Origin of the sequence: Paenibacillus stellifer, assembly GCF_000758685.1 — a bacterium.
Lineage (GTDB): Bacteria > Bacillota > Bacilli > Paenibacillales > Paenibacillaceae > Paenibacillus_AQ > Paenibacillus_AQ stellifer.
This window is the reverse complement of record NZ_CP009286.1, coordinates 2219013-2276683: the sequence shown is the minus strand read 5'-3', so window position 1 is coordinate 2276683 and position 57671 is coordinate 2219013. Positions and strand designations below refer to the sequence as shown.

General features: G+C 53.0%; 51 protein-coding genes, 1 tRNA gene and 3 pseudogenes (2 of these 55 cut by a window edge). 15 read left to right on the top strand and 40 right to left on the bottom strand.

The window, feature by feature from the left end; genetic code table 11:
* The 7 genes from PSTEL_RS10245 to PSTEL_RS10215 form a co-directional block, all read right to left on the bottom strand.
* Window positions 1–96 carry the beginning of a YgeY family selenium metabolism-linked hydrolase gene (locus PSTEL_RS10245; protein WP_038695054.1) on the bottom strand. The gene continues 1119 nt to the left of window position 1, outside the view, so only the first 96 of its 1215 coding nucleotides appear in the window; it begins with the start codon at window positions 94–96; the stop codon falls past the left edge of the window.
* Window positions 97–135: 39 nt separating this feature from the next.
* Window positions 136–858 (bottom strand): amino acid ABC transporter ATP-binding protein, encoded by a 723-nt coding sequence (locus PSTEL_RS10240; RefSeq protein ID WP_038695052.1) that lies wholly within the window; start codon window positions 856–858, stop codon window positions 136–138.
* The gene (locus PSTEL_RS10235; RefSeq protein WP_038695050.1) at window positions 845–1507 is read right to left on the bottom strand and encodes an amino acid ABC transporter permease; all 663 of its coding nucleotides are present in this window, start codon (window positions 1505–1507) and stop codon (window positions 845–847) included. Before PSTEL_RS10235 ends, PSTEL_RS10240 begins: the two co-directional genes overlap by 14 nt.
* Window positions 1508–1553: 46 nt before the next feature.
* Window positions 1554–2396, bottom strand: a complete 843-nt coding sequence (locus tag PSTEL_RS10230; RefSeq protein WP_052098348.1) for a substrate-binding periplasmic protein — start codon at window positions 2394–2396, stop codon at window positions 1554–1556.
* A 32-nt stretch (window positions 2397–2428) separates the two neighbouring features.
* Entirely contained in the window at window positions 2429–4030 is a 1602-nt protein-coding gene (locus PSTEL_RS10225; protein WP_038695048.1) for an N-acyl-D-amino-acid deacylase family protein, read from the bottom strand.
* Entirely contained in the window at window positions 4017–5192 is a 1176-nt protein-coding gene (locus tag PSTEL_RS10220; RefSeq protein ID WP_052098347.1) for a YgeY family selenium metabolism-linked hydrolase, read from the bottom strand. Before PSTEL_RS10220 ends, PSTEL_RS10225 begins: the two co-directional genes overlap by 14 nt.
* A gap of 237 nt (window positions 5193–5429) precedes the next feature.
* Window positions 5430–7199, bottom strand: coding sequence for a sigma 54-interacting transcriptional regulator (locus PSTEL_RS10215; RefSeq protein ID WP_038695047.1), 1770 nt, complete (start codon window positions 7197–7199; stop codon window positions 5430–5432).
* A gap of 89 nt (window positions 7200–7288) precedes the next feature.
* Here PSTEL_RS10215 and PSTEL_RS26910 point away from each other — a divergent pair.
* The 4 genes and pseudogenes from PSTEL_RS26910 to PSTEL_RS28075 form a co-directional block, all read left to right on the top strand.
* Window positions 7289–7582: pseudogene (locus tag PSTEL_RS26910) on the top strand (transposase); the annotation flags it as partial.
* Window positions 7583–8142: 560 nt separating this feature from the next.
* Window positions 8143–8718, top strand: a complete 576-nt coding sequence (locus tag PSTEL_RS10210) for a DUF421 domain-containing protein (protein ID WP_245625122.1) — start codon at window positions 8143–8145, stop codon at window positions 8716–8718.
* An 84-nt stretch (window positions 8719–8802) separates the two neighbouring features.
* Window positions 8803–9516: a DUF421 domain-containing protein gene (locus tag PSTEL_RS10205; RefSeq protein ID WP_038700593.1), complete on the top strand. Its 714-nt coding sequence runs from the start codon at window positions 8803–8805 to the stop codon at window positions 9514–9516.
* 23 nt (window positions 9517–9539) lie between these two features.
* A pseudogene (locus PSTEL_RS28075) lies at window positions 9540–10139 on the top strand (hypothetical protein).
* On the opposite strand, the gene PSTEL_RS10195 reads toward PSTEL_RS28075, so the two are convergent.
* The 6 genes and pseudogenes from PSTEL_RS10195 to PSTEL_RS10170 all read right to left on the bottom strand — a co-directional run bounded on the left by PSTEL_RS10195 (window position 10125) and on the right by PSTEL_RS10170 (window position 16994).
* Window positions 10125–10583, bottom strand: a complete 459-nt coding sequence (locus tag PSTEL_RS10195; protein ID WP_052098345.1) for a (2Fe-2S)-binding protein — start codon at window positions 10581–10583, stop codon at window positions 10125–10127. The pseudogene PSTEL_RS28075 and the gene PSTEL_RS10195 sit on opposite strands and share 15 nt — an antisense overlap.
* 12 nt (window positions 10584–10595) lie before the next feature.
* Window positions 10596–11444, bottom strand: coding sequence for an FAD binding domain-containing protein (locus PSTEL_RS10190; protein WP_038695044.1), 849 nt, complete (start codon window positions 11442–11444; stop codon window positions 10596–10598).
* Window positions 11444–13114 (bottom strand): annotated as a pseudogene (locus tag PSTEL_RS10185) (xanthine dehydrogenase family protein molybdopterin-binding subunit); the annotation flags it as partial. The pseudogene PSTEL_RS10185 and the gene PSTEL_RS10190, both read right to left, overlap by 1 nt.
* A 362-nt stretch (window positions 13115–13476) precedes the next feature.
* Window positions 13477–13564: transfer RNA gene (locus tag PSTEL_RS10180), tRNA-Leu, on the bottom strand.
* A 141-nt stretch (window positions 13565–13705) separates the two neighbouring features.
* The gene (locus tag PSTEL_RS10175; protein WP_038695042.1) at window positions 13706–15736 is read right to left on the bottom strand and encodes a methyl-accepting chemotaxis protein; all 2031 of its coding nucleotides are present in this window, start codon (window positions 15734–15736) and stop codon (window positions 13706–13708) included.
* 301 nt (window positions 15737–16037) lie between these two features.
* Complete coding sequence (locus PSTEL_RS10170; protein ID WP_038695040.1) at window positions 16038–16994, bottom strand: radical SAM protein; 957 nt, start codon at window positions 16992–16994, stop codon at window positions 16038–16040.
* Window positions 16995–17330: 336 nt separating this feature from the next.
* Here PSTEL_RS10170 and PSTEL_RS10165 point away from each other — a divergent pair, with 336 nt between their 5' ends.
* Both PSTEL_RS10165 and PSTEL_RS10160 read left to right on the top strand, forming a co-directional pair.
* Entirely contained in the window at window positions 17331–18845 is a 1515-nt protein-coding gene (locus PSTEL_RS10165) for an MFS transporter (protein ID WP_038695038.1), read from the top strand.
* Window positions 18846–19002: 157 nt separating this feature from the next.
* Window positions 19003–19599, top strand: a complete 597-nt coding sequence (locus PSTEL_RS10160) for an acyl-CoA-like ligand-binding transcription factor (protein ID WP_038700587.1) — start codon at window positions 19003–19005, stop codon at window positions 19597–19599.
* Window positions 19600–19758: 159 nt separating this feature from the next.
* On the opposite strand, the gene PSTEL_RS10155 is transcribed toward PSTEL_RS10160, so the two are convergent.
* Window positions 19759–21006: a stalk domain-containing protein gene (locus tag PSTEL_RS10155; RefSeq protein ID WP_038695036.1), complete on the bottom strand. Its 1248-nt coding sequence runs from the start codon at window positions 21004–21006 to the stop codon at window positions 19759–19761.
* Window positions 21007–21278: 272 nt separating this feature from the next.
* Window positions 21279–21932 (bottom strand): deoxynucleoside kinase, encoded by a 654-nt coding sequence (locus PSTEL_RS10150; RefSeq protein WP_038695034.1) that lies wholly within the window; start codon window positions 21930–21932, stop codon window positions 21279–21281.
* A 511-nt stretch (window positions 21933–22443) separates the two neighbouring features.
* Here PSTEL_RS10150 and PSTEL_RS28405 point away from each other — a divergent pair.
* Window positions 22444–22572 carry a putative holin-like toxin gene (locus PSTEL_RS28405; RefSeq protein ID WP_156995842.1) on the top strand — a complete coding sequence of 43 codons (129 nt, stop codon included), beginning with the start codon at window positions 22444–22446 and terminating at the stop codon, window positions 22570–22572.
* A gap of 289 nt (window positions 22573–22861) precedes the next feature.
* Here the strand turns inward: PSTEL_RS28405 and PSTEL_RS10145 are convergent, their stop codons facing one another.
* The gene (locus PSTEL_RS10145; RefSeq protein ID WP_052098343.1) at window positions 22862–23092 is read right to left on the bottom strand and encodes an SgcJ/EcaC family oxidoreductase; all 231 of its coding nucleotides are present in this window, start codon (window positions 23090–23092) and stop codon (window positions 22862–22864) included.
* Between the two features lie 119 nt (window positions 23093–23211).
* Window positions 23212–23766 carry a hypothetical protein gene (locus PSTEL_RS10140; protein ID WP_038695032.1) on the bottom strand — a complete coding sequence of 185 codons (555 nt, stop codon included), beginning with the start codon at window positions 23764–23766 and terminating at the stop codon, window positions 23212–23214.
* Between the two features lie 148 nt (window positions 23767–23914).
* Between PSTEL_RS10140 and PSTEL_RS10135 the strand changes: the two genes are divergently transcribed.
* On the top strand, window positions 23915–24109 hold the full coding sequence (locus tag PSTEL_RS10135) for an H-type small acid-soluble spore protein (protein ID WP_038695030.1): 195 nt from the start codon (window positions 23915–23917) through the stop codon (window positions 24107–24109).
* Between the two features lie 20 nt (window positions 24110–24129).
* On the top strand, window positions 24130–24300 hold the full coding sequence (locus PSTEL_RS27895) for a hypothetical protein (protein WP_169744562.1): 171 nt from the start codon (window positions 24130–24132) through the stop codon (window positions 24298–24300).
* A 255-nt stretch (window positions 24301–24555) separates the two neighbouring features.
* Here the strand turns inward: PSTEL_RS27895 and PSTEL_RS27595 are convergent, their stop codons facing one another.
* The 8 genes from PSTEL_RS27595 to PSTEL_RS10085 all read right to left on the bottom strand — a co-directional run bounded on the left by PSTEL_RS27595 (window position 24556) and on the right by PSTEL_RS10085 (window position 31694).
* Complete coding sequence (locus PSTEL_RS27595; RefSeq protein ID WP_156995841.1) at window positions 24556–25251, bottom strand: XAC2610-related protein; 696 nt, start codon at window positions 25249–25251, stop codon at window positions 24556–24558.
* Window positions 25252–25593: 342 nt separating this feature from the next.
* Window positions 25594–25776 carry a P-loop NTPase family protein gene (locus tag PSTEL_RS28400; RefSeq protein ID WP_038695024.1) on the bottom strand — a complete coding sequence of 61 codons (183 nt, stop codon included), beginning with the start codon at window positions 25774–25776 and terminating at the stop codon, window positions 25594–25596.
* Window positions 25773–26084, bottom strand: coding sequence for a hypothetical protein (locus PSTEL_RS27590; RefSeq protein ID WP_156995840.1), 312 nt, complete (start codon window positions 26082–26084; stop codon window positions 25773–25775). Before PSTEL_RS27590 ends, PSTEL_RS28400 begins: the two co-directional genes overlap by 4 nt.
* A 147-nt stretch (window positions 26085–26231) precedes the next feature.
* Window positions 26232–27068, bottom strand: a complete 837-nt coding sequence (locus PSTEL_RS10105) for an ABC transporter permease subunit (protein ID WP_084064930.1) — start codon at window positions 27066–27068, stop codon at window positions 26232–26234.
* Window positions 27022–27975 carry an ABC transporter ATP-binding protein gene (locus PSTEL_RS10100; RefSeq protein ID WP_038695017.1) on the bottom strand — a complete coding sequence of 318 codons (954 nt, stop codon included), beginning with the start codon at window positions 27973–27975 and terminating at the stop codon, window positions 27022–27024. The genes PSTEL_RS10105 and PSTEL_RS10100 overlap by 47 nt, the downstream gene beginning before the upstream one ends.
* A gap of 224 nt (window positions 27976–28199) precedes the next feature.
* Window positions 28200–29153 (bottom strand): alpha/beta hydrolase, encoded by a 954-nt coding sequence (locus tag PSTEL_RS10095; RefSeq protein WP_038695015.1) that lies wholly within the window; start codon window positions 29151–29153, stop codon window positions 28200–28202.
* Window positions 29154–29345: 192 nt separating this feature from the next.
* A complete protein-coding gene (gene nspC / locus PSTEL_RS10090; RefSeq protein ID WP_038695012.1) occupies window positions 29346–30485 on the bottom strand; it encodes a carboxynorspermidine decarboxylase in 1140 nt (379 codons plus the stop codon).
* Window positions 30486–30494: 9 nt separating this feature from the next.
* Window positions 30495–31694 carry a saccharopine dehydrogenase family protein gene (locus PSTEL_RS10085; protein WP_038695011.1) on the bottom strand — a complete coding sequence of 400 codons (1200 nt, stop codon included), beginning with the start codon at window positions 31692–31694 and terminating at the stop codon, window positions 30495–30497.
* 545 nt (window positions 31695–32239) lie between these two features.
* Here PSTEL_RS10085 and PSTEL_RS26190 point away from each other — a divergent pair.
* Window positions 32240–33262: a glycosyltransferase family 2 protein gene (locus PSTEL_RS26190; protein ID WP_052098341.1), complete on the top strand. Its 1023-nt coding sequence runs from the start codon at window positions 32240–32242 to the stop codon at window positions 33260–33262.
* Window positions 33263–33389: 127 nt separating this feature from the next.
* Here the strand turns inward: PSTEL_RS26190 and pdxR are convergent, their stop codons facing one another.
* Window positions 33390–34826, bottom strand: a complete 1437-nt coding sequence (gene pdxR, locus PSTEL_RS10075) for a MocR-like pyridoxine biosynthesis transcription factor PdxR (RefSeq protein WP_245625121.1) — start codon at window positions 34824–34826, stop codon at window positions 33390–33392.
* Window positions 34827–34935: 109 nt separating this feature from the next.
* On the opposite strand from pdxR, the gene PSTEL_RS10070 reads away from it, so the two are divergent.
* The gene (locus tag PSTEL_RS10070) at window positions 34936–35514 is read left to right on the top strand and encodes a GNAT family N-acetyltransferase (protein WP_038695010.1); all 579 of its coding nucleotides are present in this window, start codon (window positions 34936–34938) and stop codon (window positions 35512–35514) included.
* A 54-nt stretch (window positions 35515–35568) separates the two neighbouring features.
* Here the strand turns inward: PSTEL_RS10070 and PSTEL_RS10065 are convergent, their stop codons facing one another.
* Together PSTEL_RS10065 and PSTEL_RS10060 are read right to left on the bottom strand one after the other, a co-directional pair.
* Window positions 35569–37047 carry an Lsa family ABC-F type ribosomal protection protein gene (locus tag PSTEL_RS10065; RefSeq protein ID WP_038695008.1) on the bottom strand — a complete coding sequence of 493 codons (1479 nt, stop codon included), beginning with the start codon at window positions 37045–37047 and terminating at the stop codon, window positions 35569–35571.
* Window positions 37048–37337: 290 nt separating this feature from the next.
* Window positions 37338–38324: an oxidoreductase gene (locus PSTEL_RS10060; RefSeq protein ID WP_038695006.1), complete on the bottom strand. Its 987-nt coding sequence runs from the start codon at window positions 38322–38324 to the stop codon at window positions 37338–37340.
* Window positions 38325–39032: 708 nt separating this feature from the next.
* Here PSTEL_RS10060 and PSTEL_RS10055 point away from each other — a divergent pair.
* The 3 genes from PSTEL_RS10055 to PSTEL_RS10045 all read left to right on the top strand — a co-directional run bounded on the left by PSTEL_RS10055 (window position 39033) and on the right by PSTEL_RS10045 (window position 41092).
* Complete coding sequence (locus PSTEL_RS10055) at window positions 39033–39410, top strand: MerR family transcriptional regulator (protein WP_038695004.1); 378 nt, start codon at window positions 39033–39035, stop codon at window positions 39408–39410.
* Window positions 39411–39651: 241 nt separating this feature from the next.
* The gene (locus PSTEL_RS10050) at window positions 39652–40074 is read left to right on the top strand and encodes a MerR family transcriptional regulator (protein WP_052098339.1); all 423 of its coding nucleotides are present in this window, start codon (window positions 39652–39654) and stop codon (window positions 40072–40074) included.
* Between the two features lie 31 nt (window positions 40075–40105).
* Entirely contained in the window at window positions 40106–41092 is a 987-nt protein-coding gene (locus PSTEL_RS10045; RefSeq protein WP_038695002.1) for an oxidoreductase, read from the top strand.
* Between the two features lie 248 nt (window positions 41093–41340).
* Here PSTEL_RS10045 and PSTEL_RS10040 read toward each other — a convergent pair whose 3' ends face one another.
* Window positions 41341–41922 carry an ATP-dependent Clp protease proteolytic subunit gene (locus PSTEL_RS10040; protein ID WP_038695000.1) on the bottom strand — a complete coding sequence of 194 codons (582 nt, stop codon included), beginning with the start codon at window positions 41920–41922 and terminating at the stop codon, window positions 41341–41343.
* Window positions 41923–42158: 236 nt separating this feature from the next.
* Between PSTEL_RS10040 and PSTEL_RS26185 the strand changes: the two genes are divergently transcribed.
* The gene (locus PSTEL_RS26185) at window positions 42159–42680 is read left to right on the top strand and encodes an RNA polymerase sigma factor (RefSeq protein WP_052098338.1); all 522 of its coding nucleotides are present in this window, start codon (window positions 42159–42161) and stop codon (window positions 42678–42680) included.
* 163 nt (window positions 42681–42843) lie between these two features.
* Here the strand turns inward: PSTEL_RS26185 and PSTEL_RS10030 are convergent, their stop codons facing one another.
* The 11 genes from PSTEL_RS10030 to PSTEL_RS09975 all read right to left on the bottom strand — a co-directional run.
* On the bottom strand, window positions 42844–43986 hold the full coding sequence (locus tag PSTEL_RS10030; RefSeq protein WP_038694998.1) for a 5-methyltetrahydropteroyltriglutamate--homocysteine S-methyltransferase: 1143 nt from the start codon (window positions 43984–43986) through the stop codon (window positions 42844–42846).
* 253 nt (window positions 43987–44239) lie between these two features.
* Window positions 44240–45781: a lipopolysaccharide biosynthesis protein gene (locus PSTEL_RS10025; protein ID WP_038694996.1), complete on the bottom strand. Its 1542-nt coding sequence runs from the start codon at window positions 45779–45781 to the stop codon at window positions 44240–44242.
* A 127-nt stretch (window positions 45782–45908) separates the two neighbouring features.
* Window positions 45909–46958: a glycosyltransferase family 2 protein gene (locus PSTEL_RS10020; RefSeq protein ID WP_038694994.1), complete on the bottom strand. Its 1050-nt coding sequence runs from the start codon at window positions 46956–46958 to the stop codon at window positions 45909–45911.
* Window positions 46959–47007: 49 nt separating this feature from the next.
* Entirely contained in the window at window positions 47008–48024 is a 1017-nt protein-coding gene (locus PSTEL_RS10015) for a glycosyltransferase (protein WP_052098337.1), read from the bottom strand.
* Between the two features lie 322 nt (window positions 48025–48346).
* Complete coding sequence (locus tag PSTEL_RS10005) at window positions 48347–49261, bottom strand: LysR family transcriptional regulator (RefSeq protein ID WP_038694990.1); 915 nt, start codon at window positions 49259–49261, stop codon at window positions 48347–48349.
* A 25-nt stretch (window positions 49262–49286) separates the two neighbouring features.
* Window positions 49287–50045: an NADPH-dependent oxidoreductase gene (locus PSTEL_RS10000; protein ID WP_038694988.1), complete on the bottom strand. Its 759-nt coding sequence runs from the start codon at window positions 50043–50045 to the stop codon at window positions 49287–49289.
* Between the two features lie 152 nt (window positions 50046–50197).
* Window positions 50198–51316: a response regulator gene (locus PSTEL_RS09995; RefSeq protein ID WP_038694986.1), complete on the bottom strand. Its 1119-nt coding sequence runs from the start codon at window positions 51314–51316 to the stop codon at window positions 50198–50200.
* Window positions 51309–54929 (bottom strand): response regulator, encoded by a 3621-nt coding sequence (locus PSTEL_RS26180; RefSeq protein ID WP_169744561.1) that lies wholly within the window; start codon window positions 54927–54929, stop codon window positions 51309–51311. Before PSTEL_RS26180 ends, PSTEL_RS09995 begins: the two co-directional genes overlap by 8 nt.
* A gap of 278 nt (window positions 54930–55207) precedes the next feature.
* Window positions 55208–56581, bottom strand: coding sequence for an ABC transporter substrate-binding protein (locus PSTEL_RS09985; RefSeq protein ID WP_038700570.1), 1374 nt, complete (start codon window positions 56579–56581; stop codon window positions 55208–55210).
* 128 nt (window positions 56582–56709) lie between these two features.
* On the bottom strand, window positions 56710–57534 hold the full coding sequence (locus tag PSTEL_RS09980) for a carbohydrate ABC transporter permease (protein WP_038694984.1): 825 nt from the start codon (window positions 57532–57534) through the stop codon (window positions 56710–56712).
* On the bottom strand, window positions 57531–57671 hold the 3' end of the coding sequence (locus tag PSTEL_RS09975; protein ID WP_038694982.1) for a carbohydrate ABC transporter permease. 822 nt of this gene lie beyond the right edge of the window; only the last 141 of its 963 coding nucleotides appear in the window; the start codon falls outside the window, past its right edge; it ends in the stop codon at window positions 57531–57533. The genes PSTEL_RS09980 and PSTEL_RS09975 overlap by 4 nt, the downstream gene beginning before the upstream one ends.

Here is a 57671-nt window from a genome sequence, read left to right as displayed (position 1 = left end):
CTTTTCTTCGCCCGACAAGCTTTTTGCCCGTACTGCCCGTCTGGTTAGATCTATAACTTCATCCCGATCGACCGCCGGATTATGGATTCCGCTCATGCGGTATTTCCCCCTTTTCGCACCTTCTCGATGTCTCTCTTAATGCAATATCCGGCTAAGAAAAGCCTTCGTGCGCTCCTCTCTTGGCTTGCCCAGCACTTCGTCCGGCATCCCGCTTTCGATTAGCCGCCCCTGGTCCATAAATAAGACGCGGTCGGCCACCTCGCGCGCAAACCCCATCTCGTGCGTGACCACGACCATCGACATGCCTTCGGCAGCCAACTGCTTCATGACGGTAAGCACTTCGCCGACAAGCTCGGGATCTAAAGCGGAGGTCGGCTCATCGAACAACATCACCTTCGGCTCCATCGCAAGAGCTCTCGCGATTGCGACCCGCTGCTGCTGGCCGCCGGACAGCCTGGAAGGAACATTGTTCATTTTGTCTGCGAGACCGACCTTGGCCAGCAGTTCCGCAGCCCGTTCGCGCGCCTCGCTTTTTTTCATGCCTTTGACCCACACCGGGCCTTCCATGACGTTCTCCAGTGCGGTCCGGTGCGGGAATAGATGAAACCGCTGAAAGACCATGCCGACCTCCCTTCTGATCATCCGAAGTTTCCGCTTATCGAGGAGGGACTGCCCGCGATACCGTACGTCGCCCGTCTGAATGCTCTCCAGTCCGTTCATGCAGCGCAGCATGGTGCTTTTACCGGATCCGCTCGGGCCGATGATTACAACCCGCTCCTGTAGTTGTATGGTTAGATCGACATCAAACAAGACCTGGTGACTGCCGTAGTACTTGTTGACTTGCTTAAGCTCGATCATGCGCCGTCAACCCTTTCTCCAATTTTCTTGCAGCCAGCATCAGAATGCTTGTCATGACCAAATAGATGGCTCCTATGACGGTATAGGTCTCGAGCGGCCTGAAGGTCGTCGTAATGACCATTTCTCCAGTCCGAAACAGTTCTGTTATCGTGATCGTTGAGACCATGGAAGAGTTTTTGATCGTCATGATGAATTGGTTAACGAGCGGCGGGATGGCGATCTTGATCGCCTGCGGCCCGATAACCCGCAGCATCATGACCGGCTTCGACATACCTAGTGACACAGACGCTTCCGTTTGCCCCTTGTCCACGGCCTGGATGCCGGACCGGATGATTTCAGTGATATACGCGCCCGTATTCAGCGCCATTCCGATAATGCCGGCTTCGAGCGGCTCAAATTTAAGCCCGACCTGTGCGAGTCCGAAATAAATGATAAACAACTGAACGAGCAGCGGCGTGCCGCGAAAAATCCATGTGTATAACCCCGCCACCACCTGCAGCGTTTTAATGCCCGACGTTTTGCATATCCCCCCGGCAATGCCGAGGATCATACCAAGAATAAGGGAGATGAGGGAAAATTTCACCGTCATCCACGCCCCTTCCAGGAACACCGACCAAAACGGAAGGATAGCTGAGTAATCCAACTGCATGAGCGAACCTCCTATTCCGGTTTAAATACCGCAACTATCCGGCATGCTATTTCAACCATTTTTCATATAGAGCTGCCGCTTCCCCGCTTTCTTCCATCTCCTTTATTACCTCGTTCGCTGCTTCGAGCAGCACCGTATTCCCTTTCTGGACGGCTAAGCCGAGACCCGCATTGGTGAAAGGCTTGCCGACGATCTCGAGTCCGGCATCGGCATGCTGCTTGTTATAGCCCATTTGGTTCAAGTAATCGTTAAACGCGGCGTCCACCCGTCCCAGCTGCAAATCCATCAAATAGTCGGTCGTATCTTTGTACGCTTTGATTTCCAGGTCGGTCCCTTTCGCTTTCAGCTCTTTGGCTGCGGCTTCGCTGGTCGCGCCCGACTTGACGCCCACGACCTTGCCTGCCAAATCCTCTACGCCTTGGATCGAATCGTCGCCTGCCCGTTTCACGAGCGTCATGCCCGTTTCCATGTACACGTCCGACATATCCACGGCCGCTTTGCGTTCGTCTGTAATGTACATCGCCGCGATGCCCATATCGACCTGGCCGTTTTGTACGGAAGGAATGAGCGCCGTAAACTGCATTTCCTTCCACTCGACCTCTACGCCGAGCTTCTCGCCGATTTTGTTGCCAAGGTCGATATCGTAGCCAACCAGCTTCTGGGTTTGCGGATCCAAATATTCGAATGGATAATAATTGCCCGTTGCGATAATGATCTTGCCTTTTTCCTTAATAGCCGACAGAGAAGAGCTTTCGGCGGAAGCCGCCGGAGTCTCGCTTGCATTCGCACCATTGCCGCCGGACGCCGTATTGTCGCCGCAGCCTGCCATCACTGTTAAAGCCGCCGTCACCAGCAGTGTTATCCATTTGCTTTTTACATTTCTTTTCATTACAAATTCCTCCCCAATGAAATTATGTTTTGTTATAGATAGCTTCTGCGAAGCACTTTACCGGACGGCAGGCGATGCTCGGCATCTCCTTCGACCACTAACTTGCCGTTTACCATCACAAGCGCAATGCCTTCAGAATAAGAACGCGGATTGTCATACGTTGCCGTATCCTTCACACCTGCCTCGTCAAAAATGACGATATCGGCTTTCATCCCTTTGCGAATCGTTCCCCGGTCCGTAAACCCGATAATGCGAGCGGGCTGAGACGTCATGCGACGGATTGATTCCTCCAGCGTAAACAGCTTGTCCTCCCGGGTATATTTGCCAAGAACCTTCGGAAAGGAACCGAATGCCCGCGGATGCGGCTGTCCGCCTAGCAAGCCGTCAGTGCAGATTGTACCCGCCGGATGCTGCATAATGGTCGCGACGGATGCGTCATCCATAACGAAATCGACCATACCGACTGCGTTATTTTCTTCCAAAATCAAATCAAGCGCCGTTGAGATGGGATCGCTGCTGCCTCTCGCTTCGGTAATTTGCTGCAGTGTACGCCCGACGCAGTTTTTGTTTTGCTCGGTTTCCACAGAAGTAATGAGAATCCCGTCAGGTCCGGCCCACGCGTACATGCTATCCCATCCTGCAAAGCCGGTCGTCATATCCGCCGCCATCTTCTCGCGCAGCTCCGGTGTCCGCAGACGTTCCATCAGCTTCGCGGCGCCCCCCTCGTGTGCCCAAGGCGGCAGCGTCGCGCTCAGCATTGTGCTGCCTGCGGTGTACGGATATTGGTCGAAGGTCACCTCGATGCCGCGATGCCGAGCGTTGTCCAGCTTTACGAGAACTTCCCGCGTTTTGTGCCAGTTGAGCCGGCCGCATACTTTGAAATGCGAGAAATGCAGGTGAACGCCTGTTCGTTCCGCAATTACCAGCAGCTCGTCCATCGATTCCAAAATTTCGTCGCCTTCGCTGCGCTGGTGAACGATAAACGGTACGCCGTATTCGGCCGCCACCTCGCACAGCGCTTCGATTTCCGTGTAGTCGCCATACATGCAGGGGAGATAAATCAACCCGCTCGACAAGCCGCACGCGCCTTGATCCAGCGCCTCGCGCAGCAGTTCCTTCATTTGTTTGATTTCTTCCACTGTCGCCTTCCGGTTGTCCAAGCCAATTACCTGCATCCGCAAATTGCCGTGCGGGGCGAGATACGCGTAATTACAGACCGGCTGCGCCGATTCGATCTTGGAAAGGTAACTGTCCACGTCATGCCAGTCCCATTCGATATCCGGCATGCCGTCGAGTCCGGAAAGATTACCCTGCCAGCGCTCGATAAATGCTTGCGGAAGCGGGGCGGCGGAGATGCCGTCCTGACCCAGAAGCTCGGTCGTAATGCCTTGGCGGAGCTTGGCCGACACAAGTCCCGACTCCATGACGAACAGGTCTGAATGGCTGTGCATGTCGATAAAGCCCGGGCTTGCGACAAGTCCTTTCGCATCGAATACCGATGCGCTGCCCGTATCGTTGATTTTTCCGATTCGGGCAATCGTATCTCCCGCGACAGCGATGTCGGCGTAATACCATGGACTCCCCGTACCGTCGACGATTTTGGCGTTTTTGATCACAATGTCATAGCTGTTCAAGCTTCTCACTCCTCGGTAATAGGGCAAAAGCTTTCGCCAAGGCGTAATAGCCCTGCGCAGACTTTGCCAGCTGTTCGATTTCGATATACTCGTCCACAATGTGCGAATGTCTCTCCTCCGATGGGCCGAAACCGATCGTCGGCACCTTCGCTACTCCCGCGCTGTAGCTCCCGCTCGTGCAATATTGGTAGCTTCCGATTTTTGCCGGTATGCCTTGGCCGTGCAATGCTTTCAAGGCAACATTGACGACCGGGTCGTCAAGCTCCATCAGCCAAGCCGGATAATACCGTTTGCCTCCCAGACGATGTCCCGTATAGCAGTCGATCATCTGTTCGGCGATTTCCACCTGGACGGAAGGGTCGATGGAGCGATACCGCCCCATCACATCGTCTTCCTTCTCCCCCGGCAGAAGTCTCCGGTCAATCGTAACGGTGCACCGGTCGGGAATAACCGAAGCACCCGGGTACGGAGAGGAAACGATATCCGTAATGACCGCAATGCTTTTCCCAAGCTGGTCATGTGTTTCGGGCTGAAAAGCTGCCGCTTGCTCCAAAAATGCAAGCATCACATCCACCGCATTGCTACCCGCCTCGGGGTTGGACGAATGCGCGCTTTGGCCGATGGCCGTCGCTTTTAGTTCCGCCCGCCCCCGCTGGCCGATATTTAAATCGAGTCCGGTCGCTTGCCCAATAATGACCAAATCCGGCTTCACTTCGTCCATGACCGCCTTCAAAGCGACTCCTTCAAAAAGCTCCTGACATACCGTCCCGGCGACATAAATATCTCCCTCGGGTACGATAGCAGCTAGCTTCAGCTGGGCAACGGCATAAACCATGGCCGCAAGACTCCCTTTCATGTCGGAGGCGCCTCGGCCATAAATTTTTCCGCCATCGATTTCTCCGCCGTATGGATGACGCGTCCATTGCGATGGGTCCGCCGGTACTGTATCCATATGGCCGTCGAATAACACAGTCATTCCTTTACATCGGCCTTTAATTTTACCAATGACGTTACCGAGGTGGTCTGTCCACACATCGTCGTAACCAAGGGAAGACATCGTTTGCGACAGTAGCAAGGCAACCTCTTCTTCCTGCCCTGAACAGCTTGCCGTTTGAAGCAGCCTTCGGCAGAAATCAATCATTTCGTCTTCTTTGACGATCACGCGACCCCTCCTTTGACCCCTTAACTATGTCAGGTTATTTAACATATCGATTTGATGCTTTTATGCTACACTCAATTAAACTAGGCAACAAGTATCATTGTGAGACTAAAATTTCGAGGAACTCCATCAAAGGCGTTAACTAATCTTACAAATACAACAAAAGTATCAAAATGATACTGGTATCATTTTGATACTTTTCATAAGAATAATGTGTTATTGTGTATCGCCAATACCCGCCTAGCCATTCAGATCATACTGCTGAAGCTTGCGGAATAAAGTCGCCCGGCTGATCCCGAGCCACTTGGCCGCGTTCTCCTTTGGCTCTCCACGCTCCTGAACGTTGGCCAGCGCACGCTGAATCGTATCCCGCTCCAGAGTACGCAAATTATAAGTAAAGTCAGTCGGTTGAACGGCGCCTGTTGTCAGCTCAATGTTGCGCATCGAAGCCGGCAAATGCTCTTTCCCGATCGTCGTCGCGTTCGAAAAGTTAACCGCGTATTCTATAATGTTCGACAGCTCGCGTATATTGCCCGGCCAGTGGTAGGACAGCAAAATCGCTTTTACGTCCTCGCTAAGCGTGCGGATATGCTTGCGGTTAGCCTGGCTGTGTTCCTGGAGGAAATGGTTCGCCAGCAACAAAATATCCTGCTTTCTGGCGCGCAGCGGAGGCACATCAATCGGGATGACGCTAATCTTGTAATAAAGGTCCCGGCGAAACAAGCCTTTGCCGACGAGCTTGTCCAGCTCTTTGTCGGTCGCCGCGATCAGGCGCACGTTAAGCGGCGCCGGCTTTGCGTTCCCTGACAGCCACAAGACCTTCTCCTCCAGCAGATGCAGTAGCTTGAGCTGGATCGACATCGGCATTTCGTGAATATCGTCCAGAAACAGGACACCTCCGTTGGCTTCGGCCACGATGCCATTTTGCAACTCGTCGCCGAACAACCGGTGATGCAGTACCTTTTCGGTCAGCACGGCGCAGTTAACAGTGAGATATGGCGCATCCTTCCGTTTGCTGTAGCGATGGATCGATTCCGCTATAAATTCCTTTCCCGTGCCGTTTTCCCCTTGAAGCAAAATCGGGGAGTAGCTATTGGCCGTTTTGCGCAGCAAGTCCTTCAGCGACTCGATCAGCGGATGATTCCCGATAATCGTATCGAAGCCTTTATGGCTTTCTTCCGAATATTTCATAGCCACGTCGGCCATTCGCTTCGGATCCGCGATGACGAGTACGCCGTCCTGCTGGCCTTCGCCCCCTTCATGAAAAGGATGGTAGGTCAAAAACAGATGAATATATTTCCCTCCGGTCTTCACGACCGCAAGCTTCCCATCGGATTCTGATGAATCCGTAATCCGCTTCATCCTGGACGCCGTTTCGTCCCTGATAAAAGGAGTGAGGCATTGCTCGACGACGGATATGTCCGGCAATTGCCCGTCCGGAAGTTCCAGCAGCCTGCTCGCTGCCTGATTCAAATACGTGCATTCGCCTGCGGGGTCGATCAGTATGACGCCATTGTCAATGTAACCGATCAGCGTAGACATTTTCCGTTCGGCCAACAGCTGCTCCTCCAGCAGCTCCGTTTCCTTCATCTTAGTGGCAATTAGCTCCGCCATTTTATCCAAAAACTCGATTTTTGCCTCAAGATCGGTAAACAGCCGGTCGCGTTGTTCGTTCGTGAAAGCGATTAAGCCGATAACGCCTAGCACTCTCCCGTCCAGCAATATTGGGCAGCACACCTCACCGTGCTCCTTACAGTTCCGGTAATGCATGCAAGGACCGCATAGCTTGTGATAACCCGGACGATCGACAATGACCGGCTTGCCCGTATTTAAGCATTCCCTGTAAACGAAATCCTCGTTGCTCATTTTTTGCCAGATACCTGACTTGACGGCCCCCGTTCCTGCAATGCGATACAGCTCGTGATCGGCTATTTCCACTTCCAGTTTTAAAACGGATGAAATCGCGACACCGATCTGCTGGATCGTCACCTGAATGTCTTTCAGCTGCATTACTTTCTACCCCCGTGTCTGAAGCTTTATTGTTAATAATATAAACTATCATGCACGGGTTGACCATGTAAGATTTCAAGCGGTGATTTCCGGTGCGAATGTTCAAATATTTGCTTCTGAAAGCCATTTTCGATCTGTCGGATGTGGACATCGTTGAGTGCTCACGCAAGACATGTCCTTCAAGTACTTGCTTAAGATGGCGCCGGAGAGCCGGTCATCGATCCCTCTTCGCTCACCAAGTTCCGCAAACTTCGGCTGAAAGATCTGAATGTGCTGGATTTGCTTATCGGCAAGTCGGTTGAGCTGGCCCTCCAGCAAGGGATCTTGAAAAGAGTGCTCTCATTGTCGATGCGACGCATACAAAGGCCCGCTACAGGCGGCGATATGTCCGGCAGCGTGGTGGCGGCGATGAGCTTGGCCACGTCCAGTGGCTGGTCCGCCTAGCCTCGTTCCACAGCCGTCTCCTCTTCAGCCGGAAGCACGGACACCGTACTGTATGAGCCCTTGGCGGCTTGGGAACTTCGTCTTGTTTGGCAGACTCATCCGGCTCATACAGCCTCAATTAGGTTCGTGTACCTTGGGTCGAGCGTTTGCCTCCAGCTTCCTCCCGACTCCGCCTCGCGACGGACGCCCTTGCTTTTGGCTAACGCTAGGCGCTCGCCGGCCCCCTTTCGGGACTTTCACCCTAGAGATGACGCCCATGCCAGGCGCACTAAGATGTAAAAGCCCTCCATCTGGAGGTTTTTTACAAAGTGACGGTACCAGCGGCAGACTGATTTTGTTTTTTGTTTTTTCGTGCCCAGTTTAGTTGGCTACCAACTATCCGGCAGGCTCGACCATTTATTGGGCTCTCGTTATTAATATTAGGATGAATAAATCCGGACAAAAGTACTTACCCTAATTCTGGATATTCTAAATAGGGAGGTTACTAAATGGATATGGCTTGGATTTGGCTTGGATTTGGAAATCAGCCTTCTTGGTCATTGCCGGAATGATACTTCTTCGTGTTTCGGGGAGAAAATCAATTTCTCAAATGAGCGTCGCTACAACTGTAATCATGATCTCAATCGGTACAACCATTGTTCAACCGATTGCCAACAATGAGCTTTGGAAAGCAATTGGCTCCGCTGCGATCTTTATTGTCTCTCTGCTAATCATTGAATATTTGCAACTGAAATTTGATTGGTTAGAGAATCTCATGAGCGGTCGTTCTAAAATCATCATCGAAAATGGACAAATCATACCTAAAAATTTACGTTCCCTTCGAATCACAGTGGATATGTTAGAAATGCGGCTCCGGCAAAATGGAATTTCTAATTTGAGCGATGTCAAATTCGCTACACTGGAACCCAATGGTCAGATGGGTTACGAGTTAATGCGGCATGCCAAGCCTGTAACGATTGGAGAATTGGAGCGCATACTTGATTTAAAATCAGGAATAGCAATGGAACAGAGTAGCTTATTTCAGGAATCAAAAACAAACCACCATGCGACCCCAATCGACCCCAAATTGCAGTAAGAATTTCTAGTGAGTCGTAGGTCTTTCTTTGCCATGTGGATGAGATAGGAAGCTCATACGATAACCAGGGAGGCAGGGATGTTATTGGAGACAGTAAAAGAACTTCTGCTTGTAACAGGACGAATCGCCACGATATTCCCTCTCTTGTTACTGATCGCCTTGTATATGGGGAAACGTTCCATCGGCGAATTACCGGTGTTCGATTTTCTTGTCATTCTCGCGTTGGGTGCCGTAGTGGGGGCAGATATTGCCGATCCGAAAATCGAGCATCTGCATACAGCTTATGCCATCGTAGTAATTGGCCTCTTGCAGCGCGCCGTTTCCACTCTAGCTATCAAATGGAGGACATTCGGAAAGTGGATTACGTTCGAACCGACCGTTGTCGTCCATCAGGGTCATATCATCAAACGAAACCTTCAAAAGGTTCGATATTCGGTCGACAACGTTATTCAGATGATTCGGGAAAAAGACGTATTTAATCTGGATGAGGTTGAGCTTGCCGTTCTCGAAGCGAACGGGAAATTGACCTTGTACAAAAAAGCGTCAAAGACAGCCGTAACTGCGGAAGATCTGGGCGTGGCGAAAAGCTACAGCGGACTGGCCTATCCGTTAATCGTGGATGGAAATGTATTAAAAGAGGTGCTTGCCTATATGAAAAAAGACATGCAGTGGCTTGAAACTCAGCTAAAGGCAAAGGGGGCAAGCGTGAAGGATATCTTTTTTGCTTCGATTAACGATCAGCTCGAATTGCATATCTCACTTCACTCCCATGGCCCAGTTCCACCAATGCTTCATTGATTTCAAATAAGGAGTAGATTAGAATGGTTATCCAATTTATCCAATTTATCCAATTACAGAGCTTTAACAATCTAACCAAATCGCTAAGTTTCAAGATGTACGACATCTGTTACACGAAAACCCGGGCCGAGCGTGAAACTTATATCGGATATATCGACGAGCAGTACAATGCTGAACGTCTGACGAACATTTTACGGACGGTATCCGATATCATTGGTGCGAAAGTAGTGAACATTGCAAAGCAAGACTACGTACCTCAAGGAGCTAGCGTGACGATGCTTGTTTCCGAAGGACCGGTTATTGAAGTGCCTTCGTAACTGGAAATGACTCTTCCGGGCTTGTTCCCGAATCGGTTGTTATGCAACTGGATAAAAGTCATATTATCAGCTCCATCAGGCAGTATATATCGGATCATCTTCTACAACTGTACCATGACCGATGTAAATATCGTTGAGCACCTCATGTTTCATACCCGATGCCGGCTGAAATCTTTCGATTTGGACAACTATTTGTTCGGCTATATCAAGGATACATTAACCTCTGTGGAACAGCACGATATAACGACGAGATTACAGACGGAAATGGATGAAGTCTTCTCGGGGAAGGCTTTACAGCGATTGTGAAGCATTCGAAGCCGAGCGGGCAATCGCCATCGCTGTTTTTACCGCTTCCTCAATTTCCTTGTACCCCGTACAGCGGCATATGTTCGAATCAAGCCATTCCGTGATGACTTTATCTTCGGCATCGGGATGTTTGGCAATTAACGCGTCGGCATTCATAATGAAACCGGGCGTACAATATCCGCACTGAAATGCAAATTTATCGACGAATTGAGCTTGCAATGCCGTATAGTTTAAACCCTCCACAGTTGTAATTGTACAACCTTCCGCTTCGACCGCCAACATCAGGCAAGATTTCATCGGGGCTCCATCCACATGAATCGTGCAGGCTCCGCAATCTCCGTTCAGACAGCCCGGCTTGGCTCCGGTCAAGCCTAACTTCTCGCGAAGAATATATAGCAATGTATCGGCGTTTCTGACAATGATCGGCCGGATTTCGCCATTGATAGCAAGTTTACTTCAACCTGGTGCATCGGATTTTCCTTCCAGCTCATGTAATACGTCCAGCAGGGTATTTTTCAACACGAAGATCCGGTATTCCCGGGATCCCTCCACATCGTTCAGGACAGGCCCCGGCAGATGCCGCATCGCTTGTTCGATTCGGTCCGAAAAACCAAGTTCCGTATCGTTCAAGCAGTCCTCGATTCGTTCATCGCGAAATGGGAAGGGGCATAAACCGCTGACCGATACCCGGATTTTCCCGTTCTTTTTGACAGACGCTACGGTAATCAACGGATATCCGATATCCCACTGTCTCCTTTTTTTCACCGTGAAGCCGGGGAGGCTGAGATCGCCGGAGGCGATGGTCAACTGGATCATCAGCTCCCCCTTCTCCAGCACGGGGCGCTCGTCAAATATGGAGTGCAGCGGAGCGCGCCTTCTCCCGTTTCTGCCGGCGATCACGACGTCCGTATCCGTAATAAGCAGCGGCAGGGCAGCTTCCCGATAATAAATATGACCGAAAAGGTTGCCTCCGATCGTGATTTTGTTGCGCGCTGTATGATCGGCGATCTCGCTAATGACATGTCCCAGCAGCGGGAAGTATTGAGACTCCTGGAGCCGCGCAAGAGATACCGCCGCCCCGGCCGTCAGCCGGTCCTTTCCCAGCTCGAGCGATTGACATTCTACGATCCCTTTAATATCGATGACCGCTTCCGTATAGACTTCACGTATTCTCCCCAATGTGATCAGCTCGGTACCGCCTGCGTAATAGTACGGTTGTTTCCCTTGATCCTGCAAAACCCGGTACATCTCCACGGCATCCTCTGGTGTTGTTGATTTATAGTACGAAAAATCAAACGGAATCATCACATTCCTCCAGGTTGTTTGGTATTCCAGATCAGCTCCGGAACAAGGGGGAGTTGATTCAGTTGTACTCCTGCAGCGACAGACAGGCTGTTAGCAAGAGCGGCAGGCATGCCGATCAAGCCGTGCTCGCCTATGCCTCGTGCTCCATGCGGGGCGTCCACATGCGGAGTTTCCACAAATTCGACGATATACTCCGGGTGCTCGCCGTACCGCAGAGGGACATAATTTCGAAGCTGAGGATTCAGCACTTTGCCGTTCCGATCAAATAAAAAAGTCTCCCTCCCCGCAAATCCCAGCCCCATGCTCATAGCGCCCATGACTTGCCCGACGGCTGCTTTAAAATTCAATACTTTTCCTACATTGATGACGGAGCAGGCTTTTATGATCTTGTAGGTAAAGTCTCTCGTATCGTATTCGATCTCGATTCCCTGGGCTCCTACCGTCCACTCCGGGCCCGGTTTTCCGGCCCCGGTCTCACGGTCCAGATGAGTCATATGCTTGAACATATAACTCCCGGCGGCCATCATCTGTCGGCCGATCGCGTTGCCGTTCGGATATTTAAACCCGTAAGCGATGTCGGAGATTTTGCATGTTTTGGTCGGATCGTCCTTCATGTAAATTTCACCGAATCCCAGCTCCAAATCATCGGGTGAACAAATCAGTATACGGGAAGCGAGCTCCTTGAGCTGGCGGATAAGCTCGTCGGCAGCTTGCAGAACAGCTTTGCCGGCCATATAAGTGCCTCTGCTTGCAACGGTTTTCCAATGCTCCGGCATCGACTGCGTATCCACTTCCATGCGTACATGGATTTGACTAACGTCCATTTTCAGCTTCTCCGCGACGAGCTGCGCGAGGACCGTTTTGGTTCCCGTTCCGATCTCGACTAGGCCGGACAGCAGGTTCACGCTGCCGTCCGGATTAAACGTTAGAATCGCGTTAGAGCTTGCGTTTGTATCGATTGTCGATGTTTTCCATATACAACAAATTCCTTTGGCTCGAACCTTTCGCTCGTTAACAGGGATGACCCTGCCTTCCTCCCAGTTCATCAAGGATTTGAGCTTACGAATGCACTCGGGCAAGTTTCCCACATTACTCGTGTTCAAAGAAACTTGCGTTGGAGTCGTATGTCCGGGGAGAATGGCGTTCATTTCCCGTAACTTCAACGGATCCATCCCGAGCTTGTCGGCTAGCATGTCCATCGTCCTCTCGAATGCGAATAAAACCTCCGAATGCCCAAACCCTCTAAAGGCGGTGGCATAAGGATGATTGGTATATACGCAAAGAGAGTCGCACCATACGTTTTCGATGGAATAGGGACCCGTGCAGCTCACCGCAGCCGCCCGGCTAATGGTTGCTCCTTTATCGGAATAAGCTCCGGAATCGAACAAATAAAACAATTTGGCCGCTTTTAATTTGCCGTCTTTTGTACATCCCAGTTTGACAGTCGCTTCGAGGCCTATATGAACCGGGGAAGTTATCATATCTTCTTCGCGCTCGTTAAATACTTTTACCGGTTTGCCGTTCACCGCCTTGGAAGCCAAATAGGCGATGATCTCGATTTGCGTCGGTACTTTACCTCCGTAACCGCCGCCTACCAACGGTGTCGTCACTACGATTTTCCCGGCATCGAGCTTGAAATACTTGCCAATGAGCTTTTTGATCATATAAGGCCGGCGCTCATCATATGCGCGACCATCTCCACAATTTTGACGTCGGCTTTCAACGTTTTTTTCCAGAACATCTGCTGCATATCACTGGTATCGAAGAGAATAATTTCCAAATAAGCTCCCTGAGCCTTTACCTTCTCCCAGATTCTCAAAAGCATATCTTTCGTATCAGCCAGAGGTTACGCAACATTTTCCGCTCGTTCTCCAAAAACACGGCATGCGTCGAATTCGTTTCCACGATCTTCGCCATAGTTGTGCAAGATTTCGTCGGCACAGGTCATGAGCAACACTTTGCAAATCCCCATTATGCAAAAAGCTCCTGAATCGTCACATGGACAAATTCAAGAGCCTGTTCTTTGTTAAGGTGGTGCGGTCGAGAGGACTCGAACCTCCACGGGGGGTTAGCCCACACGGACCTGAACCGTGCGCGTCTGCCAATTCCGCCACGACCGCAAATTATGTAATCACGGCAACAATTACCGTAATTAAGAATATACACCCATTACGAATGAAATGCAAGATATAATTTCATTTGCTCATAAAAAACGGGGAGGCATCCCCAGCGGCTGCCGGTGCCTCCCTTATTAATCCATTCTACAGCTTGAACTGCTCTACCAGGCGCTGCAGTTCTTTGGCGCTCACCGTATTTTCATCCGCCATTTCGGCCTCTTTGAAGGTCTTCTCGACGATATCAGATGTACGCTCCGCAATGTCGTGCACGCCCGCCGCACTTTCCGAGATCGTCGCCGCCACTTCGTTAATGGCGATCGTAATGGCGGACACTGTCTCGCTCAGGTGGCCGGCAGAGCTCTGGAAGTCCTCCATCAGATTTCTGACCATTTCGGCGTCGTCCGTATATTTTTCGCTAACCTCCAGGAAGTTGTCGTAATCGGTGAGCACATTTTGGTCGATGAAGGACAGCAGCTCCTCTGAGCTTCCGCGCATCTGATCCACCGAGGTATGAACGCCGCTCACGATTTCCGTGATGCCGGATGCCGTCTGCGCCGATCTCTCGGCCAGCTTCCGGATTTCACCTGCGACGACCGCGAAGCCTCTGCCCGCATCTCCCGCCCGGGCCGCTTCAATCCCCGCATTCAGCGACAGCAGATTGGTCTGTGCGGTAATCTCCATAATCGTCTTCGCCAATTCGTTGATCCGCTCAATCTGTGCGGAGTCTTCGATCGCTTGTTCCATCTTGCCGCGGACCGATGTGTACAGCCCTTTCGCATGATCCGCCGACTTCTGCGTCTCTTCGCGCATCGACAGCGCCCGGTCTGCAATCTCAACCGCTCCTGCCGCTCCTGACTTCGCCTTCTCCGAAATCGCCCCGACATTGCTGTCGATTTCATGGATGGCCGCGGTCATCTCCTCGGTGGAAGCCGCTGTCTCCTCCATTCCCGCTGACAGCTCCTGTGTAGTCGCTCCATTGTCATGGGCGTTCTCTCTGACATCCACCGCCAGCCGCTCCAGCTCCTCAGCATTGTGCAGCACCTTGGACGATATGCTTACCAGACTGCCCGCCATTACACGGAGAGCTTCCCTCGTTCGGAACATCGCATTGGCGATGATTCCGGTCTCGTCCTTGTTCTTGCGCAGATGCTCATAGCTTGCATCATACTTCAGGTCGAGCTCTGCCGTCTTATTAATCAGCTCCGTCACCTTGAGAATCGGGGCCGTAATCCGCTGGGACACGATCAGACCGATCAGCAGGGTCACCACAAGGCTGACCAGTCCCAAAAGGACGACAAAAGTAGTCATGTCGTTGACCGGCTTCATAACTTCTCCAACATCCGCCGCCAGGACAAGCGTCCATTTCGTATCCGGCAGAACTGTGTAGGCTGCCTTTTTATCCAGACCATTAAAGACATAGCTGACAATCGCATCCTCCGGCTTCTCACCTTTCTGGACACGGGCCACAACAGCTTTTATGCTATCATTCTCGACCGCCCCTCCGATTTTCTCCTTGGTCGGATGAAACAGCAGTATGCCTTTATCATCCACAATATAGGCGTAGCTGGAAGAGCCGTTAACCGCGTGGATGTCGCCCAGATACGTTGTCAGGCTGTCCGCAAAAACGGCGGATGCAACGAAGCCGACCAGTTGGCCGTCCACCTTGACAGGATGGGCGAAGGCCAGTATAAATGCGCCTGTCGACTTGGACTTCAACGTCTCGCTGATATAAGGTTCACCTGCCCCCAGCACCGCCTTGGTGTAGGCTCTGTCGCTGAAATTGGCGCCGAGCAGCGCTTCATCACTGTCCGCTACATCATCACCCTTCAAATTGACCACGAAGACATGCTCAAGATTTCCGGCCTCTGTGGTGATTTCCTTCAGCCTGCCCGTGACAGCCTTCTGGATCGACGCGTCCGCCGCACCTCCATTTTTGCCTTGACTGAGCAGTGTCCTGACGTCGGACTCGCCGGCGAACTGGGCCATGCGGGTTTGTTCTTTTTCGACCATGGCGTTAATGGTTTCGGCACTGCTCTTGTTCAGTGACAGCATGGAGTCGTCGGACATATTCTCCAGCGAGTCCGCTGATTTGATATAGCTGAACCCGCCCATGAGCAGCGTGGACAGCAGTGTAACAGCTAGAATCATGATTGACAGCTTAGTACGAATTTTCATTCTTTAGCACCCCTTAAGCGCAGTCTCTGCGTTTGGCAACCCTGACCCGCCATCGATTTTACTGATTTTATCGGGTTTTCTCCGTCAAAAATGAATCATTTTCGACAATTTTTGCAGACGATTTATTGAATGTTTTCTCTGCCGAAATAATCCTTCCAATTCCTCCCTCTCTCTCCATACGAAAAGGCCGTCCGCTTCACGCTTTCTGCGCGAAACAAACGGCCTAAGTATGAGGCTATTTAGTGATCCTAATGAACATTACCGGAGGAGAGAGATTAATATACTCTTAATATTGCCCCAGTCAAGTAACCGGCAGCCCCTCCGGAAACAGCGCATCCAGCGCCGGGCATGGCTGCTTCTCAAGAAATGCCGCCAGCGGCTCAGGCGTCGGATTATAAATATCCTTCAGTGAGGTTCCTTTGTAAATATTGCCGATAATTACCGGATGGCACAGCTCGGATATCAGAATATCGCCGTTGCCGTGCAGATGAAGCTGGGTCTTGCCTTCGATGCAGTGAGGGAAATAAACCCCCGGCTGCTCCCGGAAGCCAAGCGCTTCCATGAAGCGGTCCATGCAGGTGAAGTACAGAATGGTGTCTTCCCGCTTGTTCGCAATCAGGTCCGTCACGGCAGCCTTGAGCCCTTCGCGGGCGGCGATCGACTTCCAGCCGGTGTGATTCATAATAATGCTGTTCTGAATTTCATGCGTACGCACGCCCAAATCATAGACATGGTCGCTGATTTCCCGCATATTCCGTTCCGTCTCGCTGAACAGCAGTGTCTCCAGAACGGTATCAACGTTCGTCTGGGCGAAGAGGGCGATATTCTCGCAGATTTTGCGGTAGATGCTTGGATGAATGTTGTAATACCGGGAGAACGCTTCTTCGGATGTGAAATTGAACGAAATATGGATCGTCGTCAGCCCGGCGTTGGCCAGCCCTCCGATCCGCTCTTCGTTCAGCAGGCTGGCGTTGGAATTCAATTGAGTCGAAATGCCTCTTGAGGCGCAGTAGGATACCACCTCGACACAATCCTCATATTTCAGCGTCACTTCACCACCGGACAGCCGAACGCGTTTCAGCTTCGGAAGCTCCTCCAGAATGGTGATAATTTCGCTTCCAGTCAGGCTCTGGCCGTCATTCCGGTTGTACGCGCAGCAGTAATCGCAGCGGAAATTGCAGTTCGAGGTTACGCCAACCTCCAGTCCCTCCAGCTCCCAGACCTGCGGTTTGACCAGCTCCAATGCTTTGTAAGTCATGATATCGAAATCCCTCCGAGAGTTAATACAGCCCAAGGAATAGACGCCTTGCGGTGTCCCTTGGACAACATGTGTTCACCAAGAATTACAAGGCCATTTCTAAGCGCATAGCTTATATCCACATATATGAAAAAGGTCAATGGCAAACCTTAGTGATTATAGCGGGTTGGACTTCCGAAGGTTGTGACATTTGTTACTGTCATTCAGGATAGTGATTGCTTTTCAGGAAACGGATTGTCGAATATTTTGACACAATATTTAATTTGACAGTAACTATCATTTTATATAAAATCCCATTATGTAATGTATCCTTGATTATGAAAGGTGGTTCACCTAATGACGCGTTCCCTGAAATCGAAATGGTGGGTGCTCTTCTCACTCACCTTCGGATTGCTCGCGGTCGGTCTTGATATGACCATTCTCAATGTTGCTCTGCCGACGCTGGCGACGGACCTGCAGGCTCCGACCAGCCGTCTCCAGTGGATTCTGGACTCCTACAATCTGGTGCTGGCTGCCATGCTGCTGCCTGCGGGCATGCTTGGCGACCGGTTCGGGCGCAAAACCTTCCTGATGCTGGCCCTCCTCCTGTTCGGCGGCGCATCGGCAGGCTGCGCTTATGCCGCCTCCACCGGTATGCTGATCTTTATGCGGTCTTTGCTTGGATTGGGTGCGGCCTTTCTCATCCCGCTATCCGTGTCCGTGCTTCCCGTACTGTTCGAAGGCCCCGAGCGGACCAAAGCCATGATGGTCTGGGCCTCGGCCAATATGCTCGGCATTCCGCTCGGCCCGATCCTTGGAGGATGGCTGCTGAATCATTACAACTGGGGGGCCGTCTTCCTGATCAATCTTCCGCTTATTGTGATCGCGCTGATTGCCGTAGGGCTGCTCATGCCGGAATCACGCAGTGAGCTGCGCCTTAAGCTCGATGTGGCAGGCGTCGCATCATCCAGCATCGGTCTGGCCGCCGTAACCTTCGGTGTTATCCGGGCGGGCGAGCACGGCTTGGGAGATGCCCTCACTCTCACGACCCTGCTGGCGGGTCTCATTATTCTGATCTTCTTCGTTCTCTGGGAGCGCCGGACGGAGCACCCGCTCATTGATCTGTCGCTCTTCCATTCGCGCGGCTTCACCTGGGGAACCATTCTGGCCACCTGCGTGTCGTTCGCCTTATTCGGCCTGCTGTTCGTCATGCCGCAGTACTTTCAGGCCGTTAACGGAGCCGACGCTTTGGGAACCGGGCTGCGGCTGCTCCCGATGATCGGCGGAATGCTTGTCGGCGCCAAGAACTCCGATCTTCTCCTGAAGAAACTGAACTCGCGCACCATTGTTGCCCTTGGCTTCACCGTCATGGCGGCGGCTCTGCTCCTTGGCACGGCCACAGACACGGGCAGCACTTATGGCTATGCCGCCTTATGGATCACCCTCGCCGGTTTGGGCCTCGGCTTCGCGCTGCCGATCTCGATGGATCTCGCGATCGGGGCGCTGTCCGCCGAGCGCAGCGGCGTCGGCTCAGCGCTGGTCATGGCGCTGCGCCAGGTCGGCGGAGCTGTCGGCGTCGCCCTGCTGGGCTCGGCGCTGAACTCCGCCTACCGCAGCGGCCTGCGGCTGGACGGCCTCCCGGTTGAAGCCGCGTCGGCCGTCCGCCAGAGCGCATCGGCCGGCGCTGCGGTCGCCGGCCGGTTGAACTTGCCGGACCTGCTGGGCATGGTCCGATCCGCCTTCGTCCAGGGCATGCAGCATATGCTCTGGATCTGCGCCGGCATTGCAGCGGCCGGCATCCTGCTGGCGCTTGTCTTCCTGCCGCGCCAAACGGCGGAGCCTGCTGCAGAGCCGCAAAAGCTCTCCTCCTGATTTAAGCGCTTGTCCCTTCCGCCGAAATCAGGGTACACTGAAGAGAAGCATCCATACCAATGGAGTCCTGTGTCACCATAACCGGAGACTGCCTCCTGTAAGTGTATGGAACGGAAATCCCCTTGTAGGCCTATGTGGAGGGATGGATTTGTCAGACATGAATAACAGCAGTCCGAAGCCTGGACTTCGGGAACGAAAGAAACTCAAGACAAGAGCCACCATTCAGGAGAATGCGCTGCGCCTCTTCCGCGAGCAGGGGTATCAGGCTACGACCGTGGAACAAATCGCCGAAGCTTCCGAAATATCGCCCAGCACTTTCTTCCGCTACTTCTCCACCAAAGAAGCGGTTGTACTGGAAGATGATTATGATCCCCTGCTGATCGAGAGCTTTCTGAAGCAGCCTCCGGAGCTGAGCATCATTCAAGCTCTCAAAGGGGCGGTCAAGGACGGCTTCGACCAGATTCCCGAAGATGAAGTAGTGGGTATCTGGGAGCGGGTGTCGTTATCGTACGAGATTCCCGAACTGCAGGCCGCCATGATCCAGCAGATCATCACAACCGGAGAAATGGTCGCCAGCGTGATCGCCCAGCGCCAAGGCTGCAGTAAGGATGAGCTTCGGGTACGCAGCCTCGCGGCGGCATTCGTAGGCATCGCGATGGCTTCGCAGAAATTTTTTATCGAACAGCATGACCGGAGCTATCCGGACATACTGACTGAAGCCCTGTCGCTGCTGGAAACGGGCTATAATTTCTAGCAGAGCGGTTACGGTCAGTACCGAAGGAGCCTGGTAATCCCTGATCCAGGGTGCACCTGCCTGCTGAGACACGTACAACCGACAACAGCCCTCCGCATAAATAGCCGGAGGGCTGTTGTTCTTTTGATATATGGTTATAGATACTTGCCAAAAGTCAGATTAATTGCCGAATTCAATGGATTCATTCATCTGGTCCCAGGCCGCTTGTGCAATCAGTCCGAGCCGCCACACTGCGATGCCTTTCAGGTCATAGCGCTTCGCCAGCCCGATCTTGGTGTTCACCGATGACGAATTCTCGCTCTGGAGCGAAATGCCGAGCACCAGCTTGTCCTTGGACGTCATCTTCAGCGCCAGCCGGATGGCTTCATCCACCTTGTCGGCCGGCTCCGGTGATTTCTCATCACCGTATGCGTAAGCCATGATGACAAGCTCATCGGCCAGTGTCCCCAGCGTCTTGTAATCATAGCCGCCGTACGAGCTGTTCAGCGGATGAACGGCAATGCCAAGCTTCAGGCCCTGTGCGCGGGCCTTCGCAGACAGATTCCGGACGAAGGCGTTGTAGTCGCTCTGCGCTTTCGCTTTATCCCCGGTCAACCCAAGCCCTTCCAGATCCAGCATAATGCCTTTAAAGCCCTTCTCTGCCGCCGTATTCACGATACTGTCAATCGTTCGCGCCTGAAGCGCGGCATCCTCCAGATTCTTGGTCAGTTCCAGACTGCTGTCACTCGAATAGACCATCAAGTAAGGGGTCTGGCCGCTTGTGGACGCGCTCTGCACAATGGATTCCGGGCTAACGTCACCGGCAGCCTGCGGCCAATAGAAGTCACCGCCCGTTGTCGTGAACTCGCCATCTTTGCCGATCCGGCTCCAGCCGAATGCGGCGTCATCGAACCCGCCCAGCAGGTTATATTGACTGTATGAAGAGATGGCGTAGAACGCCAGCGTGTACAGCTCTTCCTTAGGCGAGGTAATCGAGACCGTCTTGGCCGCCTGATTCCAGGACACCGCCGCGCCGAACTGCTGGCTGAAGAAGCTCAGCGGAATCATCGTTGTACCTCGGACCGTCTGCGGCGCCACCGCCAGCTTAACCGCCGTGCCGTTCACCTGCGCCGTCTTGCTTCCGATTGTAAGCTTCACGATCTTCGTCGTCTCTCCGGTCTTTCCTGTCGCGGTAATTACCTTAGCGCTCTGGTTCCACTGCACCGATATGCCGAGCGCTTCCGAAATCGCCCGGAACGGAACCATTGTCGTGCCGTTCATGACCGCAGGCTCCACCGGAAAAGGCAGCGGATACCCGTCCAGCACAATGCTTACGCCACCTGCCGCCGAGACATTCCCCGGTGCAGCGGCAGCGCCGCCTCCCAGCAGCAGTGCTCCGCACAGCAGCAATCTTCCCCAATGCTTCATTTAACGAATCTCCTATTCTACCATTGAATAAAATTTTCCATATATACTGACGCAAAAAAACGCAGGAAGTTGCAGCACATCGCAACCCCATTATGTGGAGCTTTGCGCTTCGCAGCCTGTTCAAGTGCTATGCGAAGGCCCCGACTTAGTAATTCAGGTAATGCAAATAAGCCGGTTAGCTTCGAACGCAGCCACCCGGCTTATTCCATATTGCTTCAGTCAGCCTCTCCCTCGAAGATCGGCGTACAAGGATTTCCGGTCAGAGCAGCAGCCTAAACCGTTGCCGCCGTGCCCCGGATACTTTCGCTAACTTGCCGTAAAATATCATCCATCGAAGCAGGGTCATGCACGTCGTATTCCTCAATGTTCAGCTTCAGAACCGGACAAGCATCAAACGTCTCGATCCAGGAGGAATAGCGGTTATACATGTTCTCCCAATAGGAGCGATCCGTGTGAATCTCCATTTCGCGCCCCCGTTCCTGAATCCGGTTAAGGATAGCAGGCAGACTGCCTTCCAGATAAATCAGCACATGAGGATGGGGGAAATAAGGCGTCATTACCATAGCTTCATACAGCTGTGCGTATGTAGCATAATCCGTAGCCGACATCGTGCCTTGATCCGCATGCATTTTGGCAAAAATGCCCGTATCTTCATAGATGGAGCGGTCCTGCACAAAGCCGCCGCCTAGCTCGAACATCCGCTTCTGCTCCTTGAAGCGTTCGCCCAGAAAATAAATCTGCAAATGAAAGACCCAGCGTTCAAAGTCGTCGTAAAATTTCTCGAGATAAGGATTATGTTCAACTTGCTCCAGCGAGGTTCGAAAGCCAAGGCGTTCCGCCAGAGCTGCCGTAAGCGTGGATTTGCCGACGCCGACGGTTCCGGCCACCGTGATCAGCGCGTTCTCGGGGATATGATAGGGATTCATGGTATAAGCTCCTTTACCTGATGACAATCGCAGTCTATTAATTTCGCAACATCGATCGAATAAATTCATCACTTCCAAAAAACAGACCTGATTATTGTATCACAGTGATCCGCCTCTTCCTATGGAAAGTTGGATGTTATCGATCCCTTTCGTCAATGCACGAAGAGCAGGTCTCGACCTTACTATACCAAACATTTGTTCGTGTATCCATCATTCTTTTCTACAGCTCTCGTCCTCTCCGGGTACAGCGTCAAATCCAGCCACTCCATATCCGCCGGAATGAGCTGGTGGGCATGGAACGCGTCTTCTTTGTCCTAGCTACGCCAAGCGGGTGTGGTCCCTCCAGCGACCGGGCTTTCACTTCTATATAACTCCTGATTTATGGAATTTTATGACATCTAAAAAGCAGTCTCCGAAGAGACTGCTCATATAAAAACATGGTATAATTCTAAATGCAGCAGATTGGCTTGCAAGGGCGGCATAGCTCCACTTTCCGAAAGGAGGTGGTGCCATGGAAGTTAAAGACACGTTAACTTTAATGTTAATGTTCGGGATGTTTATTCTCGCTTTGCTTACCTACTTAAAAAAGAAGTTGGCCCCCTTAAGGTTGACGACCAGGGAGCCTAACTTCCACCGTTAACGAGCCAACCGCCCTTAAAAGCGGCTGTTGCAGGGGACGGTTGCAGCCGCCCCCTTCTTCTATATCTTATTATAAAAGTAATAAAACATACATGCAACGCCCCGCAGCAATTATCTTTCCTATCCCTTCGACCGAAATTCAAATCGTCAGGCTGCGCATCGCCCCGGCTCTCTCCGCCTTGCATACTGGTTAGTATAACGGCAAAGGTTACGGCTTCATCCCGGATTTCATCCAGTCCATACCATGCTTCCAAGCTGCCAATTGCTACTATCGTACTTCCCATAATGGATTATCGCCGCTGCTGCAAGACCTCGCTCAATTCCTGTCTCATTTGCTCTACGAGCTCGGGTCTTCCATGAAACGGATGATGATCGAACACCGGCTTCAAATGCCCGTAAATATCCTCCGGCCCGACTGCAATACTTCCGTCAAAGCCGATCATTTCGCCCTCCGGCGCGAAGAAATCCGCCATTCGCTGCGCATCCCGCTTGTTCCAGGCCTCCATCAGCTCCGAATACAAGCTCTCGATTTACTACCCGCTCCATGCATTCATAAGATCATCCTCCATGGCCCCGCCAAGAATCAATCCCGAAACCATTATTGCAATGGACCGTTCATCGTCAGGGAATGTATCTCCCTTTATATCAGATTGCTTCCCTGCTCGTCCAGCAGCTTGACCAGTTCAATAAGTTCTCCGGCGGATGCGGCCGAGAAATGGTGCAGCGTATGGTCACCCGCAAGCTCCTTGACGAGATCCCGGATATGGATGAGCTTGACGCCTTCTTTTTGCATGAAGACAAGTTCATTCGGATCTTTCACATGCCCGTGAACGAGCCAGTACTCCCAACTTACCTCCGGCAGGATGGCATTTCGGATGGCCGCTTTTTTATCTGATTTAAAAGTAATCTGCGCCCACGCCTTCACACTGTCCTTCACCTGCTCCGAGCTTCTCAGCTTGGCGCTTGTCTTCGACTTTACCTCCAGCTTCTCCATCTGCTCCCTGCTCAGCTTGCTGATATACGCCGTAGGCTTGGTGCTTACCTGAACCTCACAGTGAATGTGCTCGAAGCCTTCTTCATTTTTACGAATCGCCAGAAAGCCGAGCCTGTTCATCTTGTCCTTGATCCCTCTCATCAAAAAATATCCGTTCCGGATCAGCCATTCTTCAACCAGAGCCTCCGCATGCAGTGTCATCGTTATGAACTCCCTTCATTTAAGAGATTCTTATCACATTTGCATTGGATAAAAAGACTTCCTCCACCTGCGCTCGGCACGTATAACCCGCTTCCGCCTCGCGCATAGTATTACCGGACCCCGCTTCAGAAAGGAGGTTTGCCTTCGTATGAATGCTCAAAGAGCCAAAGAAATCGCATCCTCACCCGTTATGGCCAACGTTCTGTGTGAGGGGACGCCGGTCTATATTCAGCATGTGGATGCACAGAATGAGACGGCGCGTATTTATCCGCTCCATGATCGGCAGGCGGAACGTGAAGTTCCGCTGTATACGCTGCAAGAACAGATTCAGTACACGGAATAAGTGAAAGGAGCGAGAGGAAAATGAAAACGGACAAACACCAGGAAGCCGAAGCTGACCGTCTGAACGGTCACGATGTTACGGATGATGCCGTCAAAGAAGTTCCCAGGGCATCCGATGCACAAGAGGCGGTGGAGGCGCTGACGTCCCACCTGAACAAGTATGACAAGCCGGATGACGGGGAACTGAGATAACGCACACGCATATCATCACATGGGGCGCCCCGCAGCCGGGGTTCTTCATGTGAACTTCTAGGCAAAGACGGACCGCACTCGTTTCGAGAGCAGAATAAACGGGATATACAAGACATCCAGCAGCAAGGCATGTATCACACTGTAAATAACCTCGAAAAAGATAACTTGCAAAACTTCAGGTATGAGGTTCTTTGGCTGGAAGTCACGAGGCTCGTTCAACAGTGTATTAGGATCCATATTGCACCTCTTTCAGAATCAGAGTGATTCATCATATTTCTTGGTAACCTTAACACTATTGTCCACCCGCTCCTCAACTACATAGTGTACAAGGTGAGCTTCGGGATCAATAATTTCCGTCATTCTTCTCAGCAAGGTAGGAATACCGTTCACATACTTGTATGTTTCCCTGAAATGTTCAGCAGCGCTTGACCTGCCGAAAGAGGTAATCACTTTGTTTTTGCTATCAAATTCAGGCGATGTAATCTGTTCTAGATCCGTGTTCCGAACAAATTGTGAGCTTTGGATGTCCCATAACCAATAATAATAAGGGATGTTAGGAGCAGCCGGAGTATCAGCTTGAATCCTGATATCGCTGTATCCATCAAAATTCATATCTTCAACAACTAATCCAAAGCTCTCCTTATCCGGAGTAGTTGTATCGTCAAAAGTTATTTCCTGCATAACCTGATGGCTTCCTTCTGCCTTGGAAACAACGATTTTATCAACATTGTTCCAATTGTCATCCGTTGTTGTTCCGTATAATTTAAAGTTCAGAACAGGCAATGAAGAGTTTATGGAGCGATCAATAGTAAATAGAGGTAATGATGTCGAATTGCCCACCAAGTCTTTCGATTCCTGAATTCGTTCGTTTACAGCAGATGAAGAAGAAGCGCAACCCGTTATGACATTCAATATACATATAAGAAGTATCGGAATTGATTCCTTTGCCAAATAAGTCACTCCTATTCACGCTCCAGGACGACCAACGAAAAACCACATTTATTTCTTCCGACGCCGCACATAGCGCTTTGACTAATGATTCAATAATAGACTACAATCGCTTTTTGCATGTCTGTGTAATGATGTCCAAAATCTCTTTATTGCTCTTAACGATATATCTTTTGTGGCTTAACCCGGAGGTTAGCTCCAGTATGTGCTGTATATCCTCTCTTCGATAATTCCGGTTCCAGCTAAATAGCATTACAACAAGATTGTTAAACCGCTGCCTGTAATTGCTGTCTTCGAGTCCCAGGCGTGTTGTCATGAACCTTTTGACGGTTCTCAAGTCCTGGATCAACCCATTCCAAGAACTTCGGCCAGCTTCCGGGCCCGCTCTTCAACGGGATATTTGGTATTATTCACTCTGTTCCATACCAGATTGTCCGTCTGGATATGGGGAATGCCCAGATTCGCAGAGATCAATTGAGCGATATAGATTTTGCCGCTGCCACAACCGCCGATTATTCGTATTTTCATTTATGTTCCTGTTCCAGTCTTTCTTTAATAAGCCCCAAATCATTATAGATTTCCTTCTGCCTCATAAAAATACTTAATATCATGCCGAACATTATGGACAAAAGCACGATTCCGGCGGTCGGTCCGAGTATAAAAATTAGCGCAATTGCCAGGATCGTACCGATGACCGGTCCCATAACAGCCATTTTGGTCCTCCTTTGAGTCCTTTCAGTAAGTAAGCATAAGCGGGTTATATATTTCCTTCTTCCTCTTTCCCTACTATTCGCCAAGCTCATAGCTTTTCCTTTTTCTGTAACCCAATAATCCATGATGTGGAAAAAAGAAGCTGCCCCAAACCGCCATATCATGGCATTTGGAACAGCCCCTTGCCCTTGTTGTATATCATCCGCCTACAACATGCTGCTGAGGCGCAGTTTCTTCATCCGGTGCAGCATTTTGCAGGCTAGCTTCCGCTCTTAATGAACCTGCCGCTCAAACAACGTATGCCGCTGATTCATCTTCGTGAGCCGGCGTAACAGAAGGAGATTGACGAGCAGCAGTAACAAACCAACGCCCAGCAACAACTGCGGGCTTAATAGCAAGACTCCGGTAACCTGGGAGATGGCAAGCCCGACAACCGGCAGCACGACGATGCCACCGATTTGCTGCGCTTCTTGGAAGCCTTTGGACCGGGCGGAGATGAAGATGCTGATCTGGATAACCAGTCCGGTGAACATCGGCGCCACCCACAGCAGGAGAAGGCCCCAGTTCAGGTTGGGGAAGATCAACCCGTCGAACATGGAGTACGTCAGGCCGTTGATGATAATGCCGCATAGCAAGAAGCTGACCAATGTGACGACGAAGGTCGGGATGAAGGTCGCAGCCAATTTGCCGAGGAAGAGGTCCTTCACCTCAATGGGTGCGAACAGCAGACTTTCGAGCGTCCGTCGCTCTTTTTCCCCGACGAGACTGTTCAATGCGATCATCAGTGAATTCAGCACCGGGATGAGCAAGAAAAAAGGTCCCAGCATATAGTTGACGAAGATGTAGATGATCTGATGGTTAAGCGTCGGTAACGCCGTGATCTGCTCCTTCTTATCCCCAGCGGGCAGCTGAGTGATCACCTTCTGTACCATGTCGACGAGATCGCCATCGGTAATGTTCACCATCTTTATTACCAGAATTAAGATGCCCGGCAACAGGACGCCGAACACAAGCGGAAGCAGGACAAGCCCGAGCCATACCTGCACGTTACTCGTTATCGCCCTAATATCTTTCTGTGCGATCGCGATGATTTGGCTCCGGTTCATCATTGTTCCCCCCCAAGTTGAAATAAAGCGACTCTAAGTCATGGTTCATGATCTCTGCCGAGTGCACCCATGTAGCTTGCAATACTTGACGGAGCAACGCCGAAATCTGATCGGTTGATGCCAGCTCCAGCTGCACCTCGCTCGGCCCCAGTCGCCTGGCCGGATATCCCGCATATGCATCACCTTCTACGGTCAGTCCGGTTGTTAATTTGAGTTGAATCGTCTTCAGATGTTTCTTCTCCAGCTCTTTTTTCGTCCCGGTATCCAGGATCGTACCATTCTTCATGAAAATATAAGTGTGACATAGCGGCTCCAATTGATGCAGCACATGAGAGCAGAGGATGATCGTCGTTCCGTAAGTCTCATTCATTGCCTTTAGATCGGTCACGACTTGGTTGATGCCTTCCGGATCGAGTCCGTTCGTCGGCTCATCCAGGAACAAGATCTCCGGCTGATGAAGCATCGCCTTCGCCAAGGCCAGACGTTTCTTCATGCCGGTGCTGTAGCTGCCGACCTTTTTCTCTTGTGCACCTTCCAGGCCGAATTGCCCCAACAACGCTTGAATTCGTTCCTCAATGAAACAATTGTACAGCTTAGCAAAGAATCGCAAGTTGGCGACTCCGCTCATGTCGTGGTACAGCCCGGCACCCTCTGTGACCACACCGCTAATGCGCCGGATCGCATTTCCCTCGGTTATCGGGTCGTACCCGTTCACCCGCAGCGTTCCACGGTCGGGAAGAATGACGCCATTCAGCAGGCGTACCAAGGTGGTCTTACCGGTGCCGTTGGGCCCAAGCAGGCCAACGATGCTTCCTTTCTCAATCGTGAAAGAGACAGCCTTCAACACGTCCTGTCCGCCGTAGCTCTTATTCACGTCGCGAACTTCAATGTAAGATGAATTCAGCTGCATAGACTCCCTTCTATTCATTCGTATTAGTTCCTTCGAACGGGCAATCAGTAGACAAGCCAGGTAACCTGGCAAGGGTTATTTTACTGCATCTTTCTTTAGTAACCGATTATAGTACGATTAAGTATTCCAAAAAGTTCACGCGGTCCACCTATAATGTCCAAAAAACCCGCTCAAAATGAGCGGGCTTTAGCTTAAACATAACGGTGGCGCCCCCGTTATGGGATTTATTGCTGAAAGCCTTCCTTCAGCCAGCTAGCGGCCAGGGAGAGCGCACTTTGGGCCGCGTTCGTCTCTGCCAGGGCATTCAGCATGACGAAGTCATGAATGATGCCCTGATAGCGCACCGCGGTTACCGGAACGCCGGCCTCGCGCAGCTTGTTCGCATAGGCCTCGCCCTCGTCGTGAAGCACATCGGCTTCGCCGGTGATGACGAGAGCGGCGGGAAGGCCGCGCAGATCGTCAACGGTTGCCCGCAGCGGAGATGCGGTAATTTCGTTCCGCTGACTTTCATCCGTCGTGTACTGGTCCCAGAACCACTTCATCCCGTCGCGGTGCAGGAAATAGCCTTTGGCGAATTGGTGGTAAGACTCCGTATCAAATGATGCATCCGTCACTGGATAGAACAGCAGCTGCCGGGCAATCGCCGGCCCTTTGCGCTCTTTGGCCATCAGTGTAATGGCCGCAGACATATTGCCGCCAACGCTGTCGCCGGCAACAGCCAGGCGGGACGGGTCAAAGCCGTGCCCGGCTCCCTGCTCTGCAATCCACTCCAGTACGGCGTAGATTTCTTCGATCGCGGTCGGATACTTTGCTTCCGGCGACAGGCTGTAGTTGGTGAAGACGAGCGCTGCTCCGGTACCGGCTACCAGCTTTCGGATCAGGTTGTCGTGCGTGTGCGCATTGCCGAATACCCATCCTGCGCCATGTGTGTAGAGAATGACGGGCAGCGGTCCGGACGAGCCGACAGGGTGCATGATCCGAATGGAGACCTGACCCGAAGGGCCTCCCGGAATCGTAAGATCCTCGATCTCCACCTCGGGCTTAAGTATTTCGCCGGATTGGGCTTCATCGACGGCCTTGCGGCCTTGTTCCGGGCCAAGCTCATACAAATAAGGAGGATTCGCCGTATCTTCAACAAACTTCTGTGCTGCGGGCTCTAGAATAATCTTGTTATTCACCTGTCCAGCTCCTCTTCGCTTTGATGTAGATCGTTCTCTGGCACAAGCCATTATCTATTATTACCACCCTTCAAGAGAAGACTATCAGGTTCTTCATAAATCGCCTTTGGACTCATCGCGGGTATGATCCCGTTCAACGCAAGAAGGACAGCCTCTCGGCTGTCCTTCCATAGCTACCAAACACTATTCAATTCAAGACAAACGTCCTGCGTAATCCTCATAACCAAATGTACGGATGACTTTGATGCCTTCCTCTTCATTGAAGGAGACGATCGACGGCAGGTTCACGCCGTTGAACATATGGTTCTTCACCATGGTGTAATGCGCCATGTCGGTGAACACCAAGCGGTCGCCAGCCTTCAGCGGCTCGTGGAACGAGTAATCGCCGATGACGTCTCCGGCGAGACAGGTCAGGCCGCCCAATCGGTACGTATGCTCGTACTCGCCGGCCTGGCCTGCCCCGATAATGCCGGGACGGTACGGCATAGCCAGCACGTCCGGCATATGGCATTCCGCCGAAGTGTCGAGAATGGCGATCTCCATCCCATTCTTGACGACATCGAGCACCGTCGCTACCAGATAGCCGGTGAACAGGGCGATGGCTTCGCCCGGCTCCAGGTAAATCTGGACGCCATATTTGTCCTTCATATAATTGATGCACCGGATCAGCGTCTCCACATCGTAGTCCGGACGGGTAATATGATGCCCGCCGCCGAAATTGAGCCACTTCATTCCGTGGAGGTACGGGCCGAATTTCTCGTCCACGACCTTGATCGTCCGCTCCAGCGTGTCGGAGTTCTGCTCGCACATCGTGTGGAAATGCAGGCCTTCGATGCCTTCCAGCTCTTCCGGCCGGAAGTTATCCAGCGTCACGCCGAGTCTGGAATTGTTATAGCAGGGATCGTACAGCGGAATCTCGATTTCGGAATACTCGGGATTCACGCGAATGCCGCAGCTGATGTGCTTCGATGCGCTTTGCACTTTAGCCTTGTAGCGATTCCACTGATCGAATGAATTGAAGACGATATGATCGCTGTACTTCATCATCTCGTCAAACTCCGAATCGACATACGCCGGGGCGTACACATGAACCTCCTTGCCCATCTTCTCATACCCGAGACGGGCTTCGAAGAGGGAGCTGGATGTTACGCCTTTCAGGTACTGGCCGACCAGCGGATACAGACTGTGCATGGAGAAGCCTTTTTGCGCGAGCAAAATATGTGCACCGGTGCGGTCCTGCACCGATTTCAGCAGCTCCAGATTTTTGATGAGAAGTCTTTCGTCGACGACATAGCTGGGCGAAGGGACAGCGCCGAAATCAAGTTCTGTCATTGGCCGTTCCTAGTCCAGCAGCACCGGCGAGAAGTCTTCCTTCCACGGCAGCCCTTTCGTATTCAGCAGCTCCATGAACGGATCCGGGTCCAGTTCTTCCACATTGTATACTCCAGCTTTCATCCATTTGCCCTGGATCATCAGCATGGCGCCGATCATAGCAGGCACGCCGGTCGTGTAAGAGATGGCCTGGGAGCCGACTTCACGGTAGCATTCCTGGTGATCGCAGACGTTATATACATAGTAGTTCTTCGGCTCGCCGTCTTTGGTCCCCTGGGCGATAATGCCGATGTTGGTCTTGCCTTTCGTTCTCGGTCCGAGCGAAGCCGGGTCCGGAAGCACTGCCTTCAGGAACTGCAGCGGAATGATCTCCTTGCCTTCGAACAGAATCGGCTCGATGGAGGTCATACCGACATTTTCCAGAACCTTCAGGTGAGTCAGGTAGTTCTGCGAGAACGTCATCCAGAAGCGGATCTTCTTGATGCCTTTGATGTTCTTCGCGAGGGACTCCAGCTCTTCATGATACAGCAGGTAGATGTCCTTCGGTCCGATTTCCGGCAAGTCGTAGACCTTCTTCTCGGACAGCGGCGGAGTCTCGATCCATTCACCCTTCTCGTAGTAGCGTCCGTTCGCCGTAATTTCACGGATGTTGATCTCAGGGTTGAAGTTGGTGGCGAAAGGATAGCCGTGATCGCCAGCGTTGGCGTCCACGATATCGATCGTGTGGATTTCGTCAAAATAATGCTTCTGCGCATAAGCGGAGAATACGCCGGTAACGCCCGGGTCGAAGCCGCAGCCCAGCAGCGCCATAATGCCGGCTTCTTCGAATTTCTGCTTGTACGCCCACTGCCAGCTGTATTCGAATTTCGCCGTTTCCGGCGGCTCGTAGTTCGCGGTATCCAGGTAGTGAGTTTTGGTTGCAAGACAGGCATCCATAATGGTCAGATCCTGGTAAGGAAGCGCAACGTTAATTACAACGTCCGGACGGAATTTCTCGATCAGCGCAATGACCTCGTCCGTGTTGTCGGCATTAACCTGGGCCGTCTGAATCTTCGTCCGGCCTCCGTCCAATTTTTGCTTCAAAGCTTCACATTTCTCGACCGTTCTGCTTGCAATGCAGATTTCTTCAAACACATCCGGGTTCTGGACGCATTTATGAACGACTACGCTTGCGACACCGCCAGCGCCGATAATTAACGCTTTTCCCAAAATGAATGACCTCCTCAAAGTTTTGTGGTTTCATCAATACTCGTGTAAATAGCATAAGCTAAGTTTGTATTCGGTAAATAAAAAGCCGCGCGAGCTTGATGATGGATGATGTCAATACATGGCGCTTTTTTTCCATAAAAAAACGACAACGCTGATTATACAGAATAGGCCGCAAATAATCAATAAAAATCAACAAAAACCGGGATAAGCCAAGAAGATCATTAAATTTCCTTGGAAATCCTCTGAAATCCATGAACATCCTCCGTTTTTCACCGCTTTAGAGCGGTAAAATCAGATGAGCTCTACAGCTTAGCTATACCCTTTTCACGCAAAAGTAAACGGAAGTTTCGTTGAAGCCCGGCCACCCGCAGTCATGCAATCTCATTATTGTAGCATATTGAAGTCAAGCATACGAATGAACGCCTGAGATATGGTTCTTTCGTGGTTTGACACGGCCTTTTTTATTGCACTATAGTTTAAAAATAACCTATTAGAATGCGGCAAACCGGATGAACAAATGATCATAAGAAGGAGGTCTTTAAAAGATGCAGCCGGAAATCAGTATCATCGTTCCCTTCTACAATGTGGAGAACTACATCCGCAAATGCGTGGAATCCATTCTGGCTCAGAGCTTTAAGGACTTCGAGCTGATTCTGATCGACGACGGCTCTCCCGACAACTGCTCCGCCATTTGTGAGGAATATGCGGCGCGAGACGAGCGGATCAAGCTGATGCACAAGCCGAACGGCGGACTATCCGACGCCCGGAATTTCGGACTTGACGCGGCAACGGGCAAGTATATCGGCTTCATTGACTCGGATGACTGGATTACCCCGAACATGTTCGAGGTGCTCCACCGGGAGATAACCCGGCATGAAGCGGACATTGCGATCAGCTGTCATTACAGCGAGCTTGATGGTCAAGCCGAGCGGATGAACGACTTCGGACAGACGGCCGTGCTGAACAACACCGAGGCGATCGAAGAGATTATCGTGGACGGGCGGATCAAGAGCTATGCCTGGGATAAATTATACCGGCGCGAGCTGTTCGATACAGTGCGCTTTCCGGTTGGCGTTACATTCGAGGATATTTTGACGACGTACAAGCTGTTCGTTCAGGCCACCAGGGTAGTTCTGGTCAACGAACCGACCTATTACTACGTCAAGCGCGGCGACAGCATCACCGGCTTCACCAGCGCCCGGAAGCTGATCGAGAAATTCCATGCGGTGCTTGAGAAGCATGAAGCTCTCATGAAGATCTACAGCGGGAAGATCAGCCAGCCCGTGTGGGAGACATCGGTTAACAATATGATTCATGAAGGAATGGACCTCTACAACTTCTTCCTGCGTGAAAAAGATCAGAGCGGTTCCCGAAGCGCGGCGCGCGAGGTCGAGGATTTTGTGAAGAAGAATCTGTCCTTCATCCTGGCCGCCAAAAATGTGGATCTCAGATCCAAAGCCTTCGCACTTATGGTGAGCAAGACGAAATTCATGTACAACTATATGTACAGCAATTTTACGTTTCTCCGCAAAAACGGCGATACCGCCAAGGAGAAGCCGGTCAAGTAGCATTGACGAGGTTGGTGATACTGCGAACCGCAGAGAAAATATGCAGACGGAATATGCAGACAACTTATAAAGAAAGACCTGTTCTCCGGGCTGGAGATCCAGGTCTTTTTTTCATTATCAACAAACGTCAGATCAAGGGGTCCCAGGCTTCCCGCAGCGCCTTCATTCCCGGATCAATCAATTCCAGCGGAATTCCGGCGAATCCGGCAATAATCTCGTGAATACCCTCCGGCTTCTCGCTTGGGTCCAGCCAGGTATAGGCTGTTGAGGCAACATGCACCCCGGCCTGCTCCGCAGCGGCGATCAGCCTGCTCACGGGTTGTGCGCAGCGGACTCTAAGGAGAATATGAAAGCCTGCGCCCTCTCCGACAATCTCAGCTTTGTCTCCAAAATGCTGCCCTGCCGCCTGGACGATCGCCTCGTATTTTGCCTTGTAAATCCTTCGCAGCTTTCGAATGTGCTTGGTTAGATGACCCTCGGCAATAAATTTCTCAAGTGTCCGTTGATGCAGCCGTGAGGAAGATTGCTCGAACAGCACGCGCCGATATAGTTCTTTGTATCGCTCAATCAGAGGCAGAGGCAGAACCAAGTAATGCACGCATACCGCTGGAGCAAGCGTCTGGGAGAATCCTCCGATGTATACGACCCTCTCTGGTCCCAGTCCCTGCAATGACGGAATCGGTCTTCCAAAGTACCGGAACTCGCCACTGTAGTCATCCTCGATAATATAGCCCCCCTTCCGCTCAGCCCATGCCAGCAGTTCCATTCGGCTGCGGATCGGCATCATTAGCGTGGAAGGAAAGTGATGCGAAGGCGAGACACCGACGAGCCTGGCTCCGGAAGCCTCCAGGGAAGACATGCTGATCCCGTCCTTATCCAAGGGAATGGGCGAGACATCGAAGCCAAGCTCCCTGAAGGTTCCAGGCAGCAGCGGATAGACCGGATTCTCGGCGGCAATGTGCTGCTCTATCGGCTTCAGAATGTGAGCCAGGCAGGACATCAGCAGAAACTGTTCGGAACCGATCACCACCTGCTCGGGGCCACAGACGACACCGCGGTATTGCTTGAGATAGGCGGCGACTTCACAGCGAAGCCCCCACTCGCCCTGGGGATCGCCATAGAACAGCAGCCGCTCTCCCTCCTGCTTCAGGATACGAGTCTCCAGATGCCTCCAGGTATGGAGGGGAAAAAGACTGAAATCATTCCGCGACAGATGAAAGTCGTACAAATACTCCCGTTCGGGCCGTATGCGACTAGCATGAGCCGCCTCCTCTTCCCGGCTGATCTTCGGCAGAGCGGAAGCGTTGTAAGGCTGGGGGATTTCTGATGCCAGATACCCTACTCGAGGCCGGCTTTCAATGAAGCCTTCCGCGACGAGCTGGCGGTAAGCCCATTCGACGGGCGTCATGCTGACGCCAAGATGCTCAGCGAGATGGCGCACCGAAGGCAGCCTGCTCCCGGATGACAGACGGCCGCTGCCGATCTCGTTCTTGAAATGATCGCTGATCTGGATATATATAGGCGTGTCCGGGTCCAGCATCCACGGCTCCATGATCTCCTTCAAGCAATTAACCTCCGATAAATCTGTCATGTTAAAAAGATTGAAAACTGTATATTTTACAGTATACAGAATTCCTCTATAATTTCCTCATTACCTACAGGGAGGAACTGCCATGAATCATTTGGACCAAGCTTTACCGCCGGTCAGGCTGCTTGAAGGAGAACAGGTCTACCTGCGTCCGATCAGTCTTGAAGATACCGAGCTCTATTTCCGCACGCTGTTTGACCCCGAGACCCGGCGGTTAACGGGAACGGCGCGCAGCTTCAATAGAGAATTCATCGCCGGCTATATTGAGCGCAAATCGCAGGATCAGAGCGGTCTGTTGCTGCTGATTGCGCTGCGTGAGAACGATAACGTGATCGGAGATATCGCGCTGCAGGATATGGATGCCTTAAGCCGCAGCGCCAATATCCGGATCGCGATTAACGATGCAGAGCATCAAGGCAAGGGTTACGGCAGCGAAGCTCTCCGATTGATGCTGGATTACGGCTTCGGCATCTGCAACCTGCACCGTATCGAGCTCAATGTGTATGCCTACAATGAACGGGCGCAGCGCTGCTACGAAAATGTCGGCTTCCGTCAAGAAGGCGTTCAACGCGACGTTTTGTTCTACAATCATCAGTACCATGATTCGATTCTGATGAGCATGCTGGAGGATGAGTATCGCGAACGATACCTGAAACCGCAATAACGAGTCCGCCGTTCCACGCTGCCATAGGCTTTCATCTCAACCGATTGCCGAAAGCTAAATCTCGATCACCCGGGTAGCGACATTCCGGCGGAATTCGCTGTCATGCTCCACGAAGAGAAGCGTGGGCTGGTACTCCAGCAGCAGCTCCTCAATCTGCATGCGGGAGAGCACGTCGATAAAATTGAGAGGCTCATCCCAAATGTACAGGTGGGCCTTCTCGCAAAGGCTTCTCGCGATGAGCACCTTCTTCTTTTGTCCGCCGCTGTAGGACGCCATATCCTTCTCGAACTGGACTCTGGCGAAATCCAGCTTCCTCAGAATGGATTTGAACAGGCTTTCGTTAATTCCGCAGTCCCGGGCGTAGCCGGATAAATCGCCTTTTAAATCCGAGGTATCCTGGGAGACATAAGAGATGCGGAGCTGGCTCCCCATACGGAGCGTTCCGGTATGAGCGAGAGACTCGCCGCATATCAGCTTCAGAACGCTGGACTTGCCGGAGCCGTTCTTGCCGGACAACGCAATCCGCTCGCCCTGATCCACCGAGAAGCTGATATCTTCGCAGATTAGCCGTTCCCCATAGGCAATCGATACGTTGTCCAGCTCTACAAGCCGGCTCTTATGATACAGAAGCGGCGACAGCTTGAGACTCTCCGAAGATTCCAGATCCTTGAGAAGCCCGGACTTCTCTTCGATGGCCGATTGCTGCCTTTGCTCGATCGATTTGGAGCGCTTCATCATTTTGGCGGCCTTGTGTCCGACATACCCCTTATCCAGCTTGGAGCCGGAGTTCCTTGTCCCGTTCTTCGTCTTCTCCACCTCATGGGACCAGCCGCTTTTTTGCCTTGCAGAGTCCTCCAGCCGCCTGATATCCTTCCTCAGCCTTTCGTTCTCCGCCAGCTCATAGCTGTCGCGCCTTTCTTTGTTGTCCCACCAGTCGGAGAAATTGCCCTTCTGCACTTCGATCGTGGTCTTATTAATAGAAAGAATATGATCCACACAGCGGTCCAGAAAGGCCCGGTCATGAGATACCAGAATAAATCCTCTCTTCCTGCTCAAATATTCGCTGACCAGCCTTCTGGCGTTCATATCAAGGTGATTGGTCGGTTCATCAATTAACAGAAAGCTGTTCTCCTTCAAAAAAAGTGCCGCAAGCAGCACCTTCGTCTGTTCCCCATTCGACAGGGAAGCAAACGGCCGGTACAGCACATCGTCAGACACCTCCAGCAGCGAGAGTTCCCGCATCAGCTCCCAGAGCTGAAGATCCGGAACAGCGCCTTCCACAATATCAAGTGTATTCGCTTCCTTGTCTTCGACAGGAAAAGGAAAATACTCAAAATCGACAGAAGCGGAAATCGTTCCGCTGTATTCGTATTTGCCGAGGAGCAGGTTCATGAAGGTCGTCTTGCCCCTGCCGTTTCTCCCGGTAAATCCCAGCCTCCAATCGGTATCCAATTGAAAGCTGGCGTGCTCGAAGATGTTATCGTAGCTGCCCTCATAGGCAAAAGTTAAATCCGATACTTGAATTACGGACATTATGGGTTCCTCCCCGCCAAAAAAATAAATGAGCTGCAAGAAAGTTACATTCTCGCAGCTCAAATAAATATAGCGGTCCCCAGCCTCGTCCGTCCTGGCGAAGCTGAGGAGAATATTTATTCCGAGTGACCCGCATTCGTAACTTTCTTGCATACCGAATAAAACATGTCAAATTGATTTCGACGGTTCTATTTCAGCAAGAAAATTACATCCGCGTTCAACCCCATTCCTAAAAGTACCTGTAGTTTACCACATCTCCCCGCTCCGTGCCAAGTTTGAGGAATTACGGATTACAGATTAAAACGGGCGCCTGTGAGATTCTCGCTCAGCTTCCACAGCCGCTTGGCAAGCTCGGAGTCGATGGCCCATGGCCGCACCCCTCCGGAGCTTGCGCTGTCCGCCGGGACTGCTTCGGCAATATCGGCATCTTCGCAGTATACGCCACCGAGACCGTCCAGCTGAGGACTTACTGCACACCAGACGCTTGTCGCCGCTCCCTGCTCCACTGTCTTGAATGAGGCATTCACTTCATTTGATATCGTCCGCCCCTGCTCGTCCTTGACCGGTCTCGGTCCGATCTCCGCGTCCGATAAATCACGGCCAAGACTTGTATCCGGTATTAGCCCGGGATGAACGGAGAACGCACGGACCCCCTTCTCCCGTCCCCGCCGGTCCATTTCCAGTGCGAAGAGGATATTCGCAGTCTTGGACTGGGCATAGGCTTTCCATTTGTCATAGTCCCGCCGTTCATAATTCGGATCTTCGAAGTCGATGCCGCCAAGCCGGTGTGCACGTGAAGAGACCGAGACAACCCGCGCCCCTTCGGCACGCTGCAAAGCCGGCCAGAGTCTTGCCGTAAGCTGAAAATGCCCGAGATGATTCGTCGAGAATTGCGACTCGTATCCGCGTCCATCGCGTCTGAGCGGCGTGGCCATGATCCCCGCGCTGTTGATGAGCATATGCAGAGGCCTGTTCGTCTCCAGGAACCTCTGGGCAAAGGCGTCAATGGATTCCGGGTCCATGAAGTCCAGGGTATCCATTTCCACCCCGGGTATATCCTTCAGCGCTTCCATCCCTTTCTCCAGATTGCGCACCGGCACCAGAACCGTTGCACCTGCCCGGGCAAGCGCCCGCGTCGTCTCCAGTCCGATGCCAGAGTAGCCTCCCGTCACGATGGCGATTTGCCCGGTCAGATCCCGGCCGTCTACGATCTCCCAGGCGGTCGTATGGGCATGGTATCCGGAATGGATGGGCTTTTGCACTCTGTTATCCGTCATGTTTATCGCTCCCTGTTCTTGAACTTTGGATCATACCGGATCGGTACGAGCCAAGGATATATCTTAGAGCTGACTCTAAGTCAAGCGGGGACTTCAACTCTGTCCGGCGGGTTGACAGTGTCCGCCCATTGGCCTGAAATGACAAGGGTCGGCGGGAAATGAGGGGGGGCGAACTCGGTGGAATTCCGTCAGAGGTCGGCGACAGGCAGCAGAAGACGGTTGATGGACATCGGGAGCCGGCAGGGTCTGACGACAGCGGCCTTGCTTGTTGGTTCCCGGCAAAAGGGTTATCTTATTTTTATAACTACCTGCTCCCCTTGACGAAGTTGAGCCGGAGGATTGGTTATCTGTAATTGAAGCCATTGCTTCATTCACGTTGACAAGACGGAGCGGAATCGGTTTGAGATTTTTGTTCATTCATATTAACCCGCTGTTCTCGGCTGCGCCTTTCCTGATGCCTGCGGACTTCATAGCCCTTATTGCGGACACAGCGGGAATTATTCTAGACTAACGGACCCGGGAGCCGATATCCGTTGATTGGAAGGCTTTTTCGATACCCCTGGACTGGAATAAGGCCATCTCTGTCCGTAAGCGTTGAGAGTAGGCCTATTATATCGAAATAGCTTCATCTAAGTCCGCTTAAGAGTAGAAACCCAGGGGTTAATTCTGAGATTTAATTCGGTCAAGCTGCCGGAGGAGGTTCAAATTATGGAATATACAATAAAAGAGGTAACCGAGTTGTTCGGGATGTCGTCCTACACCTTGCGTTACTATGAGAAAGAAGGCCTGCTGCCTCCCGTACACCGGACGGAAAACGGCAGAAGGCAGTATGATGAATCCGACTTGTCCAGAATCCGGATGATTCGCTGCATGAAGGCAGCCGGAATGTCCCTGGAATCCATCAAAGAGTTTAACAGGCTCAGCCTTAACGGAGAACCAGCGCTCAAGGAGAAACAAAGCGTGATTCGGCAGCAGAAAGAGCTTATCGAGAACCAAATCCGCGACTATCAGGGGCTGCTGAAGCTGCTGAACCGGAAGCTGGAGCATTACGATCGGCAAATCGCCGAAGCCGAATCAGACCGATGACAGACGTTAAGGCAAACCGCCGCCGGGGCTGACCCGAAGCCGAGGCAGACCGATGACAGACCGGCAAACCGCCGCCGGGACTGAGCCGAAGCAGCAGCGCCGGCCGGAGTAACCTTGTTCCCCCCCATTTACACCCCATTACTGTCAGTCTCGTACACGAAGCACTGGGCCCTTGACTTGGAGTATACTCCAACCTTTAAAGTGGGTATCGCCGGCAGGGATTTGCAGAAAGGAGACGTTCATGGAAGCAGAAACGACCTATACTATTTCCGAGGTTTCCGGGATGACAGGGCTTCCCGCCGATACGCTGCGCTATTACGAGAAAATCGGGTTGGTTGCCTCACCGGACCGTGGAGCGGGCCTTCAGAGGCTCTACACCAAGGAGGATATCGGCCGCATCCGGTTTCTGACGCATCTCAAGCGGACGCATATGCCGCTTCGGAAAATCCGGGAGTACGTGCAGCGCTACGACCAGCAGGATGAAGAGCAGTGCTTCTCGCTGCTCGACGAGCACCGGCAGGCGATCGAATCCCGGCTCGAAGAACTGACGGCGACTCTGGAGCTGATCCGCTATAAGCTGGATCATTTCCAGGAAATCAAGGATGGAAAACAGGGAGGGAACGGGAGTGCATCATTTACAGCAGAAGGACGCGGATCGGAATGAAACGGAAAGTAGTGGAATAAAACATTCTGTAATGGAGCAGACACCGCAAACGCCGATCTATTCCGGCTTCGGTGCGCGGACAACTGCGGAGGATATCGTAAGAGGAACCGATTTAAGCGGTAAAACCGCCATTATTACCGGCGGCTATTCCGGCCTTGGCCTTGAAGCCGCGAGAGTGCTGGCGGAAGCCGGTGCGAAGGTCATTGTGCCCGCACGCTCTCCGGATAAGGCCCAGGCGGCGCTTGCTTCGGTTCCCGGTGCCGAGCTGGAAGAGCTGGATTTGGCCGATCCGGCCTCTATCGATCAATTCGCTGGCCGGTTTGTGGAGTCCGGACGCCCTTTGCATATATTGATCAATAGCGCTGGCATAATGGCTATCCCCGAGCAGCGGGACGAGAGAGGCTATGAGCTGCAGTTCGCCACCAATCATTTAGGACATTTCCAGCTGACAGCCCGTCTCTGGCCTGCGTTGAAGCGAGCGGGCGGCGCTCGGGTCGTATCCGTATCTTCAGGCGGACATGCCTTCAGCGGGATTCATTTTGAAGACCCGCTGTACAGACAGCGCCCATACAGCAAATGGGAGGCCTACGGCCAGTCCAAGACGGCGAATGCCCTGTTCGCAGCAGAGCTGGACCAGCGCGGGAAAGCCTATGGCGTCCGGGCATTCTCCGTTCATCCGGGCTCGATTGTTACCGGTCTCTCCCGCCATTTGTCGGATGAGGAGATGGAAGCAATGGGAGCGCTGGACGAACAGGGCCAGCGCGTATTTTCCGAGATGACCGAGGAGCGAAAGACCATTCCTGAGGGAGCTGCTACTCTGGTCTGGTGCGCGATCAGCCCGCAGCTTGACGGCAAGGGAGGCGTCTACTGTCTGAATGCCGACATTGCCCATCTTGTGCACGAAGACAGTTCTGCGTCACAAGGTACGGCAGGCGTTCGTCCCTGGGCCACAGACGGGCAGGCGGCTGCCCGTCTGTGGAGTCTCAGCGAGCAGTTAACAGGCCTCTCCTTCCTGTAACAGGACATAACATCATCTCACCTCAACGACGCAAAGCCCTGCGCTCCGAACATCCGGAGAACAGGGCTTTTTGCCCGCTCTCAGCAGGAACGAGGCTGACGCGGGTGAATGTTATATAACAAACGCCTGCTCTAAGCTACTTTAATGTTGCTACTGCTTCTTCTGCTTCTGACCCCGATCCCTCTGTTAAGCCGCGAAGACTCCCCATATGCATGCGATTAACATCTCCCATTTAAACCTTGGACAGCTCACAGCCGTTGAATGATCTTATCGACGATGCCGTACTGCACCGCCTCTTCAGCGGACATGAAGTAATCCCGGTCCATGTCCTTCTCCACCTTCTCCGCCGACTGCCCCGTCCGCTCAGCAGTAATCCGCGCGATCCGTTCCCGGATCTGCACAATCCGTCTCGCACTGATCGCGATGTCGCTGGCCTGTCCCTGTGCCCCGCCATGCGGCTGATGGATCATGACCTCGCCGTTCGGCAGAATGCTGCGCTTCCCGGGCTCTCCCGCCAGCAGCAGAAACGAAGCGAACGAAGCCGCCATCCCCGTGCAGATTGTATTCACCGGCGGCTTGATCAGCTGCATCGTGTCAAAGATGCCGAAGCCCGCCGAGGTGGAACCTCCGGGACTATTGATATACATGAAAATGTCCTTCTCCGGGTCCTCCGCTGCCAGAAAAAGAAGCTGGGCGATAACACTATTCGCCAGCGCGTCGTCGATCGCCGCGCCCACGAACACAATTCGATCCTTCAGCAGCCGGGAATACAGGTCATAACTCCGTTCACCCCGGCTCGTCTGCTCCAGTACATAGGGAATGTAACTCATCTTTGCTTCCTCCTTGGCTATACGAATTCAAGTGATTCGAATCGTAAACGAGGGAGAGGGCTAGGAGGATACGCAAGTAACCTGTCAAAAATAAATATTTGCGATCCTCCCATATGGCCGTATCGTTTTGCTCCGCTTCTTCGTTTACACTGAAGAAGAGAAGTTTCACAAGTACAGAAGTTTTACTTGCGCCCAGCCTGAATAATCCGGCTCATCATGCTCAGGGAGGAACAATCATGAATTCACTGACACGGCCGTACTCGGCCAGTTCGATGGAAGATACAGAGGTTCTGAAGCTCCATTCCGCGCTCCAGCGGTACTGCTTGTCGCTCACCCGCTCCCCCTGGGAAGCGGATGATCTTGTCCAGGACGCCTGGCTGAAGGCGCTGGCGCCCATCCGCGCAGGGCATGCCAACCCGGAGGCTCTGCTGCTCCGTACAGCCCGGAACGCCTGGCTGGACCGCATGCGCCGCCAGGCGGTGCTGCTGCGCAAGCTTCCCCTGCTCGCGCAGCAGCAGGATATGGAAGCGCAGCAAGACGCCCCTTCGGACGCCGGCCTCATGGAAGAGGCGGCCTTCCGAACGCTGGCCCGGGAGCTGTCCCCGCTCCAGCACGTCGGAGGGCGCAGCGAAGGCGGCGCTCCACCGCGCGCGCCGCGCCCTCCTCTCCCTGCGGGCAGAGCCGCAGGGAGAACCCCCCGCTCCCGCAGACGAAGCGCGGGAGCAGCCGCTCCGGGGCCTGCCGGAGCGCATGGCTGACGCGTACCGGCATGGCCGGGTCGCGGAGCTGGTGCGCCTCATCCGGCAGGATGCCGGAGCGGCGGAGCCGGCGCGCGGCGGCAACTTCGCGCCGCGCATGGCGGCATAGCCCGCTGCGGCTGCAGCGGGCTGTGGTACAATCCGGCGGCGGAGCACCGCCGGATCAGTCTTTCCAGATTTCGTCCGCAATTTCCTTGATGAAGGCCAGCTTTTTCCATTGCTGCTCTTCCGTCAGGACATTGCCTTCTTCCGTGGAGGCGAAACCGCATTGCGGGCTGAGGCAGATGTGGTTGATGTCCACAATCTTCGCCGCTTCCCGGATACGGTCGATAACAGCCTGCTTATCTTCCAGCTCTCCTGTCTTGGACGAGACGAGGCCGAGCACGACCTGCTGGTTCCCAAGCGATTGAAGCGGCGTGAAATCTCCCGCGCGTTCCGTGTCGAACTCCAGATAATAGCCGTCATACTGGTCAATGCCGAAGAGCGTCTCGGCCACCGGTCCGTAGCCTCCCGAAGAAGCCCAGGTGGAGGCATAATTTCCCCGGCAGACATGTGTCGTGACCGTGAGATCCTCCGGCACATCCGCGATTGCCTCCCGGTTCACCCGGGCGTACAGGCTTGCGATCGTCTCCACATTGACGCCTTCCTGCTGTCTGGCCTCCCAGTAGTTCTTGTCGCACAGCATGCCCCAGGTGCAGTCATCCAGCTGGATGCTCCGGCATCCCGCTTCGTAGAAAGCCAGAATCGCCCCTCGGTAAGCCTTGACGATATCGGCGATCAAGCTCTCGATATCCTCGCCGTACACGGCCTGCGTGCTCTCCTTGTTCTCGCCGCGCTGCAGCTCGGCCAGGAACTGGGCCGGAGCGGGAATCGTCCGGCGGGGGACAACATCATCGCCTGCAATCTTTTTCAGAAATTTGAAGTCCTCGATAAAAGGATGGTTGGAGAAGCCGATTGGCCCGGACAGGCGCGCCGTCTCCGCTCTGGTCTCCACACCCTGGAACTTATAGCCCTGCTCAACCTCCGCCTTCTCCACGCCGTCCAGTCCCCACATAAAGTCCAGATGCCACCAGGACCGTCTGAACTCGCCGTCCGTAACCGCGTGAAGACCCACTTCTCTTTGCTTCTCCACCAGCTTCACGATCTCGGCATCTTCCACCGCGCGCAGCTGCTCAGCGGTGATCTCGCCGCGCTGGAACTTCGCTCTGGCCTGCTTCAAGGAATCGGGACGCAGGAAGCTCCCGACCATATCATGACGATAAGGGGTCGTACGCCGCTGTACGGCGCCTTCGGTTACAATGCTCATCGGTGTGATCTCCTTTGTTCATGCGATAGTATGAATTCGTTAGTTGAACGATACCATGAGTTTCAAGTTATAAGGTAACGCCAAATAACTATAGCCGGTTATAGCTAAATGCTATAACCGGCTATACATAACCGAAGTATGCTATTGAGGTGGACCACTTTAAGTGCAGGAGCGCCTACTACTGACCCAGGACAGACCCCGCACATGTAATTCAGACGGACGAACTTTTTCTGTGCAGTCACCTGTCCCGATCTTACTGGGGACCGCCTTCCGCCGCGGCCTTCTTGCCCGGTCTGAAGCGTCCGGCGATCTTGCGGCCAACCTCGGGGAGCAGCTCCATTCCCTCCTTGACGAACAGGGAATTGACGATGAAGAAGATCGGGAAGATCACAGCCGACAGAAGCATTCCGCTCAGTACCAAAGAGAGAAAAGAATGGATCTGGAGATGGATGCTGCGCACAAGCAGATCTACCGCCACGAACAGGACGATATTCAGCTGCCATTTCTTGATGGTGACCCAAGAGCTGCGCTCAAGCAGTCGCTTGTTGGAATACAGAATCATATCGGTGGTCCGGTACAGGAGGGCGGCAATCGTCCCCAATACGACACCATAAATGCCGAATAGCAAGACGAACACAATGGAACAGACGAGATTAATCACCGATTCCAAGATGGAACGGCCCTGCGTGTTCTTGAAATGCCCGGCGATTTCAATCACCGTGTCCGATGGTGCTCTAGCATTCATCAAAAGCTTCGCAATAGCGAACAGAATGGGCAAAAAATAATCGATATAATTGTTATCGTGAATTCCTGCCGTATACATCCGCATGAACGGAAGAATCAGGATGGTTACGATGCTGATCATACCGAAGATAAAAGCGATGTAATAGGTTTCGTACAGATTGAACATCTTCATGAACTTCGTCCGGTTGCCGAAGTAGCTCTGCCCCAGCGCAAATTTCAGGCTGCCGTTGATCATGACGACCACATTATCGACGATGTTGAAGATCAGATTGTACATCACGTAAATGCTGACGACCTTCAGATTGGTGAAGACCGTGAGCACCAGGACGTCCGTATTTTTGAAAATTAAGTAGGAAAGCTCATGGATAAGTGCCGAGTTCTTCTGGCTGATCGCGTCAAAATCGGGCTTCCTGTTCAAATCGATCCACTTGTAATTTCGTTTGATATACACGCGGTAGACGATAATTTGCAGCAGTACGACGATGAAATACACTGACTGCACGGCAATAATATTGAAGCCGCCCAGAAGCAGCAAAATCCGCACGACATTATTAACGATGTTCGCGACCATCACGACCGAGGATTCAATATAGTTCTTGCCCTCGGCGATCAGCAGCACCCGGAATTTGCCCTGAAAGTAATAGTTGACCGCGCCCCCCAGTCCGCTGAGCGCCACCACCGCCATGACCGTCAAGGCGTCGAACCCGGACTTTATAACGAACGGATAGACAACGGCAAGCAAAATGACGGCGGCAAAATAATAAAGGCCGGTCTTCTTGTAATAAATAGAGGTCGCCGCCAGAATATCGTTGATCTTCGAGCGGTCGTTCTCACCGACCGGACGGTAGAGAGCCTGAATTGAAGCAGCCCCCACCCCGGCTTCCAGCAGGGAGAGATACGCGATGATCTGGGTAATGGAGGCGATAAGACCATTGGCTTCCGATCCGTAATGAAGCATAACCAGCCTGGGGATGAAGAAGCTGAGCGCAATTGTAATCAACTGGCTTAACAAGCCGACGGATACATTGAGAAAGCTCCGTTTCGCGATCATACCGTTCCTCCTTAAATAATGTCACAATAATCGCATGTTCGGATGCGTATTGGCTGCATTGCATAATGTTAAGCGCTCCCCCGGGTAAATCGTTATTTAGTTGTAGTCGTTCTTAGTTCCATGCCGCTTAAGCTGTAACCTGCCGCAGCCGCGCCCGTACGCCGGACTTGAATTTGATTATCCGCTGTTGAACCTCCAGCAGGAAACGCAGAAGCTCTGGCGCGATCAGGAAGGCGTTGATATCCGCTTTGGAAGGCCGCTTCTCCCGCTTCCAGCGCTTCATCAGCGCCCGCATCTCTCCGTTCAACTCGGGATACCGGCCGTCAATATCCTTAAGCAGCGTCCGGATCGAGACCCGGTCGGCATTTCGGAGACAAGTCTTCAAATTATAGAAATAGTTCTCCAGCATATGCCGCAACAGCAGCATGTCGCGTACTTCCGTAAGTTCCGGACGGTCCATATAGGATGCAGCACGCTTGAAGGCATCGGCATAGTCGAACTTCTTGACGTTATAGACGCCCGATATCGACGATCCCCGCTCCAGATAAAAAGACAGCGCCCGGTCAATGAAGATCATCTCACCGGCTTTCGCCAGCGCCTTAAAGGTGAATTCCTGGTCCTCTCCGTTGACACAGCCTGCCGTATACCAGATGTTCTCCTTTAGCAGCAGCTCTCTCCGGTAAGCGGCGCTTGCCGTCCAGATTTGCATTTTATGATCCACCAGAATCCGTTTCAATCCATCGACCCCGCTCATCACCCGGGGCATATCCGTTACGTAGCGGTAGCAATCCTGAAGCACCCGCCCGCTCTCGTTCACCTTCTGCCACTTCCAGAACACGATGTCCGGCTCTTCCTCCGCCGCCTGGCCAAACAGCGACACCAGCTCGCGGTCTACAAAGTCGTCGCCGTCCAGAAAGAGGACATAGTCACCCGACGCCTCTTCAATCCCCTTGTTTCGGGCAGAGCTGACACCGCCGTTATTCTGGGATACCAGGCGGAAATGGCCGGCAGAAGTCCGGTCGATAAAGCTCCGCACCGTCTGGGCCGTACCGTCCTTCGATCCGTCATCCACGATAATCGCTTCAAAATCCAGGTCACTCTGGGCGGCCAGCGACTCAAGCGTCCGTTCGATATAGCTCTCCACATTGTAAGCCGGAATAATCACACTAAGCTTCATGAGTCGTCCTCCCTTTCACCTTTCACGTTTAAGCCCTCACCCTCGATTCTCAAGAGAAGCTCTCATTCTTCTCCCTGCGCAGCCGGCTGATGACTGCATTATAGAACAAGCTGTACAGCATTTTATTGGTCGCCAGAATGAGCGCCGCCGCTTTAAGCTGGATGCCGATCGTCTTGGCGGTCAGTATGCTGTTCAGATTTTCGCGCATGAAGGCTTTGATAGTATCGATCTCCCTGTGGTCGCCGGTCTCAAGCTTCTCTCTCAGGAGATGGTTGTATATACCCATGCCTTCGTCGACCATCCGGTAGGTGAACCAGTCCCAGGTCGGCTTGTCGATGGCATCGGCGTAATGATCCTTTACTCTTGTATATTTCTCGTACGTGCCGTTGAACTTATCCAGCCTCTTCTTCAAATCATAGGTCCCGGATATGCTCTCCGTCCGTTTGAGGTAATAATAGAGCGGTTTGTCCACGATAGCGATCTTCTCAGCTTTCATGAACAGTTTATAGGTTGTCGGGATATCCTCAAAAGCAACGCCGACCGGATAAGCTACGCCCCGGAACAGCTCTCTTCTGTACAGTTTGTCCCATGCCAGGTTCTGGATACGCTGGTCGATCAGCAGCTCGCTCATGGCCTTGACGTTATCCAGCACGGCGGGATAGCCGTCAAAGCTGTTGATCCGGTTAAATATGCCGTCACCCACTTCGTAATGGCAGCACACCGCAATATCCGCATCCTGGCTCCGGATTGCCTGGTATAAGGATTCGAACATGTCCCCGGCGATCCAGTCGTCCGAATCGACAAAGCCGATATACCGGCCTTCGGCAATGTTAAGACCGTAATTCCGTGCGTCTGACAATCCGCCATTCGTCTTGTGGATGACTTTGACCCGCGGATCCTGGGCCGCATACCGGTCGCATATGGCCGGGCAGTTATCGGGAGATCCGTCATCGACGAGAATGAGCTCGAAGTCCCGGAAAGTCTGATCCAGGATCGAATCCACGCATTTTTCGATATAATTCTCCACTTTATAGCAAGGCACGATGATGCTGATTTCCGGTTTCATCGCTGCGGCACCCCTCTTCATTCCTATGTCCGTTGGTTATTTCGCATCTGTATCATGGGCAGAGATGTCTTTAAACTCAATATATTTTCCGCCAGAAAAAAGGTCAATGGACTTTCAGAAAACACGGCAAAAATGGCTCTAACGTAGTATAGCCATCTACCCTTGAAGAGGGGTAAAATGGACACCCCCGCTCCTTGCGGCAAAATCATCCCGATAACTTGCCTTGTCTCCTCTCTCCCCAACAAAAAGAGGACCCCTGCACCAGGAATCCTCCGAAAAGTTGAACCATGATCTCCGCAAAAAGTTTGGGCTGTGCTATCTCTTAATTACCGGGCTGCTCGGCGGTCGCTTCCTTCAGCTCTTCCACATAGGCCAGAGCCAGCTTGGAAAGGGCGGCGTCCTTATGGCATATCCAGCCGACGTTAATGCTCTCGTCGCAATCCAGCGGAACCGGGATAATCTCGTTGCCGTTCAGATCCGCGCTGAGCACGCCGGTTGAGATTGTGTAGCCGTTCAGACCGATCAGCAGATTGAACAGCGTTGCGCGGTCGTTCACCCGGATGCTCTTCGGATGAGACAAGGTGCTTAAGATTTCCTCCGAGAAATGAAAGGAATTGTACTCCCCCTGCTCAAAAGACAGATACGGATAAGCCTGCAGCTGGTCGATGGTGACGATGGATTGCTTCGCGAGCGGGTTATGAATGCTGATGAAGATATGCGGCTTCGCCGTGAACAGGCTGTTGAATACAAGCCCCGCGTCCTTGAGCAGCCGCCCCATAACTTTGGAGTTGAATTCATTCAAATACAGAATGCCGATTTCGCTCCGCAGCGTCTTGACGTCCTGAATGATCTCATAAGTCTTTGTCTCGCGCAGCGCCAGTTCGTACTCTTCCTGACCGTGTACATTCACCAGATTCACGAAAGCGTTGACGGCAAAAGCGTAATGCTGGGTCGATACGGAAAAATGCTGCGGCGACGGCTTCGCGCCCAGGTAACGCTTCTCCAGCAGCTCCGCCTGCTCGACCACCTGGCGGGCATAACCCAGAAACTCCGCGCCTTCCTTGGACAGCGTGATGCCCTTGTTCGTGCGCTCGAAAATCGTGACCCCGATTTCTTCCTCCAGATCGCGGATGGCGTTCGACAGGCTCGGCTGGGAAATGAACAGCCGCTTGGCAGCCTCGTTCATGGAGCCTCTGCCCGCCACCTCAATCACATATTTTAGCTGCTGCAAAGTCACGGTCAGTTATCCTTTCCGGCCAGGCTTACTCCTGCCCTTTCTTCAGATTGCCGCAGGTGTAGCCCTGCGCGGGAAGCGTCGTCTTCGCATCGCCGTATTCGGGGTTGGCGGCGAAGAACGATGCGACGCGCGCGGTCCAGTCCTTCTCCTCCGCCCCCTGTGCCCGGAGCAGGCTGCGGTTGGCTTCGTTCATCGCTCTGAATCCGGAGATCGCCGCCTCCGCGTCATAGGCTTCCTGATGCCAGACCGAAGCCAGCGGCAGGCGCGGCTGCTTCGGCAGCTCCGTTCCCGGATAGCCGAGGCACAGCCCTACAACCGGGAACACGTACTTCGGCAGCTTCAGCAGCTCGATAACGCCGGCGGAGTTCCGCCGGACTCCTCCGATCGGGATAATGCCCAGCCCGAGAGACTCGGCAGCGGTGATCGCCGCTTCCATCGCGATGCCCACATCGACTGCTCCGGTCAGCAGGGCATCGACGTCACGCTCGGCTTCGAAGGCGATGCCTTCCAGCTCTCCGGCCTTCTTCGCCCGGTAGAAATCCATGCAGAATACGAGGAATACCGGCGCTGCCGCGACATGGGCCTGTCCGCCGCTAAGCTCCGAGAGGCGGCGTTTCCGTTCCTCATCGCGGACGGAAATAACCGTCGTATGCTGGCCGTTAATCCAGGAAGGTGCGGCCTGCGCAGCTTCGATAATCGTCTGAAGCACGCTGTCCTCCACCGGGCGCTGCGAGTACTGCCGGTAAGAACGGTGATTCATCAGCGTTCTGAGCGTATCGTTCAACTTAAACTTCCTCCTTCTTTCATCATAAGGCTTATTATAGCGGAAATTGCGGAATCGTCCTATTCAGCTCGCTATTTTCAGATGCACAAAAGGGCTGCGGGTGCATCCAGTTGCACCCGCAGCCCTTTTGGCATGCGTGCCGTATTGTATCCTTATGGCGTGCTGATCGTTCCGGTTTCGGACATCTCCTCTTCCTTGTACCGGCGGGAAATCTCCCTGAACTTCGCCTGGCATTTTAAGAACACCTCGACAATATCCGGATCGAAATGCTTGCCCGCATCTCCGGTTATGATATCAACGGCCCGTTCATGGGGCATTGCATCTTTATATATCCTTTTGCTCGTCAGCGCATCATACACATCGGCAATCGCCATGAGTCTGGCCGAGAGCGGAATGTCTTCGCCGGCCAGACCTTCGGGATACCCGCTTCCGTCCCATTTTTCATGATGAGAGAGGACGATCTCCTTCGCATACCGGAAGAAGGTCTCCTTCTGCCCCATCAGCTCTTCCGCCCGGAGAATCGCTTCCTTGCCGAGAATCGTATGGGTCTTCATGATCTCGAATTCCTCCCGGGTCAGAGGACCGGGCTTCAGCAGGATGTGGTCGGGAATCCCGACCTTGCCGATATCATGCAGAGGCGTTGAGGTCGTTATCAGATCAATGGTCTCCCGGTTCAGCATCCCCTTGTAGCCGGGAAGACTGCTCAGGTGGGTAGCCAGCACTTCAATATACAGCTTGGTGCGCTTGATATGATTGCCCGTATCGTTATCCCGGATCTCGGCAAGGGCCGCCATCGACATGATGCTGACTTCCTGAATCAGCGAGACCTCCTTGGTCCGCCGCGATATTTCCGCCTCAAGAAAATGGTTCTTGTCTTTGAGAAAGTCTCTGGACTGCTTAAGCGTAACATGGGTCTTCACCCGCGAGAGCAGCACGGGAGCGCTGATCGGCTTCGTAATATAATCGACCGCTCCAAGCTCGAATCCCAGATTCTCTTCCTCCACCTGTTCCTTCGCCGTTAGAAAAATTACCGGAATATCCTCTAGCTCCGGATCGCTCTTAAGTCTCCGGCATGTCTCATAACCGTCCATGACAGGCATCATAATGTCAAGCAGAATGAGATCGGGCGGAGCGGCCTTCGCAATGGCGAGAGCCTTCTCGCCGTTGGTGGCCACTTTGACCTTGTACCGCTCCCTAAGCAGCCCGCTGAGCAGCACAATATTGTCCGGTGTATCATCTACTACTAAAATGACCGCTTTCGAATCAGGCATAAGGATCCTCCTTCCACTCCAAATGGCTGTCCGCAGCCGCCCGTTCAATCGTCTTGATGGCTTCGTCAAAATCAAAGAGTGCGATTGCCCGCTTCGCCTGCTGCCATTCCTTAGGCTTCATCCAGAGCTTCAGCTGCGGCTCCGCCGAATCAAAGACGTCCACCGCTTCAATGTCGCTGTCCCGGAGAAGCGCCAGCAAGCGGGTCACCGCCTGTTCCGCCGGAGGGTGCCGGTGGATGTCGTCTCCTGCCCCGCCGGATTCCACTTCCCCGTTATCCGGCTCTTCGATAACCGGCTCTCCATTATCTGCTCCCCCGGCAGCCAGCTCTCCATTATCCGCTTCTCCATTATCCGCTCCCCCTGCAACCGGCACTCCGGTATCCGGCCTCATGAGCCGGATCGCCTCCAGGACGCCGCCAATTGCGGCTTCCAACCGGTCTATCACCGCCTCAAGCTCCTCCAGGCGGCTGCTTCCCGCCTGACCGGAGGAGAGCATGGCGACGATCTCTCCGGCCAGCTCGCCCGCTTCCGCGGCGCCGATGTTGCCGGATACGCCCTTCAGATTGTGGGCGATCCGGTGAGCTTCCGGGTAAGCTCCCGCCCGGATCGCGGCGCGGATGCCCTCGGCCGCCTCCCCGTGATGCTCGGCGTAATTCCGGAGGAGACTGGCATACAGCGCCGCGTTCCCGCCGGTCCGTCTCAGGCCCTCCTCCGTCCGGATTCCCTCAAGCTGCCGCAGGCCAGGTCCTTCCAGCGCTTCGGTCCGCTGCAGCGGACCCGGCCGGACAGGCCGGGAGGACTCCGGTTTCTGCCGGCCCGCCACCCATTTGCCCATGATCGTGAACAGCACATCCGGATCAATCGGCTTCGCAACATGATCATTCATGCCGGCCAGCAGAATCTTCTCGCGTTCTTCGGGCATTGTACGGGCCGTCATTGCGATAATCGGCAGCCCGGGATCGCTCTCCCGGATACGCCGCGCGGCTTCGAAGCCGTCCATCACCGGCATCTGCATATCCATCAGCACAAGATGGAAGAATCCTCCTGGCGCTTCCAGCGATTTCTGAACAGCCTCCGCGCCGGTAGAGGCGATTACAGTCTCGACGCCCTGGCTCTTCAACAGCTCGGCTGCGATCAGCTGGTTAATCTCGTTATCCTCCGCCACCAGTACCCGCAATCCGTTGAGCCGGTAGTCCTTTTCCAATACCTCCGGACCCTGTACTGTACCCTTCCGGGCCGCGAACAGATCGATAATCATGTCGAAGAGCAGCGACTGGTTCACAGGCTTGACGAGACATTCATCAAAATGGGCGGTTTCATCCTCCAGCAAGAACGAATCATCCTGGCCGATGGCCGTCATGAGCACAATTACAGGGATATGCCGCAGCGTCCGGTGTTCTTTGATTCTTCGGGCAGCCTGATTGCCATACTCTTCTTTAAGCTCCCAGTCGATGAACACCATATCATACGGCTTGGCTTCATTTGCCTGTTCCAGAACCTCCAGCGCCTGTGATCCCGAGGACACGCCGTCAGCGGCACAGCCGAAGTCCCGCAAATACTCGACCACCATATCGCGAGCGGCCGGATTGTCGTCCACTACCAGCGCTTTGAGATAACCCAGCTCCTGGGGTACGCGGCGGACGAGATCTTTCTCCTCGTTGCCGAGGCCGAACCATGCAGTGAAGGCAAAGGTGCTCCCCCCCTCGGCATTGTTCTCCGCCCAGAGCGTTCCGCCCATCATCTCCACCAGCCTTCGGCTGATGGCAAGTCCGAGCCCCGTCCCCCCATATTTGCGGGTAGTGGAGTTATCCGCCTGGCTGAAAGGCTGAAACAGCCGGTTCTCCGCTTCCGGGGACAGTCCGATGCCGGAATCCCGAACGCTGAACTTCAGCTTCACCTTGCTGTCGATCAGCCGGACGGCTTCCACCCTTACGACCACCTCGCCGCTTTCAGTGAACTTGACCGCATTGCTGACCAGATTCGTGAGAATTTGCCGGAGGCGCAGCGGGTCTCCGTTCAAGTTCTGCGGCAGGCCGGCGGGTATGAAATACATAAGCTCCAGCCCTTTGTCGTAAGCAGACTGGCTGCTCATCGTTACCGCGTCCGTTACGGTCTCATGAAGCACAAAGGATGTGCGCTCCAGCTCCAGCTTCCCCGCTTCGATCTTCGAGAAGTCCAGAATTTCGTTCACAATGCCGAGAAGCGACGTGCCGGCGTTGTGAATTTTGGAGAGGTAGTCCTTCTGTCTGGCTGACAGTTCCGTCTTGAGGGTCAGATGCGTTAAGCCGAGAATCGCGTTCATCGGCGTGCGGATCTCATGGCTCATATTCGCCAGGAACTGGGATTTGGCTGCCGTCGCTTCTTCGGCGATGCGCAGCGCCTGTTTGATTTCTTCCTCTTTTACCTTAAGGCCGGTAATGTCCTCCGATACGCCCAGAATAAAATGCGGCCGGTTCTCCGAATCCATGATCGGCAGCTTCGTTTCGTTCACGTAGCGGAGCTGTTTCCCCTCTGTGTCGACAGGGAGAATTCGGATTTCCCTTGTTTTTTGGCCGGTCTCCAGCACCTTCCGGTCACTTTCATTGAAGAGGCAAGCGATCTCTTCCGGCATCAGGTCGCGGTCGACTCTGCCAAGGATTTGGTCGGCAGGATAACCGAGGAAATCCGCGCAAGCCTGATTAACAATCCGGTATTCCATCGTATCAGCGTCTTTGACATACACCATAACGGGGAGCAGGTTGATGACTGCATCCAGAAAGTTCCGGTTCTCCAGCAGTTCCTTCTCTTTCAGCTTCAAATCGGTGATATCCATCATGAGGCCTAAGTAGCCGCCATCGGTGTTGTCCGACATCTGGTACGCCGAGAGCGAATACAGAAGGTCATGCATCGTTCCATCGGTATACGGTCTCTTCACTTCCCGGATAGCCGGGGCGCCGTTTCGGGTCACTTCCTTCCGCAGCTCGTCAAGAATCAGGTAATTCTCTCTGGACAAGTTCGGCAAATCCCTGGCGTGAAGCCCGAGCAAATCTTTGCGGCTTACCCCCAAAGCCTGCTCATATGCGGCGTTGCATCCAAGAAAATACCCCTCTGTATCGAGGTAAAACAGGGGATGGGGCAGCGTATCAATCAGTTGGGAGGTGAAATGAAGCTGGTCGGACAGCTCCTTCTTGATCCGCTTGTAATCCGATACATTCTCTTTAATGCCGACATAATGGGTGATGCTTCCCGTCCCGTCTTTAATGGGAGAGATGAGCACAGACTCCATGTACAGATCGCCGTTCTTCTTCCGGTTAACGAACTCGCCTTCCCAATTGCCGCCCTGGCTGATCGCCGACCACATCTCCCGGTACTGCTCGTCTGTCGTCACACTGGAGCGAAGTGCGGACAGAGTGCCTCCTTCCATCTCTGCTCTTGAATAGCCGGTAATCTTCGAAAAATACGGATTAATATATTCCACTTTGCCGAATTTGTCGGTAATAACGATGGACAAGGGAGACTGCTCCACGACATTCAAATACAGCTGAAGCTCTTCGCTGTACTTCCGTTCCAGTTCAAGCATATGCCTGGCGGTCCGGCTCTGCTTCATGTACAGACGCACGATGAACAGAGCCATCAGGATAATCAATATATAAATTGCGCTATGTAAAACGGTTTGAGTCGGCAAGCAAAATCGCATCCTCCCGGTTCGGTTAAATCCTCCAACACTGTAATATTGCCTACTCTTTTCTTCGACACTATCCTACAAAAGTATTAGCTCCACCAAATAATAAATCGCTTACAATCTAATTTCACCCGACGAACAACCATTTTAATGGACCTCCAGGTAAAAACAGACAAAAAACCGCCTGAACGCTTCTCCAGCGTTCAGGCGGCTGTTCCTGTACAATCCGATTATTTGACGGAATCGTTGTACTGCTTGATTTTATCCGTAATTTGGGTCGCAGCGTCCTGCAGAGCCTGCTTCGGCTGCTTCTTGCCATTCAGCGCTTCTTCAATCGCGCCTTCCACGATCTGGCGGGCTTCCGGGAATACGCCCATTACGGCGCCGGACGTTGCGTTCGAAGCCGTGGAAGCGTGAAGCTGATCGACCGCCGTCTGGAACTGCGGGTATTTCGCCATGTTATCCTTCAGCACCTGCTGGTCATAGGCCGCCTTGGTGATCGGGAAGTAGCCGGTGTTCACACTCCAGTTGGCCTGTGCTTCCGGAGAAGCGACGTATTTGATGAACTCCCACGCAGCCTTCTGGTGATCATCCGGCTTGTTGTTCATAATGTACAGGCTGGCGCCGCCGACTACGACGCCGCCTTCCTTGGCGTCAGCAGGCTTCGGCAGGAAGCCGGTACCTACTTCGAACTTGCCGCCCACTGCTTCGACCATGTTGCGAAGCGATGCGGTGGAGTTCAGCGTCATAGCGACCTGTCCGGCGGCAAAAGCGCTGTCCGTGTCGTCCGTATCGCGGCCGAGATTGGCGACGGCTCCTTCGTCGACCATCTTTTTCCACCATTCCAGCGTCTTCACACCGGCGTCCGATGCAAGCAGCGACTCGGTGGCTGCCGCATCACGGCCGTTGCCGTTGTTGACATATTCGGCATTCTGGTTCGCGAACAGCTGCTCCATGAACCAGCCGTAAATCGCGATTGCCGCTCCCGGCTTGCCGTTCTTCTCAAGCGCCTTGGCCGCGGTCTCAAATTCCTCGAATGTCTTCGGCGGCTTCTCCGGGTCCAGACCCGCGGCCTTGAAGGCATCCTTGTTGTAATACAGAATCGGGTTCGATGTATTGAACGGCATGGCGTTCAGCTTGCCGTCGATTGTGTAATAGCGGATAATATTCGGCTCAAGCGCCGACAGGTCGAAATTGTCCTGGTCGACGAACTGCTGCACGGGAGTGATCATTTTGGAATCGATCATGAATTTGCTGCCGATTTCGTAGACCTGGATCAGATCGGGCCCGCTGTCAGATCCGAGCGAAGCCTTAAGCTTGTTCAGACTTTCGTCATACTTGCCTTGAAAAATCGCTTCGACCTGAACATCGGGATGAGAGGCGTTAAAATCGGATACGAGCTGCTTGATCGCCTTCTCGTTCGTTCCCGACATGGAATGCCACCACGTAATCTTGACCGGGGCAGCCGCAGCAGAGCTGGCAGGACTTGCCGAAGCCGTTGTTTCGTTGTTAGCAGACGCTGAATTCGCTGCCGCGTTACTGGCGTTCGAGTTATTGCCGCATCCTGCCAAAGCCGCCATACTCAAGGCCAGCGGAAGCACCATTCTTCTCTTGAAGAACAGCCGGCCGAGTTTCTTCCTCTTCATGATCTCAATCTCTCCTTTGTTTATCTGATAATTGTATGCATCATCTGCAAAATGCAGTTGACTCCCCGGATTAGTCGAAGACTGTCCTAGCCCTTGAGCGCGCCAGCCGCCATGCCCCGAACGAGCTGCTTCAAGCCGAAAGCAAGCAGGAACAGCGAAGGCAGAATGGCGAGTGTAATGCCGGCGAATACCAGATTCCAGGAGGTCGATTCCTGAAACTCCAGCATCGAAATTCCGATTTGCACGGTGCGCATGTTCTCGCTGTTCGTAATGAGCAGCGGCCATAAATAGGAGTTGTACATATTCAGAAAGGAATAGACCGCAAGCGTGCCAAGAGCGGGTCTGGCGAGCGGCAGGACATGGCCTGCAAAATACCGGAGATGGCCGCAGCCGTCCATTTTGGCCGCTTCCAGCAGCTCCTTAGGCAGTTGAAGAAAGAACTGCCGCAGCATGAATGTCCCAAACGCCGTTGCCAGAAAGGGAATGATTAAGCCCTGGTACGAATCGAGCCAGTTCAGGCTCCGTACGATGAGATAGTTCGGAATCATCGTCGCTTCCCAAGGGACCATCATCGTGGCGACGAACAGGCTGAACACCAGACTTTTACCCTTGAAATTCAATATGGCAAAAGCGTATGCCGCCAGGCTCGCCGTAAGAAGCTGGCCCAGCATGACGATACCCGAGACGAGAAATGTATTTCCGATAAAGACCGCGATCGGCACGATGCCGAACACTTCCGTGAAATTGGCCGGGTTGAATGAATGGGGCACAATGGAAGGCGGATAGGCGCTCGCCTCTTCCGGCTTCATGACCGACATGAACAGGCTGTACACAACCGGATACAGCACAAGAAGAGCGGCGACGGCAAGGATCAGATAGACGGTGGCCGTTCTCGCATGGAATCTTCTCATTGATAATGCACCTTTCTCTCCACCCATTTAAATTGAATCAAGGTCAGGAGCATGATCACGGCGAACAGCAGAAGCGACTGGGCGCTGCCTGTGCCGAAGCGGAAATTAACAAATGCTTCCCGGTAGATGGAGTAGAC

What these genes read in the sequence shown, in the direction of transcription:
- PSTEL_RS10155 (WP_038695036.1), bottom strand. Translation starts at nt 21,006, where the DNA reads ATGAAGCATTGGGGAAGATTGCTGCTGTGCGGAGCACTGCTGCTGGGA.
- PSTEL_RS10175 (WP_038695042.1), bottom strand. Translation starts at nt 15,736, where the DNA reads ATGAAAATTCGTACTAAGCTGTCAATCATGATTCTAGCTGTTACACTG.
- PSTEL_RS10170 (WP_038695040.1), bottom strand. Translation starts at nt 16,994, where the DNA reads ATGACTTACAAAGCATTGGAGCTGGTCAAACCGCAGGTCTGGGAGCTG.
- PSTEL_RS10050 (WP_052098339.1), top strand. Translation starts at nt 39,652, where the DNA reads ATGGAAGCAGAAACGACCTATACTATTTCCGAGGTTTCCGGGATGACA.
- PSTEL_RS10190 (WP_038695044.1), bottom strand. Translation starts at nt 11,444, where the DNA reads ATGATTCCGTTTGATTTTTCGTACTATAAATCAACAACACCAGAGGAT.
- PSTEL_RS10240 (WP_038695052.1), bottom strand. Translation starts at nt 858, where the DNA reads ATGATCGAGCTTAAGCAAGTCAACAAGTACTACGGCAGTCACCAGGTC.
- PSTEL_RS10055 (WP_038695004.1), top strand. Translation starts at nt 39,033, where the DNA reads ATGGAATATACAATAAAAGAGGTAACCGAGTTGTTCGGGATGTCGTCC.
- PSTEL_RS10020 (WP_038694994.1), bottom strand. Translation starts at nt 46,958, where the DNA reads ATGAAGCTTAGTGTGATTATTCCGGCTTACAATGTGGAGAGCTATATC.
- PSTEL_RS10140 (WP_038695032.1), bottom strand. Translation starts at nt 23,766, where the DNA reads ATGACACTGCATGCGGAGGCTCTGGTTGAAGAATGGCTGATCCGGAAC.
- PSTEL_RS27590 (WP_156995840.1), bottom strand. Translation starts at nt 26,084, where the DNA reads ATGGATTATTGGGTTACAGAAAAAGGAAAAGCTATGAGCTTGGCGAAT.
- PSTEL_RS27895 (WP_169744562.1), top strand. Translation starts at nt 24,130, where the DNA reads ATGAAAACGGACAAACACCAGGAAGCCGAAGCTGACCGTCTGAACGGT.
- PSTEL_RS28400 (WP_038695024.1), bottom strand. Translation starts at nt 25,776, where the DNA reads ATGAAAATACGAATAATCGGCGGTTGTGGCAGCGGCAAAATCTATATC.
- PSTEL_RS10100 (WP_038695017.1), bottom strand. Translation starts at nt 27,975, where the DNA reads ATGCAGCTGAATTCATCTTACATTGAAGTTCGCGACGTGAATAAGAGC.
- PSTEL_RS10150 (WP_038695034.1), bottom strand. Translation starts at nt 21,932, where the DNA reads ATGAATCCCTATCATATCCCCGAGAACGCGCTGATCACGGTGGCCGGA.
- PSTEL_RS26185 (WP_052098338.1), top strand. Translation starts at nt 42,159, where the DNA reads ATGAATTCACTGACACGGCCGTACTCGGCCAGTTCGATGGAAGATACA.
- PSTEL_RS09985 (WP_038700570.1), bottom strand. Translation starts at nt 56,581, where the DNA reads ATGGTGCTTCCGCTGGCCTTGAGTATGGCGGCTTTGGCAGGATGCGGC.
- PSTEL_RS10065 (WP_038695008.1), bottom strand. Translation starts at nt 37,047, where the DNA reads ATGTCCGTAATTCAAGTATCGGATTTAACTTTTGCCTATGAGGGCAGC.
- PSTEL_RS10040 (WP_038695000.1), bottom strand. Translation starts at nt 41,922, where the DNA reads ATGAGTTACATTCCCTATGTACTGGAGCAGACGAGCCGGGGTGAACGG.
- PSTEL_RS10060 (WP_038695006.1), bottom strand. Translation starts at nt 38,324, where the DNA reads ATGACGGATAACAGAGTGCAAAAGCCCATCCATTCCGGATACCATGCC.
- PSTEL_RS09995 (WP_038694986.1), bottom strand. Translation starts at nt 51,316, where the DNA reads ATGCCTGATTCGAAAGCGGTCATTTTAGTAGTAGATGATACACCGGAC.
- PSTEL_RS10135 (WP_038695030.1), top strand. Translation starts at nt 23,915, where the DNA reads ATGAATGCTCAAAGAGCCAAAGAAATCGCATCCTCACCCGTTATGGCC.
- PSTEL_RS10165 (WP_038695038.1), top strand. Translation starts at nt 17,331, where the DNA reads ATGACGCGTTCCCTGAAATCGAAATGGTGGGTGCTCTTCTCACTCACC.
- PSTEL_RS10025 (WP_038694996.1), bottom strand. Translation starts at nt 45,781, where the DNA reads ATGATCGCGAAACGGAGCTTTCTCAATGTATCCGTCGGCTTGTTAAGC.
- PSTEL_RS09980 (WP_038694984.1), bottom strand. Translation starts at nt 57,534, where the DNA reads ATGAGAAGATTCCATGCGAGAACGGCCACCGTCTATCTGATCCTTGCC.
- nspC (WP_038695012.1), bottom strand. Translation starts at nt 30,485, where the DNA reads ATGACAGAACTTGATTTCGGCGCTGTCCCTTCGCCCAGCTATGTCGTC.
- PSTEL_RS10070 (WP_038695010.1), top strand. Translation starts at nt 34,936, where the DNA reads ATGAATCATTTGGACCAAGCTTTACCGCCGGTCAGGCTGCTTGAAGGA.
- PSTEL_RS10015 (WP_052098337.1), bottom strand. Translation starts at nt 48,024, where the DNA reads ATGAAACCGGAAATCAGCATCATCGTGCCTTGCTATAAAGTGGAGAAT.
- PSTEL_RS10235 (WP_038695050.1), bottom strand. Translation starts at nt 1,507, where the DNA reads ATGCAGTTGGATTACTCAGCTATCCTTCCGTTTTGGTCGGTGTTCCTG.
- PSTEL_RS10030 (WP_038694998.1), bottom strand. Translation starts at nt 43,986, where the DNA reads ATGAGCATTGTAACCGAAGGCGCCGTACAGCGGCGTACGACCCCTTAT.
- PSTEL_RS10105 (WP_084064930.1), bottom strand. Translation starts at nt 27,068, where the DNA reads ATGATGAACCGGAGCCAAATCATCGCGATCGCACAGAAAGATATTAGG.
- PSTEL_RS28405 (WP_156995842.1), top strand. Translation starts at nt 22,444, where the DNA reads ATGGAAGTTAAAGACACGTTAACTTTAATGTTAATGTTCGGGATGTTT.
- PSTEL_RS26180 (WP_169744561.1), bottom strand. Translation starts at nt 54,929, where the DNA reads ATGGCTCTGTTCATCGTGCGTCTGTACATGAAGCAGAGCCGGACCGCC.
- PSTEL_RS26190 (WP_052098341.1), top strand. Translation starts at nt 32,240, where the DNA reads ATGCAGCCGGAAATCAGTATCATCGTTCCCTTCTACAATGTGGAGAAC.
- PSTEL_RS10160 (WP_038700587.1), top strand. Translation starts at nt 19,003, where the DNA reads ATGAATAACAGCAGTCCGAAGCCTGGACTTCGGGAACGAAAGAAACTC.
- PSTEL_RS10045 (WP_038695002.1), top strand. Translation starts at nt 40,106, where the DNA reads ATGGAGCAGACACCGCAAACGCCGATCTATTCCGGCTTCGGTGCGCGG.
- PSTEL_RS10215 (WP_038695047.1), bottom strand. Translation starts at nt 7,199, where the DNA reads ATGCAGCTGAAAGACATTCAGGTGACGATCCAGCAGATCGGTGTCGCG.
- PSTEL_RS10230 (WP_052098348.1), bottom strand. Translation starts at nt 2,396, where the DNA reads ATGAAAAGAAATGTAAAAAGCAAATGGATAACACTGCTGGTGACGGCG.